Genomic DNA, 55,407 nt, shown 5'->3' on the forward strand with positions numbered 1-55,407 from the left:
GCGGCTTCAGCGAGGCGCTCGGCCGCGAGCTGGAGGGAACTGGCATCCAGGTGCTGCACTTTGCTCCCCGCGCCACCCGAACCCGCCTCAACTCGGAGGCGGCCTACGAGATGAATGCCGAGCTCGGCACCCACACCGACAGCCCGCAGGACGTGGCCGAGGAGGCCGTCATCGCCCTGTGCAACGAAACCCGCCGCAGCTGGCTCGGCTGGCCGGAGAAGCTGTTCGTGCGGCTCAACGGCCTGCTGCCCAGCCTGGTCGACCGGGCGCTGGCCAAACAAAAACCCATCATAGAGCGCTATGCCCGCCACGCGGCGCCCGCTGCCGGCAATGCGGGGCACACCACTTCCGTCATGACAGAGAAGGAACGTTAAGATGAAGCACGCCACTTTCCGCCCCCGTTTCCCCCACGGCGCCCTCCTGCTGCTCATGCTGGGCTCGGGGATGGCCCAGGCCGCCGACGCCCTGCCCGTCATCCAGCAACAGTGGGCCGTCTGTCAGTATCAGCAGACCGGCAAGGCCAAGGAGAACTGCCTCGAACAGCTGAGCAGCCAGGCCGATCAGGCCAGCGCCAAGGAGGCCTTTCGCACCGACCTGCTGATCTGGTCGGCCATCGTCAAGAGCACCTGGGCCGGCGCCAAGGGTGGGCTGGGGGCGCTGGGTCTGGTCAAGGAGGCCAAGGCCAAGCTGGAGATCGCCCTCAAGCAGGACCCCAAGGCACTGGACGGCTCCGCCTACACCAGCCTGGGCTCGCTCTACTATCAGGTGCCGGGCTGGCCGGTGGGTTTTGGCGATGACGAGAAGGCCGAACAGCTGCTCAAGCAGGCGCTGGCCATCAACCCGACCGGCATCGACCCCAACTTCTTCTACGGCGACTTCCTGCTGGATCAGGGTCGCAAGGCCGAGGCCAAGAGCTATCTGGAGAAGGCGCTGAGCGCCCCGCCCCGGCCGGGTCGCGAGCTGGCGGATCAGGGTCGACGCATCGAGATCCGCGATCGCCTCGACAAGCTGTAAACCCAAGTCGGATCAGAGCGCTATTTAAACTCTGCCCACCAGCTTGCATACTGGTGGGCAGCGTCTTTTGAGGGGAATAACAATGCGGATCCTGTTGGTGGAAGATGATGTGATGCTGGGCGACGGCATGGTGGATGCCCTGCGCAGCAGTGGCTACACGGTGGACTGGCTGCAGCAGGGGCTGCCCGCCCTGTCGGTGCTCAAGAGCGAGGAGTTTGCCGCGCTCATTCTGGATCTCAACCTGCCGGACATCGACGGCATCAGCCTGCTGCGCAAACTGCGCCGGGAAGGCCAGACGCTGCCGGTGCTGATCCTCACCGCCCGCGATGCCCTGGACGACCGGGTGCTGGGGCTGGATGCGGGCTCCGACGACTACATGGTCAAGCCGTTCGCCCTGCAGGAGCTCAACGCCCGCCTGCGCGCCCTGGTGCGGCGCAGCAAGGGGCAGGCCCAGGCGGTGCTCGAATACGGCGAGCTGCAACTCTATCCCGAGTCCCAGCAGGTCACCTATCGCGGAGAGCCGGTCAAGCTCACCCCCCACGAATACAAGCTGCTGCAGGAGCTCATCACCCAGAGCGGCCGGGTGCTGAGCAAGGATCAGCTGCAGCAGAGCCTCTACGGCTGGGACGAGGGGGCCGAGAGCAACGCGGTGGAGGTGCACATTCACCACCTGCGCAAGAAGTTCTACAGCGACCTCATCCGCAACATCCGCGGGGTCGGCTACATAGTCCCCCAGCTTGAACAGGCCCAGCGCCGGGACCACCGGGCATGACGCGTCCCCGCTCCATCCGCCGCTTCCTGCTCTCCGGCATCCTGGCGCTGGTCAGCGCCAGCCTGGCCATCAGCGCCCTCATCGGTTATCTGGAGGCCAACCACGAGATGGAGGAGCTGTTCGATGCCCGTCTCGCCCAGTCCTCCCGCATCACCAACCAGCTGCTCAGCCGCTATCTGGAGCAAAATGGCGAACTGCCCGCCAACGGCACCGTCTATCAGGACTGGGAGCAGCACAACCCGGATCAATGGCAGAAGGACACCAGCTTCAACCTGCGGGGAGAAGACAGGGAGCTCACCCCCTTCGGCCACGAATTCGAGCGCAACCTCTACTTCCAGCTGCTGAGCGAGCAGGGCCATATACTGCTGCGCTCCCCCAGCGCCCCGAGCCAGCCCCTCGGCGCCCTGGCCCCCGGCTTCAACAACGTCACCAAGGACAACCACGAGTGGCGCACCTTCACCCTCTACAACCAGGACGAGCACACCTGGCTCATCGTGGCGGAGCGGGATGACGAGCGCAGCGAGCTGGCCAGCAAGATGGCCACCCTGGCCATGCTGCCGCTGCTCATCACCCTGCCCTTCCTGCTCGGCCTGCTGTGGTGGCTCATCTCCCGCGGGCTGGCGCCGCTGCGACAGCTGGCCCAGGCCATCGGTGAGCGCCACCCGGCCAACCTGAGCCCGCTCACCCTGAAGATCCGCGCCCAGGAGCTGACCCCGCTCACCAACGAGATCAACCGATTGATGCACGCGCTGGCCGATACCATAGAGCGGGAGAAGCAGTTCACCAACGAGGCGGCCCACGAGCTGCGTACCCCGCTGGCGGTACTGCGCATCCACAGCGAAAACGCGCTGGCCGCCGAAGATGCCGAGAGCCGTCAGCACTCCCTGCAGAAGATGCTGCTGGCGCTCGATCGCAGCGATCGGCTGCTACGCCAGCTGCTGACCCAGGCCCGCATCGACAACCAGCAGGGGCTGGAGCTGACCGAGCTCAACCTGAACCAGCTGCTGCAGGGCACCCTGGCCACCCTGGCCCCCATCGCCCTGAAAAAGGATCAACAGCTGTCGCTGGAAGGCACCGAGCAGCTGACGGTGATGGGGCAAGCCACCCTGCTAGAGCTGATGTTCAGCAACCTCATCGACAACGCGCTGCGCTACACCCAGGCGCAGGGCGAGATCGCTGTCGAGGCACGCCAGGAGGGGCACAGGGTCAGGGTCGACATTCGCGACAACGGCCCCGGCATCCCCACCGCCGCCCTGTCACGCCTGTGCGAGCGCTTCTTTCGGGTCAATCCCCAGCAAGGGGACGGGGTCGGCCTCGGCATGGCCATCGTCTCGCGCATCGCCCAGCTGCACGGCGCCGATCTCGACATCCACAACCGGCCGGAAGGGGGGCTGGAGGTGAGCGTGCTGCTGCCCTCTCGCAACCCATCCCAGCCATGACCCAGAAACGACAACGCCTCCCATCGGAGGCGTTGTTCACACAGGTTGATTACACAGAAGGAGCCAGGCTGCGGTCGGCAGATCAAGCAAGCAGCTCGTCCAAACCGGCCGTCACGGCCTCCATTCGGTGACCACCGGAATGTTCTATGACATACCGCTTGCCCACCTGAGCAGAGGCATCCAGCCCGAAAATCCCGTGCTCAACCTTCTGGCTCAGCGGATCGCCACTGGTGTTGATATGGGTAACGTTGGCTTGATCAAGCTTGTGGGCGAGCCGATCCCGCAACCCGACATGCAGTCCCATGCTGTTAAAGGCGGTGACCTTCAACCCGTGTTTGATGCCGGCATATTGCGCCAGGCCGCCTCCCAGAGAGTGGCCCAGCACCTCGACCTTGCCCCCATGCTGCTCGGCAAACGCCTTGACCAGACGGTCTGCATCCTGAAACGCACTGTCCTTGATCCCGAGCGCCGCACCGGCATCGCTCTTTAGCGTCCCCGGCCGCTTAGTTGGCTGGGTACCAACAAACGAGAGCACCAGAGTGTCGCCACGCTTGTAGACAGCGACCTTGAGCGCAGACCAGGCATCCCCGGCCAAGATGAAGGGATCGTTCTCACCCTTTTTCGCAACGACATGCAGGGCCAGCGCACTCCCGCTACCACCGGTTCCATCTCCACGCCGTGCCAGAATAGAGGGTGGAATGTCCGCCAGCGTGGCGTGATGGTAGCCAGCCGGCATCTCACGATAACTGCTGGAACAACTGACTCTTGCCAGCTGGGCGGCATCCATGACGGCACGAGCCCCTTCGGCAGTGAGTGGTTCCTGCTCCGCCTTGGCCACGAAGGCAGGCTTGAGCACCTCTTTGGCTGCACTCAGCGCCTGTAGTGACCCTTGCTGCAGTCGCTCCGACATTCCCAGGGGCAGATGGGAGGCTCCTTTCATCACGGCACCTGCCAATCCCAGTGAAGAGGAGGCAACCAGACGGGCGGCCGACTCACCCAGGTTTTTCACCCCGGCAGCGCCAGCGGCCACCGCGCCGCTGGCAACACTGCTGACGCCTCCGGTGATATTGGCCAAGCCCTTGATGAGGGCACCGGTCCAGTAACGCGCCTTGCCTTTGACACTCTGGGCATGGGAGTCATGGCCGCCCTGAATGGCGATGCCAATCTTGCGAGCCGGGGCACTGAGGGTCAGCCATTTGAGCGAGGTATTCAATACCTTGCCAGGCTGTACACGGGAACCCAATCCGAGGCTGGTGTAATGAGATGCCAGATTGTGGTGGACCTTGTTTTGACCAGACGGGCTCTGTACCTCGCCATGAGCATGAGAGGTAACCGCGGTGGCATGCAGTGGCTGGCCAATGCTTTGGATAGACATGTTCTGTTCCTGATTAAAACGAATGGACACCCGTCAACATGGAATGATGACGCCGGACAACGGGGATGGCTGTGAAGGGCTCTTCTGCTGCGCCAGCACACTCTGCAACTGCGCCTGCAACGTAACGCCGAGATCGAGAAACTCGCCCAGGGTCTGCATAAACAGAGTGCTATCGAGCATTTCGACGAGAGAAGAAAAGGTCAGCACCAGGTGGTTGCTGCGGCTGTCCAGACTGATCTGGCTGCCCCCGGTGGCCAGACCGAACATGTTCAGTTCGAGGGCGGAGCGGGTCAGCTGCAACTGGCTGGCAGCATCATCAGGTAGACGCAATAACGGGATATAGAAGTAACATACCTGCAGTTCATCGTTGTCTGGCACTTCGACCAGACACTCGCCATCCTGGCCGAACGGCACACGGCAGTGACCGTCACTTCCCAGGCTCAAGGCAACACCTTGCTGCTCACCTGCGAGCGATAGCCATTCAGATACAGTTTGTTGGTAGGCTTTCACTATGCTCCACTCCATGCTCCATCCCTTGCGGGCGAATGGGCTCGCCCGCATCGAGGGTATGGTGCAAATGCTACCTCTGGCAGAGACAGTGTGATTTAGCTGTGAAACGCCGTTTTTTAGATCCGCGCCGAAATTACACTAACGACAGCTCGGCTGCACCGTGAAGGTGCGACTCGAATCCACTGCTCCGAGATCCGCCAGCAGGCGGCGCCCCAGCAGCACCGGATAGATCATCTTGCTGCGATCGCGCAGGGTGAACCACTCCTCATACACCTTGTCACCCAGGCAGATGGACATGGTGACCGTGGGACGCTGCTCCATGCCGCCGGCGCCACGCACCGTCACCATGTGCTCCACCGGTCGCTCCAGGGTCTGGCTCACCTGCCGGTCGGTGTTGGCATCGGTCACCTGCAGGGTAAAGCGCACCCAGGACTTGCCGTCACGCTTGAAGTGACGCAGATCCCGCGCATCGAGCGAGGAGGTGAGCGCCCCGGTATCCAGCTTCATCTTCACTGCCACCCCGCTCGGCATGATGAGTCCCTTTTCAATCCAGCCATAAACGGCGGGATCGGAGGCAGCCCGAGCCGCTCCCGGCAGGACGAGACCGACCAGCAACAGCAGCGGCATCATTCGCAATCCGAACATCTTCACTCCTTGTCAGGGCAGGGCCGACGCTGGCCCGAGCAGCCCAGAGTGGGGATGGAAAAGGCGGCTGTCAACTGGTGAACGTGGCCGCCTCGCCGCCACCAGCGCGGCCATGGCGCGTAACGTCAGGATCACGCAGCAGCTTGCCAAACAGGATTCAATCAGGATCTTTCAAGTAGACGGACGAGACGAGATAAACGGGGCTGGATGAAACCCAAGGCTGCGCTCAGGTTGTGACGCCAAAGGCTACCACAAGGCTTCGTGAATTATCAGTCTTGTTCCGACGGGATTTTTGCCTAGACTGTTGTAAACCGGAGGCCTTGAAAACCTGCGGTTTTTTTGTGCCTGCCGAAAGTTGCCACTGCAAAGTGCCGTATCACTCGAGGCTCAAAAAGGAATATTCAATGCGTATCGAAGAAGACTTGAAGCTCGGTTTCAAGGATGTCCTGTTCCGCCCCAAGCGCTCTACTCTCAAGAGCCGTTCCCAAGTCAGCCTGACCCGTCAGTTCACCTTCAAGCACACCCAGACCCAATGGCAGGGCGTCCCCGTCATCGCCGCCAACATGGACACGGTCGGCAGCTTCGCCATGGCCCGCACCCTGGCCGGCTTCGAGATGATGACGGCGGTGCACAAGCACTACAGCCTCCCCCAGTGGCAAACCTTCGTGAACGAGACAGATCCGGCCCTGCTCGGCCACGTGATGGTATCGACCGGCACCTCAGAGGAGGACTTCACCAAGACCCGCCAGATCCTGGCGATGTCAGAGGCTCTGCGCTTCATCTGCGTGGACGTGGCGAACGGCTACTCCCAGCACTTCGTCGAGTTCCTGCGCAAGATCCGCGAGGCCTGCCCGAACCACGTCATCCTGGCGGGCAACGTGGTCACCGGCGAGATGGTTGAAGAGCTGATCCTCTCCGGCGCCGACATCGTCAAGGTGGGCATAGGCCCGGGCTCGGTCTGCACCACCCGGGTCAAGACCGGCGTCGGCTATCCGCAGCTCTCCGCCATCATCGAGTGTGCGGATGCGGCCCATGGTCTGGGCGGTCAGATCGTCGGCGACGGCGGCTGCACCTGCCCGGGGGATGTGGCCAAGGCGTTTGGCGGCGGCGCCGACTTCGTGATGCTGGGCGGCATGCTGGCGGCCCACGAGGAGTGCGGCGGCGAAATCGTCGACGTGGATGGCGAACCTTTCATGAAGTTCTATGGCATGAGCTCCTCAAGTGCCATGGACAAGCACGCCGGCGGCGTCGCCGAATACCGCGCCTCCGAGGGCAAAACCGTGCTGCTGCCCTATCGCGGCCCGGTCGAAAACACGGTGCGCGACATTCTGGGCGGGGTGCGCTCCACCTGCACCTACGTCGGTGCCAGCCAGCTGAAAGAACTCACCAAGCGCACCACCTTTATCCGGGTACGCGAACAAGAGAACAACGTCTACGGCAAGGAGTAACCTGCCGCAGCCACCGTCACGCGTTGACGGTTAGAAGCCAGCCAACCGGTGTGCTACCCTGCGCACCGGTTTTTTTGTATCTGGATGCCCTGAGATGACCAGCCCCCTCCCCCAATTTGACTGGGATATCTTCTGCTGCGTAGTGGACAACTTCGGCGACATCGGCGTTACCTGGCGGCTGGCCCGCCAGCTGAAACAGGAAGGCGCGCTCCCGCCCCACGGCAACGAGGTCCAGGTGCGGCTCTGGGTGGACGATCTGGCCAGCTTCGCCCGCATCTGCCCGGGGCTCGACCCCGCGCAGGATAGCCAGTGGGTCGATGGCATCCATATCCAGCACTGGCACGACACTCTGCCGCCCGACACCCTCCCGGCCAGGGTGGTGATCGAGGCCTTTGCCTGCCAGCTGCCCGCCCCCTTCATTGAACGAATGGCCGAGCAGATGGCGAGTCAGCCCAAGCCCCCCTGCTGGATCAACCTCGAATACCTCTCGGCCGAAAGCTGGGTCGAGGATTGCCACGCCCTCGCCTCGCCCCAGCGGGTCGGCAACCAGAGCCTCAACAAATACTTCTTCTTCCCGGGCTTCACGGCCAGAACCGGCGGCCTCTTGTGCGAGCGCGACCTCATCGCCGAGCGTGAGCGCTGGCAACAGGATGAAGCTGGGCTTGCCGCCTACTGGGCCAGCCTCGGCCTGCCACCCAAACAAGAGCACGAGTTGCGGGTCAGCCTCTTTACCTACGAGAGCCCTGCCCTGACCAGCCTGGTCGAGAGCTGGTGCCAGAGCGCCACGCCCGTCACCCTGCTGCTGCCGCTCGGGCGATCCCTCAATGACGTGCTCACCGGCGCCGGGCTGGCAGCGGCCATTCCGACGGCCAAGGCAGGGGCGCTGCTGCAGGCGGGCAACCTCACCATCAAGCTGCTGCCGATGACCGATCAAGCCGGTTACGATCGGCTGCTGTGGAGCTGCGATCTCAATCTGGTGCGCGGGGAGGACTCCTTCGTGCGGGCCCAGTGGGCAGCCCGCCCCTTCCTGTGGCACATCTATCCGCAGGAAGAGCAGGCCCACATGGTCAAGCTGGACGGCTTTCTCGACCACTATCTGGCAGAGCTGCCCACCGCCACCGGCCAGTGGCTGCGCGGTTTCAGCCACGCCCTCAATCAGGGGGAAAACTGTCGCGATTGGTGGGCGCAATGGCCGGAACACGCCGCGATATGGCTGCAACATGGGCGACCTTGGTCACAGAAGCAGCTCAGGGATGGGGATCTCGTCACTCGGCTGGTGAAATTTTTAGAAAGCCGTATATAATCTGGCAGTTTTTATCTGCCCGTATACGAACAGGAATTTTTACATGAAAACCGCACAGGAAATCCGCGCTGGTAACGTCGTCATGATCGGTACCGAGCCGATGGTGGTCCAGAAAGCCGAATTCAACAAATCCGGCCGTAACTCCGCCGTGGTCAAGATGAAGCTGAAAGGCCTGCTGAACGGCAGCGCCACCGAGACCGTCTTCAAGGCCGACGACAAGCTGGAAGTTGTTCAGCTGGAACGTAAAGAGTGCACCTACTCCTACTTCTCCGACCCCCTGTATGTCTTCATGGACACCGAGTACAACCAGTACGACGTCGAGAAAGACAACCTGGGTGACGCCCTGAACTACATGGTTGACGGCATGGAAGACATCTGCGAAGTGACTTTCTACAACGAGAAAGCCATCTCCGTAGAACTGCCGACCACCATCGTTCGCGAAGTCGAGTACACCGAGCCGGCCGCCCGTGGCGACACCTCCGGTAAAGTGACCAAGCCGGCCCGTCTGAAGGGCACTACCTACGAGCTGGCCGTTGCCGCCTTCGTAGAGATCGGCGACAAGATCGAAATCGATACCCGCACCGGTGAGTTCAAGCGTCGCGTCAACTAAGTTGACCCCTTGAATCCATGGTGAAAAAGCGAGCCTTCGGCTCGCTTTTTTTATGGGTGCACGACGCCACCCGGCTGTATTCAAAGCGCAAACATGGCTAAATGGGCAAGCTGGTTTGTGCCATCCTCCGGAGCGCCCCATGACATCTCTGCATAAAGGTCTGTTGCTGCTGTTGACCCTGGTACTGCTGATCCTCTCCGGCTGGCAACCCTATGACCGGGCGACCTGGCTGATGGAGGTCGCCCCCGTGCTCATCGCCATGCCGCTGCTTGCCCTGACGCACCGCCATTTTCCGCTCACCAGCCTGCTCTATCTGTGCATCGCCCTGCACGCCATGGTGCTGATGCTGGGCGGCGCCTATACCTATGCCCGCGTCCCGCTGGGATTCGAGCTGCAGCAGTGGCTCGAGCTCGGCCGCAACCCCTATGACAAGATTGGCCACTTCTTTCAGGGCTTCGTGCCTGCCCTGGTGTGCCGGGAGATCCTGCTGCGCGGAGGCTATGTACAGGGTCGGCGCATGCTGGCGTTTCTGGTGGTCTGCGTGGTGCTCGCCATCAGCGCCACCTACGAGTTCATCGAGTGGGGGGCTGCCCTCGCGCTCGGCCAGGGAGCGGATGAGTTTCTCGGTACCCAGGGCGACCCCTGGGATACCCAGTCCGACATGTTCTTCGCCCTGATTGGCGCCGTCACTGCCCTGCTGCTGCTCTCCCCCTTGCACGACCGCCAGCTGGCCGGGCTCGCCAGCACCGAGCGGCCGTCACCCTAGCGCTGCCACTTCCCCCTTCAGAAAACCGGCCAGGTGCCGCTAACCCGAGTAACCGGGGGAGCGCACTATGGCCAGATTGTTCTTATCACTGCTGTTACTGACTCTGCTGGCAAGCAACCCCTTGCAGGCCAGCGAGGGCACACCGCTGACGCCGCTCGACTACTGGCAGAACAACGACTGGCAGGGGCTGCCCAACAGCACCCAGATCGACAAGCAGACAGTGCTGTTCGCCAAACACGACAGCGACAGCTATGTGGGGCTGGCCATCCTCTTGCCCGACTGGCAGCGCAGCGGCCAGCTGTGGCAGCTGACCCGGGCCCTCGGCCGGCTCGGCTTCGATACTCTGCTGCTGCTCCCCTCGCCCCAACAGACCGAACTGGACCCCGCCGCCGAGAAAAAGCAGCAGGCCATCGACGACTTTCGCAAGCAGTTCGCCACCCGCATCAGCAAGCTGGGGGATGCCAAGCTGCAGGAGGGGGGCTTCAAGCTGATACTGGCGCAAGGCACCGGCGCCGCCTGGGCCACCAACCTCATCGCCAGCGAACAGCTGCCCGCCCCCGATGCGCTGGTGCTGCTGGACGGCTTCTTCCCCGACCAGCAGAGCAACCAGATCTTCGCCAAGGAGATCGCCCAGGCCACCATGCCGACCCTCGACCTCTATCAGGAGGATGGCGGACGCTGGCCGCTGCTGGCCGCCGAGGCGCGCAGAAGCGAGAGCCGTCGCAGCCACAAGCTCAACTACCGCCCCTACGCCCTGCTGGAGCTGGATGAAACGCCGACCCGGATCCAGGGCTGGCTCACCCACCTCGGCTGGCTCTGACCCGAAAAATGCCGCCTGCCTCACATCCGGCGCGATTGCCAAGCCGTTGAGGCGCAGCAAACTGGCCCTCGGTCGCCGATGTTTGGCATCATGAACGCCTCAACGGCAGGAGGCTCCATGCAGCAAATTGTGTTTCTCGACAGCGATACCCTGGATACCGGCATCACCCTGCGCCACCCCGACTTTCCCCATCACTGGCAGAGCTACCCGAGCACGGCCCCCGAGCAGGTGGTGGAACGGCTCAAAGACGCCAGCATCGCCATCATCAACATGGTGCGCATCGGCGCCGCCGAGCTGGCCCGGCTGTCGGACCTGAAGCTCATCGCGCTGGCCGCCACCGGCAGCGACAACGTGGATCTGGAGGCGTGCCGCGCCGCCAACGTCGGTGTCTGCAATATCCGCAACTACTCGGGCCCCTCGGTGCCGGAACACGCCATGGCGCTGATGCTGGCCCTGGCGCGCAACCTCTTCTGCTGGCGCCAGTCGCTGCTGGAGGGGCGCTGGCAGCAGAGCGGCCAGTTCTGCTTCTTCGATCACCACATCACGGATCTGCACGGCAAACGGCTCGGCATCATCGGCAAGGGGACGCTCGGTCAGGCCCTCGGCGAGCGGGCCAGGGGGATCGGCATGGAGGTGCGCTACGCCCAGAGCCAGGTCGGCGCCAGCCACGACGAGGATCGGCTGCCGCTGGACGAACTGCTGCAAAGCGCCGATGTCATCAGCCTGCACTGCCCGCTCACCCCCTACACCCGCAACCTGATTGGCGAGCGGGAGCTCGAGCTGATGAAGCCGGGCGCCCTGCTGATCAACGTCGGCCGCGGCGGTCTGGTGGACGAGGAAGCCCTGCTGCGGGCACTAGCCAACGGCCGCCTCGGCGGCGCCGGTTTCGACGTGGCGAGCGTCGAGCCGCCGCCTCCCGACCATCCGCTGATGCAGGCGCTGCAGTACCCCCACTTCATCCTCACCCCCCACGTGGCCTGGGCCAGCGAGGAGTCGATGCAGCGCCTCGCCGATCAGCTGATCGACAACATCAACGCCTTCGCCGAGGGGCGCCGCCAACACCGGCTGGTGTGAGCGGCCAGCCAAGCCAAACAAAAGAGAGGGGCCTGTCGGCCCCTCTCTCATTGCTGGCAGCGATCAATCATCGTCGTGCCATCTGTGTTTCTTGTGCTTCTTGTGTTTCTTGTGGTGCCTGTGCTCATCGTCGTAGTAACGATCGTTGTTGCTCTTGTGGCCATCGCCAGTCTTGGCGCCGATGGCGGAGCCGCTGGCCCCGCCGACGCCGGCCCCGATCAGCTGACCCGTGCTGCCACCCACGCTCTTGCCGATGGCCGCGCCACCGAGGGCCCCGACCGCGCCACCAAGGGCCGCTTCATTCTTGTTGCCCTTGTTGGCCGTGGCGGCGCCACCAGCCGCACCGCCCAGCGCCGCCCCCACCAGGGCGCCGGTATCACCGCCCAGCTCCTTGCCGATCATGGTGCCGGCCACGCCACCCGCACCGCCACCGAGGATGGTATTGAGTGTCTCCGAGGCCTGCGCTACGCCGCTGACCAGCAGCAGTGAGCCCAGCAGGGCCAGGGCGCTCATGCCACGCTTGTTCATCTCCATGGGGTACTCCTGTCAAACCTGATTAATTTCCCCGAACTATACGATTCCCGCCAAAGGGCGCCACTGTCGCAGGAGAGCGACACCGCCTCCCGCACCGCCTTCGATGTCGGTCAATTAGCTCATAAGATGTTGAATCTAAATACGTAAATGACATCGTATGGAAATTGGGCAGTGAACGGTGCCGGGACCCACCGAGCGGCAGGGGTCGCTTAGCCGTTATTCATATGACAGGATCTGTCAGCACCCTGCTCCTGCCGGGTCCGCTCCGTCAAAGACCAGCCATCGCGCCCCAGCCGCTTGCTCCGATAGAGACACTCGTCGGCCCGCTCGAACAGCAGCACACCGTCATCCGGGCTGTGGGCGCCGCCCACGCTCAGGGTCACCGCCTCGCGAAACTCGCGCCACTGCTGATTGCGCACCCGCGCCAGCAGCCGGGTCAACCCGGCCTCCAGCTCGCTGCGCGGCCAGGGCAGCAGGGCGGCGAACTCGTCTCCCCCGATCCGGTAGACGCAGCCACTGCCCAGCTCCGCCACCAGCAGCTCGGCTACCCGGCAGAGCACGCCGTCCCCCACCGTGTGCCCCCAGTTGTCATTGATGCGCTTGAAGTTGTCGACGTCGAACAGCAGCAGCCAATGGGGAGTGGCGCTCTCCTCCAGTTCGCTGCGACGCTGGGTGAAGGCCCGTCGGTTCATGATGCCGGTGAGGGGGTCGTGCAGCAGGGCATCCTGCCCCTGCAGAAAGCTGGCCCGCACCTGATCTATCTCGCTCAGGCTGCTGTGCACGAACCAGGTCTTCAGCTGGCAGGGAGTCTGGGTCGGATCCCGCACTATGCCGGTCAGCGAGCCAGCCACCAGCGCCTGCTCCTGATTGAATACCCGCACCAGAAAGTTGATGCTGCAAAACCAGATGGCAAACAGCGAGAGCAGCGGCAGCACCACCATCAGCAGGGCCTCCTCGAGGCCGTCGTGAAACAGCTCGGGCGGCAGATAGATGTTGAGATCCCAGTCGATCCCCTCCAGCTCCCGGCGCAGATGGCGGCCATGCCAGATCACCTCCAGTCCGCTGCCCACCACGCCCACCGTGGTCACTGGCGGCTGATAGAGCGCCATGTTGCAGCCCACCACCAGCTGATCTCCCCCCCGCGAGCTGATGTAGATGGCCGCCTGGTTGCGACCCATGGCCCGCTGCAGTGCCTGCTGGATGGCGTTGAACGACATGTCGACCATCAGCAGGCCGAGCAGCTGACCATCCAGCCCCTTTACCCGCTTGATCAGGGTCAGGATCTGCTTGTCCGAGCCGTACTCCTGATAGGGACCCAACCAGATGAGCTCATCCCCCGGCATCGACAGCGCCCGATACCAGGGCCGGCTGGCGGCGCGATACTCGGCCGGCTGCTGCCAGGCCGGGTAGCTGCTGATGCGGTCCATCTGCGGGTTGTAGAAGTAGATGTAGTGGCTGTCGCGCTTGATCTGGTGGGCAATGGCCCAGAGCGGGTTGTCGGCCGGCTCGCCGCGGGCGATGGCGGCCTTGTCCAGCGACGCTTCCAGCACCGCCAGCTGACGCTGGTTGGCCAGCACCAGCTCGTGGATCAGGGCCGCATCGAGGGAGGAGAGCATGTGGCCGTAGCCGGCCACCGTCTTGTCGATGCTGCGCAGATAGCTGACCGTCGCCAGGGCCAGGGTCACCACCAGCACCAGGGTGCCCAGCAACAGACTAAATGAGGTCAACAGGTAGTAACGCCGACTAATCAGCCACTGAAACATCAACACCCCGATAGAAATACTGGAATGCGGAGATCTTATGGTTGCCGGCAAAAATTATTCATTGATTAAAATCAGCCCTCATGCCGGCCAATTGATAAAAAACATATAAACGTGATACTGCTCATCCATGCCGTGGATATGCATATCAACAAAAAGTAAAAACAGTGACCACTGTGCGTTGACGGCTAACCAGGAAGGGGGTGTTATAGTCTATAGCTTGAACAATCGGAGCCGGATGGCCTTGCCAAGGACCACCGCAGACGATTCCCTGTCAAACAAAGGAGATGTTATGAGCAGTCCGTTTATCGAACAGATCAAAGTACGTCGTACCATCTATGCCCTGGGTGACCAGGTTTCCCATACGCCGGAGCAGCTGACCACTCTCATCCAGGATGCCATCAAGCACAGCCCCTCCTCGTTCAACTCCCAGAGCTCCCGCGCCGTCATCCTGTTTGGCGCCCAGCACCACAAGCTGTGGGACATCGTCAAAGCCGAGCTGAAGAAGATAGTGCCGCCGGAAGCCTATCCCCAGAGCGAAGCCAAGGTGGACGGCAGCTTCCGCGCAGGTTTCGGCACCGTGCTCTTCTTCGAGGACACCGACGTCATCAAGGATCTGCAGCAAAAATTCGCCCTCTACGCCGACAACTTCCCCATCTGGTCGGAACATGCCACCGGCATCGCCCAGTTCGCGGTCTGGACCACCCTGGCCCAGGAGAAGATCGGCGCCTCCCTGCAGCACTACAACCCGCTCATCGACCAGGCGGTACACAAGGAGTGGAATCTGCCCGCCAGCTGGCTGCTGCGTGCCCAGATGCCCTTTGGCAGCATCAAGCAACCGGCCGGTGACAAGACCTTCATGGACGACGCCGTGCGTTTTCGCGTGTTCAAATAAGCGCGTCGCCCACCACCCAAGCCCCCGCTCGACGGGGGCTTTTTGTTGTCAGGCCAGCAGCGTCAGCTGCAGACCAGCCGCCTCCTCTACCACGCTCACCTGACGCCAGTCCTGGATCAGGGTACTGATGTTCGGATCCAGCCGCTGCCTTCCCCCCACCTGTACCACGCGGCAACCCGCCCGCAGGGCACTGGTGATGCCGGCTGGCGCATCCTCGAACACCAGGCAATCGGCCGCCGCCAGCCCCAGACGCTCGGCCGCCAGCAGGTAGGGCTCGGGATCCGGCTTGCCATGCACCACATCCTCGGCCCCCACCAGCAGGGCGGGCAACGGCAGAGCGGCACTGCGCAGCCGATGACGGGCCACCCGCTGGCTGGCGGAGGTCACCAGCGCCCAGCGCTCGCTCGGCAAACCTGCCAGCAGAGCCCGGGCACCGGCGATGGCCTCCGCCTGGCCGGTATGGTTGATCTCCAGCTCGTCGAGCAGGGCTACCTCCTGCGCCATCTCCAGTTGCGGGGCCAAGGCACGGAGCACCTCTCGCGAGCGCACCCCGTGGCACATGGCCAGCACCGGCTCGGGCGCCAGCTGATGGCGGCGGCACCAGAGCCGCCATACCGTCTCCACTTCACCGGTGGAGTGCACCAGGGTGCCATCCATGTCCAGCAACAGGGCGCTGGCCCGCAGCACAAGCCGGCTCATGCGCCGACCCCTGCCAGGCCGGGTTCGCTCCCCGCCAGAATATCGCCGAAGGCCCGCCGCTGGGCCGCCTGTTCATAGCAGGCCAGCGCCTGTTCGGCATTGCTCGCCCAGACTTGCAAGGGGCCGACCGCAAAGCCCTGCTGCAGCAGACTGGTAAGCAGTTCCCCCGTCTCCGGCGCAGCCAGCGGCTGGGCCAGTACCAGGGTTCCCTTGATCAAAAACAGATAGCGTTCGGCAGGCATGAGATGACTCCTTGTGACGGATCGGATGGGGCCAATGGGGCCCGCTACCAGACCATTAGAACAAGGCAATTAGATAATTTATAATCACAAAATGGCCACTTTAGATAACCATATGGAATGAAATTCGATCTGAAGCAACTGCAGGCATTCGTCACCCTGGCCGACACAGCCAACTACCGGGAGGCCGCCAACCGGCTGTTCATCACCCAGCCGGCGCTCACCAAGCAGATCCAGGGGCTGGAGCAGACCCTCGGCAGTACCCTGTTCAACCGGGGTCGCCACGGCGCCGAGCTGACCGCCATCGGCGCCCAGCTGCTCACCCAGGCGAGCGCCCTGGTCAAGCACGGCAAGGGCTTTGAACGCCACGCCATGGCGTTGGCCAGCGGCATCGCCGGGCGCCTCAAGATTGGTTTCGGTCTATCGAGCTTCGCGCTGGCACCGGCACTGGTGGCCAGCTTCAAGCAGCAGGTGCCCGAGGTGATGGTACATCTACAGGACATGACCTCCGCCATCCAGCAGGAACGGCTGCTCTCGGGCCAGCTGCAGCTCGGCTTCATGCGCAGGCCCCAGGCGCCGCAGTTGCAGGAGCACAGACTGCTGACCGATCGGCTGGTGCTGGCGGTGCCAACCCTGATGACCCGGCCGGATCCGGCCGCCTTCGATGTGGAGCAGGCGCTGGCCAGCCAGCCCTTGCTGCAGATGGTTGGCCACCGCTGCCCCGGCCTTAGTCAGCAGATCGCCGGCTTCCTCGGCGCCAACCGGCTGACCGGCATGACCCAGGAGGCGGAGGATATCCAGACCCTGGTGGCGCTGGTGGCCGCCGGCATCGGCAACGCCATCCTGCCGCGCAGCGTCAGCTTCATCGCCGGCCCGGACGTCACCCTCTACCCCTTGTCCGGCCCCTGCTCCGAGTGGGAGATAAGCCTGGTGTGGAACCCGGAATTTGCCGATCCCATCCGCGATCGCTTCGTGCAGCTGGTCATCGATGCCCACCCGGCGCCGCAGCCAGCCCTGCCGGGTCGCTGATGCGATAGGTTCAGGGAGCCGATATCAGGGGACAGGCGAGGTATCGCCACGGGGGGTGTGGCAATCGAGTATCAGGCGGCCGGCAGCGCGCTGCAGCTGACGCAGTGGCAGCGATTCTTGCCCCCCTGCTTGGCCAGATAGAGCGCCATGTCGGCGGCGGTCAGCAGCTCCTCTTCCGAGACGCGGGCCTGCTGCGGCAACAGGGTGGCAATGCCGACGCTGGCGCTGAGTCTAAGCCCATCCGCCCCCGGGATCAGCAGCTCGCCGATGCCGACGCGAATGGCCTCCCCCATGCGGGAGGCGGCCTCGTCCCCGGTGTTGCCGAGGATCAGGGCAAATTCGTCGCCGCCGAAGCGGCACGGCAGATCGGTGGCCCGCTGGCAGAAGGTGCTCAGCAGCTGACCCACCTGCTGCAAGAAACCGTCCCCGACCTGATGGCCGAAGTGGTCGTTGCACAGCTTGAAGTTGTCCAGATCCAGCATGATGAAGGAGATGGGGGTCTGTTCGCGCATGCTGCGCCGCCACTCGTTGTGCAGAAAGCTGTTGAACAGCCGCCGGTTCGCCAGCCCGGTCAGCGGGTCGTGCAGGGAGAGGTAGGCCATGTCCAGCTCCTGCAGCTTGCGTTCGGTAACGTTGATGTGGCTGATGGTGTAGAACTCGACCTCGATACCGGGGATGGCAGAGACCCGCATCATGAACCAGCGCTGGGTATCCGGGCTGTGACAGGGGTACTCCAGATGAAAGTGCTGCTGCTCGTGGCGCAGTACCCGCCGGATCCCCTCGGCCGCCATCTGGGCCAGCGGCTCCACCGAGTTGTCGCACACCCTCAGATAGTTGACGCCCAGCCAGTCGTACCCCTCCGGCATGCCGTTCTGTTCGGCGAAGCTATTCCAGGCGAGATTGGTGTAGTGGATGACGCCATCCCGATCGATCACCGAGATCTGCTCCTCCAGCGAATTGAGCAATGCAGACAGGTATTGCGCCCGATCGGAGAAGTGAAACAGTGATCCCTGAAAATAGTCCGCCATGACCCTGCTCCTCACCCAACAACGACGTACCGCACCTGCCGCAACCACCAGCCTAATGCCGGTGTTCCCTCCATGACGAAGGGGCATCGGCGGCCATGGCCCGCCCCCGGCCTGCAAGATAAAGATAGATGATCAACCACTTGCACCGGCCCCATCCCCGCTAGTGGCCACACCACTGGCTTTCACAAGGAATCCCGTTCCCTCGTCCTCTGCCGTCCATCTTGGTATTGGGGCAGTTTTGCAAAAACCAGGTCGCCTCCTCGCAGGAGGTCATCTGGGAGCAGTACTGCCGACCGTCGCACTGACGGACGAAGGTGGGCGCCGCCTGCGGGCTGTCTGTGCTGTCCGCCGCCTGCTGACTGAAAGAAGAGCTTGGCGAAGGCGAGACCGACTCGGCCGAGAAGCGGGAGTAAATGGAGAAGATCCCGGCCAGCACCAGCAGCGGGATCAGCTTGCCGCGCCAATTGCTGCGGCGCCGATAGACGGGGCGCGGGCGTGCCCTGGCTGGCGTCGGCCGCTCCCCGGCCACAGCCTGTCTGCCCACAGAAGGCGCTGGTTGGGCGCCTGCCAGCGACAGCGGTCGATCCACAAAGAACACCTGCTCGGCCCTGAGTTTGCCATCCTGGCCGCTGCCAAGCTGATAGGAGACCCGCTCGCCAATCTTGGGCAGCGAGCCATCTGACTGCAGCGCCGAGATGTGCACGAACAGCTCGGCTCCTTTTGGCTCGCCATCCCCCTGCTCGGGGGCGATAAAACCAAAGCCGCGCGCCTCGTTCCAGCGCACGATCCGTCCCTGATAACGCATGCCCTCATCCTTGTGGCCATCGATGCTCGCTTCATGTTGCCCAAAATGGCTGCGACCCGACAGGGGGCCGCAGACAATATGAATGTCAAAACAGTGAGCAAGCTCCGCTTGCCGCCGGGATCAGGCCAGCTGGGCCACCTTGCAGACCTCGGCGATACGGCCGAGCATCCGCAGCGAGGCATGGTGCTCATTGGCATCCGCCGCCGCGCAGGCATCCTCCAGGATGGTGATGGCGTAGTCCCGATCATGCCCCTCCCGCGCCGCCGCCTGAATGGCCCAACTGGTACTCACCCCGCACAGATAGAGGTGGTCGATGTGATTGGCCCGCAGCGCCGGCTCCAGCGCGGTGCCGTAGAAGGGGCTGACCCTGGGCTTGGTCAGCACCAGATCGCCGGGCTGCACGTCGAGGTCGGCGTGAAAGTCGGTGCCGCCATCACCAAGCGACAGCGCCCCGAACTGGTGAGCCCGACCAAACATGGGTGAGCCCTTGGGCTGCAGCAGATAGTGCGGGTCAAAACCCACCTTGATCAGCACCACCAGCCAGCCGTGGGCGCGGGCATGGGCCAGCGCCTGATTGGCGTGCACGATGGCGTCCTGTTCCAGCACATGGGCCGCCGAGGCGGCGATGCGCCCGTCCGGGTGGGCGATGTCGTTGATGAAATCGATCACCAGCAATGCCTTGTTCATGCTGCCTGCTCCCTCATGATGGCGCCGCGCGCCTTAAACCAGCCCCAGCGCATAGCGTAGCGCCATCTCCTTGAGCGGGCCTGCCTTGTCCGCCAGATTGAGGGCCAGGTTGCGCGCCAGCTTGAGCGGGCCTATCTCGTTGCTGAACACCCCGTAGAAGAGATCCATCCCCGACTGCATCAACAGGTTGTCGGGGCGGCGACGCCGCTCATAGCGCCCGGCCAGCGCCAGCTGATGCCAGTCGGCCCCGGCCCCTTGCAGCAGATCGCGCCAGCAGGCCACGTCCTTGAAGCCGAGGTTGACCCCCTGCCCCGCCAGCGGATTGATGGTGTGGGCGGCATCGCCCAGCAGCACCACCCGGCCGGCGTGGTAGTCGTTGGCGTGGCGGCGCACCAGCGGGAAGCTCCCCTTGGCCGTCACGGCAAACCCGCCGAGCCGGCTCGGGAAGTGGCGGCACACCTCGGCGGCCAGCCCCTCGTTGCTCATGGCAGCCAGCGCCCGGATGCGGGCCGGACTGTCATACCACACCAGGGAGCCGTGTCGGCCCGGCAGCGGCAGGAAGGCGCGCGGGCCGCTCGGGGTAAACTGCTGCCAGGTGATGTCTTCCTGCGCGAAGTCGGTGTCGATGTTGATCAGCATGCAGTGCTGGCGGTACTCAAAGCGCGACACCCCGATGCCGGCCAGCTTGCGAGTGTGGGATTCAGCGCCATCGCAGGCCAGCACCCAGCGGGCGGCCAGCTCGCTGCCATCATCCAGGGTCAGCACCGCCTCGTCCGCGCTCTGGCGCAGGCTCTTGACCGCCGCCGGGGTATGGGTCTGGATGTTGGGAAAATCCTCCATCCGCTTGAGCAGGGCGAGCTGCACCAGCCGGTTCTCGATGATGTAGCCGAGCTGCGGCAGACCGAGGTCGGCGGCGTTGAAGCGGGTGGCGAAGCCGTCCAGCTCCCAGGTTTCCAGCCGGCGATAGGGGCACAGCCGCATCTGTTGCAGGTGCTGCCAGGCGCCGGCCTGCTCCAGCAGCGCCACCGACGCCTGGCTGATGGCGGAGACCCGCAGATCCAGCGGCTGCTCGGGGGCGTATTGCTCCGGCAGCCGGGTCTCGATGACCCGCACCGACAGACCCTGCGCCGCCAGCAGACAGGCGGTGGCGGCGCCGACCATGCCGGCCCCGACGATGGCGATATCACACTGTTCCATAACTTGATTCCTGCAAGGGGTGGGTCCGGGCAAGGGGAAAAACACAGCCGGACCGAATGGTCACATGATACCGCAAGGGGCGCCGAGAAACAGTGAAGGCAGTGGAGAATTAGTGCGCCAAATCAAGGAGAAAGCCGATGCCTCTCGGGGCGGCTACGGCTGCGTTCCGGCCATGGCGGGCTGGATATTTGCTAGGCAGTCTCCGGATTGCGGAGTAAAATGCCCGGTCCTTTGACCATGCCGCATTCAAAACAAGTCAAGAGAAGCAATGAGCAAGAAACTTCACATTAAAACCTGGGGCTGCCAGATGAACGAGTACGACTCGTCCAAGATGGCCGACCTGTTGGATGCCAGCAATGGCTACACGCTGACCGAAGAGCCCGAAGAGGCAGACGTCTTGCTGCTCAACACCTGCTCCATCCGCGAAAAGGCGCAGGAGAAGGTGTTCCACCAGCTGGGACGCTGGAAAAAACTGAAAGCGAACAAGCCCGGTCTGGTGATCGGCGTGGGCGGCTGCGTCGCCTCCCAGGAGGGGGACAACATTCGCACCCGCGCCCCCTATGTGGACATAGTGTTCGGTCCGCAGACCCTGCATCGCCTGCCCACCATGATCAAGCAGGTCCAGGAGGGACGTGGCGCCCAGGTGGACGTCGCCTTCCCCGAAATCGAGAAGTTCGACAGCCTGCCCGAGCCGCGCGCCGAAGGGGCGACCGCCTTCGTCTCCATCATGGAAGGCTGCTCCAAATACTGCTCCTTCTGCGTGGTGCCCTACACCCGCGGCGAGGAGGTGAGCCGACCGCTGGACGACGTGCTCTATGAAATTGCCCAGCTCGCCCAGCAGGGCGTGCGCGAAGTGAATCTGCTCGGCCAGAACGTCAACGCCTACCGGGGCCCGACCTTCGACGGCGGCATCTGCACCTTCGCCGAGCTGCTGCGACTGGTGGCCGCCATCGACGGCATCGATCGCATTCGCTACACCACCAGCCACCCCATCGAGTTCACCGACGACATCATCGAGGTCTACAAGGACACCCCGGAAGTGGTCAGCTTCCTGCACCTGCCGGTGCAGAGTGGCTCCGACCGCATCCTGACCATGATGAAGCGCCCGCACACCGTGCTGGAGTACAAGTCCAAGATCCGCCGCCTGCGTGCCGCCCGTCCCGACATTACCATCAGTTCCGACTTCATCGTCGGCTTCCCGAACGAGACGGACGAGGATTTCGAGGCCACCATGAAACTCATCGAGGATATCAACTTCGACATGAGCTTCAGCTTCATCTACAGCCCGCGCCCCGGTACCCCGGCCGCCGACCTGCCCGATGACGTCGACATGGAGGTGAAGAAAGCCCGCCTGAGCCGCCTGCAGCACGTCATCAACAACCAGGCGATGCAGATTGGCCGCGCCATGCTGGGCTCCACCCAGCGCATCCTGGTGGAAGGCCCCTCCAAGCTCGACCCCATGCAGCTGTGCGGCCGCACCGAGAACAACCGGGTGGTCAACTTCGAAGGCCCGCATACCCTGATCGGCGGCTTTGCCGACGTGGAGATCACCGAGGTGCGTCCCAACTCCCTGCGCGGCAAATTCCTGCGCGGCGAGAACGAGATGAACCTGCGCATCGCCACCGCCCCGAGCGAGATCCTCGCCCGCCGCCCGGACAACGTACCGGACCAGCTGGGCGTGGCCGCCTTCACTCCCCACTAATCTGTTCACCCCATCCGGCCCCGGCCGGATGGGATCGCGTCAAGACGAGGACACTTTGAGCCGACACCTCTCGACCCTGAATTTGCATCTGGAACCCGCCGACAACCAGCGTCTCGCCAGTCTGTGCGGTCCGTTCGATGACAACGTCAAACAGCTGGAGCGCCGCCTCGGCGTCGAGATCAGCTACCGCGACAACCACTTCCAGCTGCTGGGCAAGCAAGCCCAGGTGGACGCGGCCGCCGTCATCATCAAGCACCTCTATGTGGAAACCCAGCCGCTCAAGGGCGGCAAGGTGACCGACATCACCCCCGACATGGTCCATCTGGCCATTCAGGAGTCGCGGGTGCTGGAGCAGGATGACGAGCCGGCGCCGAGCATCCCCTATGGCAAGGAGGTGACGGTCAAGACCAAGCGTGGCCTCATCAAACCGCGTAGCCCCAACCAGGCCCAGTACATCGCCAATATCGTGCGCCACGACATCTGCTTCGGCATAGGCCCTGCAGGAACAGGCAAGACCTATCTGGCGGTAGCGGCGGCGGTGGATGCGCTGGAGCGCCAGGAGATCCGCCGCATTCTGCTGACCCGGCCGGCGGTGGAAGCAGGCGAGAAGCTCGGCTTCCTGCCAGGCGATCTCTCCCAGAAGGTGGACCCCTACCTGCGCCCGCTCTACGACGCCCTGTTCGAGATGCTGGGCTTTGAGCGGGTGGAGAAGCTGATGGAGCGCAACATCATCGAGGTGGCGCCGCTCGCCTACATGCGTGGTCGAACCCTCAATGACGCCTTCATCATCCTGGACGAGGCCCAGAACACCACCACCGAGCAGATGAAGATGTTCCTGACCCGCATCGGCTTCAACTCCAAGGCGGTGGTGACCGGTGACATCACCCAGATAGACCTGCCCCGCAACCAGAAATCGGGCCTGCGCCACGCGCTGGAAGTGCTGCAGAATGTCGACGGCCTGTCATTCAACTTCTTCCAGTCCGCCGACGTGGTCCGCCACCCTGTGGTGGCCCGCATCGTGCAGGCCTACGAGGCGTTCGATGCCAAACAGGCGGCCGACAAAGTCGCCACCCACACCAGCAAAGAGAGTGCCCAATGAGCGTGACCCTGGATCTGCAACTGGCCAGTGCCAGCACCGACGGCCTGCCGAGCGAGGCCCAGCTGCAGGGCTGGCTCGACGGCACCATTCTCGGCTTCCAGCAGGAGGCCGAAGTGACGGTGCGCATCGTCGACGAGGCGGAGAGCAACGAGCTCAACCTCACCTATCGCGGCAAGGACAAGCCCACCAACGTGCTCTCTTTCCCGTTCGAGGCACCGCCCGGTCTGGAGCTGCCGCTGCTCGGCGATCTGGTGATCTGCCGCCAGGTGGTGGAGCGCGAAGCCATTGAGCAGGGCAAGCCGCTGATGGCCCACTGGGCCCACATGGTTGTGCACGGCAGTCTCCATCTGCTAGGTTATGACCATATCGAGGATGACGAGGCCGAAGAGATGGAAGCGCTCGAGCGCGACATCATGCAGGAGCTCGGTTTCGCCGATCCTTATCTGAACGACGAAGAGTAAACCGCGGGATGGTCATCGCCTTGAAACAGCCGATGGTCATCCTCATATAGCCACAACGATTTCAAGTGTGTTCATACGAGTAACCAAGAGAGAAAATGACCGACGATCACCCTAGTACCGGCTCGCCGAAGAAAACCTGGCTCGACAAACTCAGCCAACTCTTCCAGGGCGAGCCAAAAGACCGCAACGATTTGGTGGAAGTGATAGCCGACGCCGAAGAGCGCGATCTCATCGATCAGGACACCAAGGACATGATCGAGGGGGTGCTCGAAATTGCCGAGCTGCGCGTGCGCGACATCATGATCCCCCGCTCCCAGATGGTGACCATCGAGAAATCCCAGCCGGTGGACGAGATCCTGCCGGTGATCATCGAGTCGGGCCACTCCCGCTTTCCGGTGATCAACGAGGACAAGGATCACGTGGAGGGCATCTTGCTCGCCAAGGATCTGCTGCCGTTCGGGTTTGGCGGCCACCATGCCAGCGAGCCGCTGCAACTGGAGAATATCCTGCGCCCCACGGTGATCGTGCCCGAGAGCAAACGGGTCGACCGGCTGCTCAAGGAGTTTCGCGAAGAGCGTTACCACATGGCCATCGTGGTGGACGAGTTCGGCGGCGTCTCCGGTCTGGTGACCATCGAGGACATCCTCGAGCTCATCGTCGGCGAGATCGACGACGAATTCGACGACATCGAGGATGAGCCGGACGAGATCCGCCGCATCAGCAAGCGGGTGTTCGCCGTCAGCGCCCTCACCGAGATCGAAGATTTCAACGACTTCTTCGGCACCCAGTTCAGCGATGAAGAGGTGGATACGGTGGGCGGTCTGGTGATGCACGCCTTCAGCCACCTGCCCAAGAAGGGCGAGGAGATCGAGCTGGAAGGCTACCTGTTCAAGGTGATGCACGCCGACAAGCGCCGCCTACAACAGCTGCAGGTGAAGATCCCCGACAACCATGTCGCGGCCCAGTCCGAGGCCCAATAAGCCTTGCTCCGTGCCAACAGCGCCCCGCCCGTCGGGGCGCTGTTCGTTTGGCCGCACGCCCCTGCTTTCTACCGTTCAAAGAGCCCGTCATCTCCCTTTTATCCCCTCGCTCCGGGCCGTCGGCCGGGAGGCTCGCCGTTGACCGCCTTTACGGGTTAAGATACCGGCCACTCAACCCATTGCAGTTCAATCCGAGCCTTATCGCCCGTGAAATTACAGCCCGTGAAATCAAAACTCCTGACCAGCCTGTTTGCCATGGCCTCTGGCGCCATCGCCGTGCTCGCCTTCTCGCCCTTCAACTACTGGCCGCTGGTGATCCCCTCCCTGCTCGGTCTCTACGCCCTGCTGGACAAGGCCAACCCCAAGCAGGCGGCCTGGCGCGGCTTTGGCTACGCCATGGGGCTGTTTTTGCCGGGGCTGTGGTGGATCCACGTCAGCATGACCATGTTCGGCGGCATTCCGCTGCCGGTGGCCTTTGTGCTGCTGACCGGGCTGTCGGCCTATCTGGCGCTCTACCCGACCCTGGCCTGCTGGGCCTTCGCCCGCTTCTTCAGCGGTCGCCACTGGAGCCGCTGGCTGCTCGCCTTCCCGGCGCTCTGGCTGATGGCCGACTGGCTGCGCGGCTGGGTGATGACCGGCTTTCCCTGGCTCTGGTTCGGCTACAGCCAGATTGACGGGCCGCTCAAGGGCTTTGCTCCCATCCTCGGCGTGCAGGGCATCACTCTGGCGCTGCTGTTGACCGCCTCCGCTCTCTGGCTGCTGTGGCAGAGCCGCAAGCCGGCCTGGCTGCTGGTGCCGGTGGCCCTGGTGGGGACCGCCCAGGGGCTGATGCAGCTGAACTGGGTGACCCGCGGTGAACCGGTCAAGGTGGCGCTGGTACAGGGCAACATCGAACAGTCCCTCAAGTGGGATCCGGAGGCGCTGGTGCCGACCGTGCGCAAGTATCAGGATCTCAGCCGTGAGAACCAGGACGCCGACATCATCGTCTGGCCGGAATCGGCCATTCCGGCCATCGAGAAGGAGATGGGCAACTATCTGGAGAGCCTGGACAAGGCGATGAAGGTGAACGATACCGGCCTGCTGGCGGGGATCATCCACTACGATCTCGAGCAGCAGCGCTTCTTCAATACCGTGCTCGGCATGGGGGTGCAGGATGCGGAAGGCAAGGAGTCCTACTACTACCAGCACAAGAACCGTTACTACAAATACCACCTGCTGCCCATCGGCGAGTTCGTGCCCCTTGAAGATCTGCTGCGTCCCATCGCGCCCTTCTTCAACCTGCCCATGTCCTCCTTCAGCCGCGGTGACGAGGTGCAGCCGAACCTGATCGCCAAGGGGCTCAAGTTTGCCGCCGCCATCTGCTACGAGATCATCTTCCCGGACGAGGTGCGCCGCAACGTGCAGCCGGATACCGACTTCCTGCTGACCGTCTCCAACGACGCCTGGTTCGGCACCAGCATCGGTCCCTGGCAGCACATGGAGATCGCCCGCATGCGTGCCCTCGAGCTGGCCCGCCCGCTGCTGCGCGACACCAACACCGGCATCACCATCGTCACCGAGACTGACGGCAGCATCATCGCCCAGATCCCGCAGTTCGAGGCCGGCGTGCTGCGCACCGAGGTGCGTCCCGCCCACGGCGAGACCCCCTACCTGCGCTTTGGCAGCTGGCCCATGTATGGCATCGCCGCCCTGCTGCTGGCGCTGGGACTGGGGCTGCGCCCCCGCGCCCACCCCTGGGCGCGCAAGGGCTGACCCGGTCGTACAACCCGATAAATAAGAGAGGCGCCCTTAGGCGCCTCTTTTTATGGCTTGGCTTATGGCTTGGTACTGCCTGACTGCTTAGGGAGAGAGTGGCTCACGGTGATACTCATCGGCCCCGCACTCGGGACAGGTGCCGAGCTGTTCGGGGTGCAGCACGGTATGGCGCCACTCGCAGTGATCGCACACCAATACTCCGAGCCCCACCCAGTCGCCAGCCCGGTAGACGCCCTTGTGCTCCAGCTCGTCCGCCAGCTCCTGCCACTCCACCTGGGTGCGGTCGGTCACGTCCGCCAGCCAGGACCAGGCGGTGTCTTTGAGCGCCAGCATGAAGGCGGACTCCTCCACCTGCTCATCCTTGCGCCCCTCGTCATAGTTGCCCAGATCCCGCTTCACATACTCGGCGATCAGCGCCAGCTCGTCCTGGGTCAGATCCCCGGCCGCCTCCAGATAGGCCTGCACCTTGGCGATCATCCGGTTGAGGCGCTCCCCCTGGAACTGTTCTGTCTCTTGCCACTGCTTTTGCAGCTCGGCAATGAAGGCTTCGTACCCTTTTTGACGTTTGTCCATGGCCGTTACTCCTCTACTGAACCCTGATCAGGCCCGGCTTAAGGCCCGAGGGACGCTGGCGGTTGTTGCCGCCGCAGGATATGGGTATTCTATTGCGATTTCCCAGCTGATTTATCTATCCATTTCACAGATCCGGATGTCACCAATGCAAGAGCAATACGTTCCCCAATCCATAGAACCAGCAGTGCAAAAGCACTGGGATGCCAAGAAAACCTTCAAGGCGGTGGAGAAAGTAGACAAGGAAAAGTTCTACTGCCTCTCCATGTTCCCCTATCCGTCTGGTCGTCTACACATGGGGCACGTTCGCAACTACACCATAGGTGATGTGATCTCCCGTTATCAACGCCTCAATGGCAAGAACGTGCTGCAACCCATCGGTTGGGACGCCTTCGGCCTGCCGGCGGAAAACGCCGCCATCAAGAACAACACGGCACCGGCGCCCTGGACCTACGAAAACATCGAATACATGAAGAACCAGCTGAAGATGCTGGGTCTGGGTTATGACTGGGATCGCGAGCTGGCCACCTGCAAGCCGGACTACTACCGCTGGGAACAGTGGTTCTTCACCAAGCTTTACGAGAAGGGTCTGGTCTACAAGAAGACCTCTTCCGTCAACTGGTGCCCGAACGACATGACCGTACTGGCCAACGAGCAGGTTGTCGACAACTGCTGCTGGCGCTGTGACACCCCGGTGGAGCAGAAAGAGATCCCCCAGTGGTTCATCAAGATCACCGACTACGCCGAAGAGCTGCTGAACGATATCGACAATCTGGAAGGCTGGCCTGAGATGGTCAAGACCATGCAGCGCAACTGGATTGGCCGCTCCGAAGGGGTCAACATCAGCTTCGCCATCGAGGGTCAGGCTGAGCATCTGGAGGTCTACACCACCCGTCCGGACACCTTCATGGGCGTGACCTATGTCGGTATCGCCGCCGGCCACCCGCTGGCGCTGCAGGCAGCCGAGAGTAACCCCGAGCTCGCCGCCTTTATCGAAGAGTGCAAGAACACCAAGGTGGCCGAAGCCGAGCTCGCCACCATGGAGAAGAAGGGCATGGCCACCGGCCTCTACGCCATTCACCCGCTGGATGGCCGCAAGGTGCCGGTCTGGGTCGCCAACTTCGTGCTGATGAACTACGGCACCGGCGCCGTGATGGCGGTACCGGGCCACGACCTGCGCGACCATGAGTTCGCCACCAAGTACGGTCTCGAGATCAAGCCGGTCATCAAGCCGGTCGATGGCGAGCTGCCGAACGTGATCGACGCCGCCTACACCGACAAGGGCGTGCTGTTCAACTCAGGCGAGTTCGACGGTCTCGACTTCCAGGGCGCTTTCGATGCCATCGCCAACAAGCTGGAAGCCCTGGGCCACGGCAAGCGCACCGTCAACTACCGTCTGCGCGACTGGGGTGTCTCCCGTCAGCGCTACTGGGGCGCCCCCATCCCCATGCTGACCCTGGCTGACGGCACAGTGGTGCCGACCCCGGAAGATCAGCTGCCGGTGCTGCTGCCGGAAGACGTGGTGATGGATGGCATCCAGAGCCCGATCAAGGCCGACGCCGAGTGGGCCAAGACCACCTACAACGGCCAGGAAGCGTTCCGCGAGACCGATACCTTTGACACCTTCATGGAGTCCTCTTGGTACTACGCGCGCTACTGCTCCCCGGACTACGACAAGGGCATGCTGGACCCGGCTGCTGCCAACCACTGGCTGCCGGTGGATCAGTACATCGGCGGCATCGAGCACGCCTGTATGCACCTGCTCTACGCCCGCTTCTTCCACAAGCTGCTGCGTGATGCAGGCCTGGTCAACAGCGACGAGCCGTTCAAGCGCCTGCTCTGCCAGGGCATGGTGCTGGCCGACGCCTTCTACTACAAGGACGAGAAGGGCGGCAACGTCTGGGTCAGTCCGACCGACGTCAAGGTGGAGCGTGACGAGAAGGGTCGCATCACCAAGGCCGTCGACAATGAAGGCCGTGAAGTGATCCACTCCGGCATGACCAAGATGTCCAAGTCCAAAAACAACGGCATCGACCCGCAGCTGATGGTGGAGCGTTACGGCGCCGATACCGTGCGTCTGTTCATGATGTTCGCCTCGCCGGCCGAGATGACCCTGGAGTGGTCCGACTCCGGCGTCGAGGGTGCCCAGCGCTTCCTGCGCCGTCTGTGGCGCATCACCTTCGAGCACGTCAGTGCCGGCATAGCTCCCGCACTGAATGTGGCGGCACTCAGCGGCGACCAGAAGGCCGTGCGCCGCGAGCTGCACAAGACCATCGCCAAGGTGAGCGACGACGTGGGTCGCCGTCAGACCTTCAACACCGCCATCGCCGCCATCATGGAGCTGATGAACAACCTGGCCAAGCTGGGCAGTGACGAGCAGGATCGCGCCCTGATGCAGGAAGCGCTGGAAGCGGTCGTGGTCATGCTCTACCCCATCACCCCGCACATCGGCTTCGAGCTGTGGAAGATGCTGGGCAAGGGTGACGACGTGGATCACGCCACCTGGCCGGTGGCCGACGAAGCGGCCATGGTCGAGACCGAGAAGCTGGTGGTGGTGCAGATCAACGGCAAGATGCGCGGCAAGCTGACCGTACCGGCCGAGATCAGCCAGGCCGACGTCGAGAAGCTGGCCATGGCCGATGCCTCGGTCCAGAAGTTCACCGACGGCCTGACCGTGCGCAAGGTGATCTACGTGCCGGGCAAACTGCTCAACATCGTGGCCAACTGATGCCATACCGCCTTGCCATGCAGACTGACCGTCTGGTTGCCAGGCGGTAACAGCAAACGGATGATAACGGCGGGCCCTGCGCCCGCCGCTCTTCACTTCATGCAAAGAGGATTTTCTATGGGCACCACCCTCACTCGCTGGCTGACCATACTGCTGACCGGTCTGCTGCTGCAGGCCTGCGGTTTTCAGATGCGCGGCACCGCCATCCCGCCCGAGTTGATGACCATGAAGGTGGTCGGTGACAACAAGAGCGATTTCTATCGGCTGGTCACCACCCGCCTCAAGGCGGCCGGCGTGCAGCTCGCCGACAAGGAGGGCATCCCGGTGCTGACCCTGTCCGGCGTCGGCAGCACCAGCCAGGTCGCCTCCGTCGACTCCATCGGCCAGGCCCGTGAATACGTGCTGGGCTACAACACCCAGTTCACCGTCTCCATGCCGGGCAAACCGACCCAGGTCTTCCCCATCGCCTTCAACCGCAGTTTCCTGAACAAGCCGGACGCGGCGCTCGCCTCCTCCCGCGAGCAGGAGCAGCTTGGCAAGGAGATGCAGGAGCAGGCCGCCAACCTGGTGATCCGCCAGCTTAGCCAGGTCAAGTTCTGATGCACGTATCTTGATGAGAATGTGTTGATGAGAGTCTATCCCGAGCAGTTTGCGGATCACCTCAAAGCAGGGCTCAAGCCCTGCTATCTCATTGTTGGGGACGATCCCCTGTTCAAGAATGAGCAAGCCATCGACCGTGCATCCTTCCCCCTCAACCAGGCCAGGCTCTGATGCGGATTTACCCTGAACAACTCGCGGACCATCTCAAGGCAGGGCTCAAGCCCTGCTATCTCATTTTTGGAGACGAGCCCCTGCTCAAGCTGGAAGCCATCGATGCCGTGCGCCAGGTGGCGCGCAAACAGGGCTTCGATGAGCGCCACAGCTTCGTGGTGGAACAGGGACTGGACTGGAATCAGGTCTACGATGCCTGCCAGGCCATGAGCCTGTTCTCGGCCCGCCAGATCATCGAACTGGAGCTGCCAGCCAAGGTCGACAAGGAGTTGGCCGCCCGCATCAGCGAGATCGGCAAACAACTGCACCCCGACCTGCTGCTGGTGCTGAGCGGTAATCGCCTCAACCAGACCCAGATGAAGGCAGCCTGGTTCGACAAGCTGAGCCAGAGCGGTACCTATGTGCCGGTCAACCACCCCGAGCCCCGCTTCTTTCCGCGCTGGATGAGCGCCCGCTTCCAGCGCTTCGGGCTGAAGGCGCTGCCGGATGCGGTCAACTTCATGTGCCACTCCTACGAGGGCAACCTGCTGGCCGCCAGCCAGGAGATAGAGAAGCTGACCCTGCTCTCGCCGCCCCAGCCCATCAGCGTCGCCTATCTGCAGGAGACCATCATCCGCCACGCCCACTTCACCCCGTTCCAGCTCATCGACACTCTGCTGGAAGGGAAGGTGAATCGGGCCCAGCGCATCCTGCTGGCCCTGCGCGCCGAGGGCACCGAGCCCGGCATGCTGGCCTGGGCCTTGTGCCGCGAGCTGGAGCAGCTCACCGAGCTGGCGCTGGCGGCCAGAGCCGGTCAGCCGCTGGTGGAGCACTTCTCCCGCCTGCGCATCTGGCAGAGCCGCCAGCAACTCATTCAACAGGCGCTGACCCGGCTGCCCTTCGCCAAGCTGCAGCAGTTGTGGCAGCTGATGGCCCGGCTCGACGACGCCCAGCGTCGCTTCGATACCGAGCAGGCTTGGCTGATGCTGCAGACCCTCGCCCTCGGTTTTCGCGATGGTACCCCCTTGCCGCTGGCGGGATCTGACGCATGAGCCAGCCCGTCGACATCCCGGCTGCCACCGGAGGGAGCCCCATGTTGCAGCCGCCCATCGGCATTCTGGGGGGGACGTTCGATCCCATCCACATCGGTCACCTGCGCCCGGCCATCGAGGCCCGCGACGCCCTGGGCCTGGCCGAAGTGCGCCTGCTGCCGAACCATATTCCACCCCACCGGGCCAGCCCCTTCTGCTCGAGCGAGCAGCGCCTGGCCATGGTCGCCCTGGCAGCGGCGGAAAACCCGGGCTTCATGGTGGATGAGCGGGAGCTCAAGCGGGACACCCCCTCCTGGACCATCGACACCCTCATCGAGCTGCGTCATGAACTGCCGGACACCCCGCTCTGCTTTTTGATGGGGATGGACTCCCTGCTCGGCCTGCCGAGCTGGCATCGCTGGCAGGAGCTGCTCGATTACGCCCACCTGGTGGTGAGTACCCGCCCCGGCTGGCAGCCGGACTACCCGGCCGAGGTGGCCGAGCTGCTGGCCCGCCACCAGAGCCGGCAGGTGGCAGATCTGCATCGGCTGCGCCACGGCCGCATCTGGCTGGCGGACAATCTGCCGGTCGAGCTGTCGGCCACCCGCCTGCGGGCGCTGCTGGCAACGGGCGCGGATCCCCGCTATCTGCTGCCGCCGTCGGTGGCGCAATACATCCGCCAGCAGGGACTGTACCGGCCGGCATGAACCCGATCGCGGCCGGCGGTTGTCCGGCACGGATCGCGCACTATAGTGATCAACAGGGGGCGAGTTTGCCAAGCGGGCACGGCCCCTGTTCCACTCCCCTTCACCGCACTGGGAAACGGGAGTGACCATGATATAATCCGCCGCCCTCACGCCGTGAAAGCGCGCCGGAATACAGGAGAGACTCATTGCAAGGTCAAGAATTGCATGCCTTTATCGTCGACAAGATCGATGACATGAAAGGCCGCGACATCATCACCCTCGATGTACGCGGCAAATCCAGCATCACCGACACCATGATCGTCTGTTCCGGCAACTCCAGCCGTCACGTCAGCGCCATCGCCCACCATCTGGCCAGCGAAGCCCGCCATGCCGGACTCGATCTGCTGAGCGTGGAAGGCCAGCTCACCGGCGAATGGGTACTGGTAGATCTGGGGTCGGTGATCGTGCACGTGATGCAGGATGAGCATCGCGACTTCTACCAGCTGGAAAAACTCTGGAGCGGCACCGCTCAAGTGAACGCGCAATAACCGAGTACAAGTGTAATAAACGATGAAGATCCAGTTGATTGCGGTGGGCACCAAGATGCCCGCCTGGGTAGAGCATGGCTTCGAAGAGTATCGTCGTCGTTTCCCCAAAGACATGCCGTTCGAGCTGGTCGAGATCGGCGCCGGCAAACGTGGCAAAAATGCCGACATCCCCCGCATTCTGCAAAAAGAGGGGGAAGCCATGCTGGCGGCGGCCGGTCGTTCGCGTATCGTGACCCTGGATATTCCCGGCAAACCCTGGACCACCGAGCAGCTCGCCGTGCAGCTGGAAGCCTGGAAGCTGGATGGCCGCGACGTAGCCCTGCTGGTGGGCGGCCCTGAAGGACTGTCGCCCGAGTGCAAGGCTGCCGCCGAACAGAGCTGGTCGCTGTCGCCGCTGACCCTGCCCCATCCGCTGGTGCGGGTGCTGGTGGCCGAGAGCCTCTATCGCGCCTGGAGCATCACAACCAATCATCCGTATCACAGAGAGTGAACCATGCGTTATTCCAGCATCACCCTCGCATACCCGAATCACAGAGAGTGAGCCATGCACTATTCCAGCATCACCCTCACATACCCGAATCACAGAGAGTGAATCATGCGTTATTCCAGCATCCCCCTCTCAAACCAGAATCACAGAGCGTGAGCATGCACATCTGCACCCCGTTTCTCACCTGCTCGACAGTCATAAGGTAGCGGCATGCTGAAGAATCGCATCGAGATGCGCGACCACAGCGCCGAGGGTCGCCTCTTCTTCCGACGTACCCTGGTCGCCTACATCGGCATGATAGTGCTGATGCTGGTGTTGCTGGGCAACCTCTATTACCTGCAGGTCGAGTCTTACGACACCTACCAGACCCGCTCCAACGACAACCGCATCCGGGTGGTGCCGGTGGCGCCGCCGCGCGGCCTCATCTATGACGCCAACGGCGTGCTGCTGGCGGAGAACCGCCCGGTCTACAGCCTGGAGATAGTGCCGGAAGAGACCAAGGATCTGGAGAAGACCGCCGACGAGCTGATCGCCCTGCTGAAGCTGCCGGAAGGCACCAAGGAGAAGTTCCTGGCCGAGGTCAAGCGCCAGCGCCGCTTCAAGCCGGTGGCCCTGTTCGAGAAGCTGACTGAGTATCAGGTTGCCCTCTTCTCGGTCAACCAGCACAACTACCCCGGGGTCAGCATCGAGGCCTACCTCAAGCGCTACTATCCGTTCGGTGACACCCTCACCCATGCGCTGGGCTATGTGGCCAAGATCAACACCCGCGACGTGGAGCGCCTCGACAAGGAGGACAAGCTCGCCAACTATGCCGCCACCAAGGACATCGGCAAGCAGGGGGTGGAGAAATACTACGAGGATCAGCTGCACGGCGTGGCGGGCTACCAGGAGGTCGAGGTCAACAACCGCGGCCGGGTGGTGCGTACCCTCAAGTTCCAGCCGCCCGAGCCCGGCAAGGACATCTACCTCAACATCGACATCCGCCTGCAGCTCAAGGCGCAGGAGTTGCTGGCCGGCCGCCGGGGCGCCATCGTGATGATGGATCCCAATACCGGCGCCATTCTGGCCATGGAGTCGAGCCCGAGCTACGATCCCAACCTGTTCGTGACCGGCATCTCCAGCGCCAACTACTCGGCGCTGCTCAACGATCCGGCAAGGCCACTGGTGAACCGCACCACCCAGGGCATCTATGCCCCCGCCTCCACCGTCAAGCCCATGATGGCGGTGATGGGGCTCAACGAGGGGGCCATCACCCCCAACTACCGTTACTTCGGCGGCCCCAGCTTCTCCATCCCCGGTACCACCAAGAAGTTCCGCGACTGGCGCCGCTGGGGTCACGGCTGGCTCGACGTCTACCGCGCCATCGAAGTGTCGGCGGATACCTACTTCTACGATCTCGCCTACCGGGTCGGCATCGACAAGATCAACAGCTACATGACCAAGTTCGGCTTCGGTCAGTACAGCGGCGTCGATCTGTACGAGGAGACCAAGGGGGTGATGCCGTCACGCGACTGGAAGATGGCCCGCTGGCGCCAGCCCTGGTATCAGGGTGACACCATCTCCATCGGCATCGGCCAGGGCTACTGGAGCGCCACCCCGATCCAGCTGGCCAAGGCCATCAGCATCCTGACCCAGAACGGCCACGACGTGACGCCGCACCTGCTCAAGAGCACCGCCTCCATCGATGGCGTGGTCAATGCCCCCATCAACCCGAACATGGCCATCCAGACCAAGAGCGACAGCTACTGGCAGGTGGCCAAGGACGGCATGTGGCGGGTCATCAACGGTCACGAGGGGACGGGTCGGCGCGCCTTCGCGAACACCCCCTACAAGGCGGCAGGCAAGTCCGGTACCGCCCAGGTAGTGGGGCTGAAGGAGAACCAGGTCTACAACGCGGCCACCACCAAGGTGGAGCATCGCGACAACGCCCTGTTCGTCTCGTTCGCCCCGTTCGAAGCACCCAAGGCGGTCGTCGCCCTGGTACTGGAAAACGCCGGTGGCGGCAGCAGCATGGCCGCTCCGGTGGCCCGCCAGATGCTGGACGCCTACCTGCTGCCGCCAGAGCCGCAACTGCCGCCGGCGCCGGCCAAGAAGCCCCAATCTGAAGAGGTCGCTCCTCATGAGTAATTCCGCTCGCCAGCAGAGCATCTGGTACAAGCTGCACATCGACTTGCCGCTGCTGCTCGGCCTGCTGACCCTGATGTCCCTCTCCATGGTGGTGCTCTACTCCGCCTCCGGCCAGGACGTCGACTCCATCGTGCGCCAGCTGGTGCGCGGCGGGCTGGCATTCGCCCTGATGATCGGCATGGCCCAGCTGCCCCCCTCCCTCTATGCCCGCTGGTCGGTGCCGCTGTTCGTGGTGGTGGTGCTGCTGCTGGTCGCGGTGGACGTGTTCGGCCATATCGGCAAGGGGGCCCAGCGCTGGCTGGACCTCGGCTTCATGAAGTTTCAGCCCTCCGAGGTGATGAAGCTCTCCATGCCCATCATGGTGGCCGCCTGGCTCAGCCGTCATTCACTGCCGCCCAAGTTCAGCCACCTGGTGCTGAGTCTCATCATGGTGCTGCTGCCTACCCTGCTGATCGCGGCCCAGCCTGACCTTGGCACCTCCATCCTGGTGGCCGCCTCCGGCTTCTTCGTGATCTTCCTGGCGGGGATCAGCTGGTGGCTGATCGGGCTGGCGGTGCTGCTGATCTGCGCCTTCATGCCGGTGCTCTGGTTCTTCCTGATGCACGACTACCAGCGCCAGCGGGTGCTGATGCTGCTGGACCCGGAGAAGGACCCGCTCGGTCGCGGCTATCACATCATCCAGTCCAAGATAGCGATCGGCTCCGGCGGCGTGTTCGGCAAGGGCTGGCTGCAGGGCACCCAGTCCCAGCTCGAGTTCCTGCCCGAGCGCCACACCGACTTCATCTTCGCGGTATTCAGCGAGGAGTTCGGCCTGGTGGGCGTGGCCCTCCTGCTGGTGATCTACCTCTACATCATCAGCCGCTGCCTGTTCATCTCCATGCAGGCCCAGAACAGCTTCGAGCGCCTGCTGGGCGGTGCCCTGACCCTCACCTTCTTCGTCTACGTGTTCGTCAACATGGGCATGGTAAGCGGCATCCTGCCCGTGGTGGGGGTGCCCCTGCCGTTGGTGAGCTACGGCGGCACCTCCATGGTGACCCTGATGGCCGGCTTCGGCATCCTGATGTCCATCCAGACCCACAGAAGGCTGCTGGCCTGATGCGACTGGCCGGTTTGCTGCTCTCTCTCGTTGCCCTCACAGCAACTGCGGCCGTCGAGCCCCCGGGGCTCGCCCGGCTCGCCGAGCAGCAACAGGTGCCGCTGGCCGAGCTGCAGGCCGCCGCGGCCCAGGCCAGCTTGCGCCAGGAGGTGCTCGACACCATCAGCCGCCCGTGGGAGGCCAAACCCTGGCACCGCTACCGGCCGCTGTTCATCACCCCTGAGCGGATCCGGGATGGTGTCAACTTCTGGCAACGCCACGCCGCCACCCTGGCGCGGGCCGAACAGACCTACCAGGTGCCGGCCTCCCTCATCGTCGCCATCATCGGCATCGAGACCTTCTACGGCCGCCAGATGGGCCGCCATCCGGTGCTCGACAGTCTCTATACCCTGGGCTTCCACTACCCCGAACGGGCAGATTTCTTCGCCAAGGAGTTTGCCCAGCTGGTGCTGCTTGCCCGGGAAGAGAAGTGGCCACTCACCCGCCTGAAGGGCTCCTATGCCGGCGCCATGGGCATGGGCCAGTTCATGCCCTCCAGCTATCGCCACTACGCAGTCGACTTCGACGGCGACGGCAAGCGCGATCTGTTCGCCAATCCGGTGGATGCCATCGGCAGCGTTGCCCACTATTTTGCCGAGCACCAGTGGCGCTGGGGGGAGTCACCGGTCGAACCCGCCTTGATCGGGCTGGCGCCAGTAGGTACCCTGCTGGGGCCTGCCCCCGAGCTGACCCAGACCTGGGCCGAGCTGGCCACCGCAGGCATTGAACTCGCCACCCCGCTGGCACCCGACACGCCGGTGAAACTGCTGGCATTGGAACAGGCCGATGGACCGGAATACTGGGTCGCGCGCCACAATTTTTATGTGATCACCCGCTATAACCGCAGCCCGCTCTATGCGATGGCGGTGCATCAACTCAGTCAAGCAATCCAGGACGCGTATGCATTACAGCCACAAACTTCTCCCGCTCAGCCTGACCTTGTTGCTGGCCGCCTGTAGCAGCCAGCCGGAGCAGCTTCCCCCGCCTCCCGAACCAGTCCAGCCGGAAAAACCCCAGGTCATCGAGATCCCGCAGGCCACCGGCGCCATACCGCGCCCCGAACCCCTGAGCGCCAGCGGCAACCGGGATTACTGGATAGGCAAGCAGAAGAACGAGGTGTGGCGCGACATCAAGCACTACAGCGAAGAGGGCACTGCCAGCTGGCTGGCGCAGGATCTGGACGGCCAGAAGACCGCCAACGGCGACGTGCAGGACAGCAAGCTGTTCAGCGCCGCCCACCGCAACCTGCCGCTGCCAAGCTATGTGCGGGTCACTAACCTGGACAACGGGCTGGAGACCATAGTACGCGTCAACGATCGCGGCCCCTTCGGCAGCGACCGGCTGATCGATCTCTCCCATGCGGCCGCCAAGCAGCTGGAGATGGTGGAAGGAGGCGAGGCACGGGTGCGGGTCGAGCTCATCAACGACACCCCGGACCAGATGGTGATCATGGCCCCCATGAAGCCCATCGAGATGACACCGACCACGCCGGCTACCGCAGCCTCTGCAGCTCAGGATGGCTTCGTCGGCCAGCCCACCGAACTGGCCATGGCCACACCGGCTGCCGCCGAACCGGCCCCCGTCAAGGCTCCGGTCGCCAAACCCGCCAAACCGGCAGTGGCCAAGCCGACCGCGCCCGCCAGCAGCGGCGAGGGCAAGATGATCCAGGTGCTGGCCAGCGGCTCGCAGGCACGGGCCGAGGCGATGGGCAAGGTGATGACCCAGCGCCATGGGGTGCCCTACCAGGTGGCGGCCCACGGCGCCATCTTCCGGGTCCTGCTGGGGCCGGTCCCCGCCGCTCAGCAGACCGCCCTGCTCGAACAGATCCGTCAGGGGGGGCTGGAACAAGCCTTCATCGTCCCCTGATCGCGGAGTGGCTCAGCCAGCATGAACCACCGCCAACCGCCCGCCATCACGTCGTTTCCCGGCGTGATGGCGGCAACGGATGGATAAAAAACCAGGCCAGATGGCACGTCGGGCTTTGACCGACGGTCGCTTCTGGTATAGTGAAGCCCGCATTTTTAACTTGGGTTACCCCAACCAGGCTCCAGGAATTTCAAGATGTCCAAATTTGCCCGTTCAGTTATTCTGGCCTCCCTGATAAGCGCCACCGCTCAGGCCAACACGCCTGTACCGACCCCGAACGCCAACCCCGTGGTCGTTCCCGCCGCGCCGGAGATCTCCGCCAAGGCCCATATTCTGATCGACTACTACTCGGGTCAGGTGCTGGCCGAGCAGAACGCCGAAGAGCGTCTGCCGCCCGCCAGTCTGACCAAGATGATGACCTCCTACATCATCGGCCAGGAGCTGCTGAAGGGGAACATCAAGCGCACCGACATGGTGACCATCAGCCAGAACGCCTGGTCCAAGAACTACTCCGACTCCTCCAAGATGTTCATCGAGGTGGGCAAGCAGGTCTCGGTCGATGACCTCAACAAGGGCATCATCATCCAGTCCGGCAACGACGCCTGCGTCGCCATGGCCGAATTCCTGGCCGGCAGCACCGACTCCTTCGCCAGCCTGATGAACAGCTGGGCCGCCAAGCTCGGCATGAACGACAGCCACTTCATGAACCCGCACGGGCTGGATGCGGAAGGTCACTACAGTACCGCCCACGACATGGCGCGCCTGGGCCAGGCCCTGATCCGCGACCTGCCGGACGAGTACAAGATCTACGCCCAGAAGTCCTTCGTGTTCAACGGCATCACTCAGCACAACCGCAACCGTCTGCTGTGGGATCAATCCCTGCAAGTTGACGGCATCAAGACCGGCCACGTCAGCCAGGTCGGCTACAACCTGGTCTCCTCCGCCACCAACAACGAAGGCATGCGCCTGATCGCCGTGGTGCTGGGCGCCAGCAGCGAAGCCTCCCGCGCCGCCGAGAGCAAGAAATTGCTCACCTACGGTTTCCGTTTCTTCCAGAGCCTGACCCCGTACAAGGCCGGCACCGAGCTGGTGACCCAGAAGATCTGGATGGGCGACAAGTCTGAAGTGAAACTGGGCGTCGACAAGGACGTCTCCGTGCTGGTCACCCGTGGCCAGGGCAACAACCTCAAGGCTGACTTCCAGCTCGAAAGTGAGCTGAAGGCACCGCTGGCCAAGGGCCAACGGGTCGGTACCGTGTTCCTCAAGCAAGGCGACAAGGAGATCAAGCAGGTTCCGCTGGTCGCCCTGGAAGAGGTGCAGGAAGGTGGCCTGATGAGCCGTCTGTGGGATTACCTGGTGATGCTGGTCTCCAGCTGGTTCAAGTAACCTGCGCACAAACCTGACCAAACAGCGGCGCCAACAGGCGCCGCTGCTGTCTTTTGCGGTCGGGCCAGTCAATAACCCTGCAATCTGCAGGTTCCGCCGACTGACGATTTGTGGTAAAAAGCAGCACCTCCATGCCTCGTCTGCCAGACCGGACCTTGATCCCGGCCTGGGCAATGCCCATATACACTTGAGCAGTGCCCGCCACAGACGGGTAGATGGCGGCCCTGATGGGCCATCGGCCACTAGCCACAAGCGATGAAGTCGTCCCGTGACGACACCAAAAGGTGAGTAAATGAATACCAAGTTTGATGAACTGCTGGAGTTCCCCTGCAAGTTCCCGTTCAAGGTGCTCGGCGTTGCCGATCCGGCGCTGCCGGACATGGTGGTGGAAGTGCTGCAGCAGCACGCCCCCGGTACCTACAGCCCGACCGTGCAGCCCAGCTCCAAGGGCAACTACCACTCGGTCCGGGTCACTGTGACCGCCCAGAGCAAGGAACATATCGAAGCCATGTATACCGCACTCGGTAACATAGAGCTGGTTCGCTACGTCCTGTAAGTCGCCTCTCTCGCCCCGCCACCGGGGCGACTGATTATTTGCCAGCCGGCTGTCGTGGCCGCGCTGGCCGACCCAAGCGCCTGTCAGTGAGGAAAGATGTCACTCCAAACCCCCGCCGAATCACCATCGTCAGCCCCCCGGCTGCTGGTCAGACAGCTGGGCCGCCGTCCCTACCAGCCGGTATGGGATGCCATGAAGGCCTTCACCGACAGCCGTACCCCCGACACCCCGGACGAGTTCTGGGTGGTGGAGCACGATCCCGTCTACACCCAGGGTCAGGCCGGCAAGGCCGAACATCTGCTCGCCCCCGGCGACATCCCGGTGGTGCAGAGCGATCGCGGTGGCCAGGTGACCTATCACGGCCCCGGCCAGCTGGTGCTCTACGTGCTGGTGGATGTGCGCCGCAGCAAGTTGACGGTGCGCGAGCTGGTGACCTGCCTCGAGACCGCCATCATCAACACCCTGGCCAAGAGCGGGATTGAGGCTTATGCCAAACCCGACGCCCCCGGCGTCTACGTGAAGAACCAGCTCGGTGCCTCGCTGCAGACAGAAGCCAAACTGGCCTCGCTCGGCCTGCGCATCCGCAAGGGCTGCTCGTTCCACGGCCTGGCCCTCAACGTCAACATGGACATGACCCCCTTCCTGCGCATCAATCCGTGCGGCTATGCGGGCATGGCCATGACCCAGACCAGCGCCCTGGGCGGCCCGCAGAGCGTGGCCGAGGCTCAAGCGATTCTGGTGGCCGAACTGGCCAGCCTGATCGGTTATGAGACAATCACGAATACCGAAGAGGCGGCATGAGCAAGTCCATGCTGCCTGGCCATGAGGGCACTGAGATGACCCTGGTGGCTATCAACCAGACAATAACAAACACCGAGAGTGAATCATGAGCAAACCCGTTCGTATGGAGCCGGGCGTCAAGCTGCGCGATGGCGACAAGATGGCCCTGATCCCGGTGAAATTCATGCCGGATCCCAACGAGGAAGTGCTGCGCAAGCCGGACTGGATGCGGATCAAGCTGCCGCCGTCGAGCCAGAAGATCGAGCACATCAAGAGCACCCTGCGCAAGAACAAGCTGCACTCAGTGTGTGAGGAGGCCTCCTGCCCCAACCTGGCGGAGTGCTTCAACCACGGCACCGCCACCTTCATGATCATGGGTGCCATCTGCACTCGTCGCTGCCCCTTCTGCGACGTGGCCCACGGCCGCCCGCTGGCGCTCGATCCGGACGAGCCGAAGAAGCTGGCGCTGACCATCAAGGAGATGGGGCTGAAATACGTGGTGATCACCTCGGTGGACCGCGACGATCTGCGCGACGGCGGTGCCCAGCACTTCGCCGACTGCATCAAGCAGATCCGCGAGCACAGCCCGCAGACCCGCATCGAGATCCTGACCCCGGACTTCCGCGGCCGGATGGAGCAGGCGCTGGAAGTGTTCCGCGAGACCCCGCCTGACGTGTTCAACCACAACCTGGAAACCGCCCCGCGCATGTACCGGGTCGCCCGTCCGGGTGCCGACTACAAGTGGTCGCTGGAGCTGCTGCGCCGCATCAAGGAGATGCACCCCCATGTGCCGACCAAGTCCGGCGTCATGATGGGTCTGGGCGAAACCAACGAAGAGATCGTGCAGGTACTCAAAGACTTGCGCGAGCACGGCGTCAACATGCTGACCCTGGGCCAGTATCTGCAGCCGAGCCGCCACCACCTGCCGGTGAAGCGCTACGTGCCGCCTGCAGAGTTCGACGAGCTCAAAGACGTGGCCATGGGGCTGGGCTTCTCCCACGCTGCCTGCGGCCCCTTCGTCCGCTCCTCCTACCATGCGGACCTGCAAGCCAAGGGCGAAGAGGTGAAATAACCTCGCTCCCTCTGGTCAAAAAAGAGCGCCCAAGGGCGCTCTTTTTTATGGGCCGGCCGCAGGCGGACGCCGTTCCGCTTGCTGACCACGACCAGCGCCGTTTGCACTCACTTCGCCTCCGGGTTAACGTGAGCCTCCCTTCTCCCCTTGAGTGATCTGCAGGATGCCGACACCGCTTATCCGCTTGCTGCCCATGAGCGAGCAGCACTACCCCGCTTATTGCGCCTGCTTCATCGAGGAGTACGCGCAGGATCTCGCCAGCAACCAGGGCCACGATCTCGCCACCGCCCGCCACAAGGCCGAGGCCTCCCTGCAGCGCTATCTGCCGCAAGGGGTGGCCAGCGCCGGTCACCGCCTGCTCTGCATCCTGCCCACAGAGGAAGCGGTTGTGCCTGCCGAGGAGGAGCCACTGGGTTATCTCTGGCACGCCATCGACAGCGACGGTACCGCCACCTTTATCTATGACTTCTATGTCGCACCGGCCCACCGCAGCCGGGGGATCGGCAAGGCCGCCATGGCGCTGCTGGAAGCCGAGCTCAGGAGCCTCGGCATCCGCCAGATCACCCTGCGGGTCGCCCACGACAACCCGCGCGCCCTGGCGCTTTACCAGGAGGCGGGCTTCGCCATCACCGGCTACAACATGGCCAAACGGCTGGGTTGAAAGCCCTATACTGCCCTTGTACTACCCGGACAGGGGCGTGCCACCACCCGGCTGGCGCTGATATGATGAGGCCGCCCGGTCTGCGTCACTGCGCACGCCCTTTTGTTCCCTGTCGCCCCCTTTCAGGATCCTGCTTATGTCACACACCCGCGTCTTCATCGTGCACGGCTATACCGCCTCCCCCCACTCCCACTGGTTCCCCTGGCTCAAGGCGCAGCTCGAAGCCCGCGATATCCGGGTCGAGGTGCTGGCCATGCCTGATCCCCACCATCCGCAACCCGCCGCCTGGGACGCTGCCATGGACAGCCTGGTGCGGGATCACGATGAACGGACCTTTCTGCTGGGCCACAGCCTCGGCTGCATCACCATCTTGCGCCAGCTGAGCCGCCTGCCTGCCTCCCGCCGGGTGGGCGGGATCCTGCTGGTGTCCGGCTTCGATCAGCCGCTGCACACCCTGCCTGAGCTGGATCCCTTCATGACCCAGGGTTACGAGCCGGCCCACATCATGGCGCTGGCGCACCGACGGGTCGTGGTCGCCTCCCGCGACGATGCCATCGTGCCCTATCGCTACTGCCAGCATCTGAGCGAACAGCTGGCCGCCCCGCTCTACAGCCTGGAGCATGGCGGTCACTTCCTCGACCGGGACGGTTTTCTGGAGCTGCCACTGGTACACGACCGCCTGCTGGGGATGATCGAGGACCAATAGATGGCAAAACGGCCACTTGCGTGGCCGTTGTAACACCCATTCGGCTAGAGCGAGATGCCGGAAAAAGACATGAAGCCGAGCGACATCAGCCCGGCCACGATAAAGGTGATGCCGATACCGCGCAGCCCCTCTGGCACATCCGAATACTTCATCTTCTGGCGCAGGCCGGCGATGGCGACGATGGCCAGCAGCCAGCCCAGCCCTGAGCCCGCCCCGTACACCACGGATTCGATGAAGTCGTAATCCCGCTGGGCCATGAACATCACCCCGCCGAAGATGGCGCAATGCACCGTCAGCAGCGGAAGATAGATGCCGAGCGCGTGATAGAGCGCCGGAAAGTGCTTGTCGAGCACCATCTCCATCACCTGCACCAGCGCCGCCAGTACCCCGATATAGACGATGAAATCGAGAAAGCTCAGATCAAACTCGCCGAGGAAGGTACTCTCGGGACGCAGGATATGGCGGTAGATCAGGTTGTTGAGGGGGATGGCGATCACCATGACCACCAGCACCGTCATGCCAAGGCCAAAGGCGGTATTGATGTTCTTGGAAACGGCCAGGAAGGTGCACATGCCAAGGAAGAAGGCCAGCGCCAGGTTTTCGACAAAGATCGAGTGAATAAAGAGGTTTACATAATAATCCATCGGGTCGGCTCACAAGGTGTACGGGGCGGGAGCCGCCTTCGCACTCGCCGGTGGGCAGGCACGAAGACGGTGCAAGGAGGGCACCGGACCGCACGGGCATGCCTTCGCGGCTGACATCAATCAGCGAGGGAGCAAGCCTTGGGCGGACGGGCGCTCAGCAAGCAGCCGGACGCGAGTCGCTGTGGCAGAAACGAAATTGCAGGTGATGGCAGCTCAACTGCCACCGGTGCAGATAACCGAAGTAGTCGCTCAGTTGCCTGAGGTAGATGAGGGGCAGGAAGAACAGCAGGCCGCAGAGCAGGCCGAGGATATCGTGCTGGAACCAGGCCAGCAGCACCTGATAGAGCTCGGCTTGAGCGGCCCCTTCCAGCCGTCGACCCTGCTCGAAGCTGAGCCGCCACTGGCAGCCCGGCGGCAGGCTGACGCTGTTGACCAGCCCGGGATCGGCCGGCTCATGCAACTGCATCGAGGCGCCCTGGCCAACCGCAGCCTGACGTACGGCGGCACCGACCTCTGCCGCGGCGAAGGCGGCAAGCCACAGAAGGCAGGCGATGGCGAGGGCCATCGGCCAGGTCGAGCGTCGGCCAGCGGGTGACAAGCGGGGAGTCCCTTCTTTAAAAGAGGATTCAGCGAGGCCGAATATATCACAATTCATCTTTTTATTGAATTTGAAACCCTGCAAACGCTCACGAATCGATACTAAAAACCCTCGTTATCAATAAAGCCGGCAATTAAAAACCACAATGAGCGCAAGGAGCACCCTCTTTGCCCTCACGGTGACCCTCACGCCTGCACAAAGGCTGGGTGGTAGCACACTTCGCCACGGGGCATGGCGGCGCCGAACGAGCGGGCCATGAAGTACTCCGCCGGCACGCCGGACAGTGTCAGCCCCGGCTCGGACACGAAGCCGAAACGGCCGTAGAAGCCGGGATCCCCCAGCACCACGCAGCCGGCCGCTCCAATCCCCTTGAGCTCGGCCAGACCCGCGTCCATCAGCCGTGAACCCAGCCCCTTGCCGTGCAGAGCAGGAGAGACCGAAATGGGGCCAAGACCATACCAGTGCGGGCTGCCATCACTGATGGTCACCGGCGAGAAGCAGAGGTGGCCTACCACACGCCCCTCCTGCTCCGCCACCAGCGACAGGCTGAGCGCCCCGGCTTGGCGCAAGGCACGCACGATCCGCTGTTCGTTGTGATCGGTATGGGGCGCATTGAGGAACGCGACTATGGTCAGCGCCTCAATGGCGTCGTGATCGGCGCCCGTTTCGGGCCGAATGATGATGTTCATAGGTTTTCTCCGTTTGTTCTCTTGCAATGGATGGCCTGATCAGGCGGCCTGCAGGCAGCAGATCACATAGCCGTAGCTACCCAGGTATTGGCGGTGAATGGCCACTTCCCGGCTCAAATCCTGCCAGGCGGGGCTATCCCCCAGCGCGGCACTGTGGTGCGCCAGATTGCGCTCGATGGGGTCCAGATAGTTGTGCCAGGCCCTTTGCGGCAACGGGGTGTGCGACAGACAGCGATAACCCGCCTCTTGCACCGTTTTGAGCAGGCCCGCCAGCGTCTGCATGGCGGGATAATCCCGCTGCCAGAACGCCAGCGCCTCCTCTGGCGGCGTGTCCGTCAGCCACACCAGGTCGCTCAGCACCAGGCAGGCATTAGGATCGGCAAGGTACGGCCGCCATGCCTGCAAGGCATTGGCCACCCCGATGGTGTAGGCGCTCCCCTCGGCCCAGATGAGGTCGGCGGGGGCAAGTTCCATGGGCAAGTCCGCCATATTGGCGCACAGGGTAGTGACCTGACCCAGCCCAGCCGCACTGGCGCTGCGGGCCACGGCGGCCAGCGCCTCCTCGTCCAGATCGATGGCCACTATGGTGGCGTCCGTCACCTGTGCCAGCGCCATTGTGGCGGCGCCGCGCCCGCAACCCATGTCGAAGATCCTGCGAGGCTGGCTGGGCAACGCGGCAAACTGCTGCTGGGTGAAGAGGCTATCCCCCGGCCCCCAATTGCTCATGCCGTCCAGCAGCAGCTTGAAATCCCGGATGTAGCGCTCATGTTCGTTCATGTCTTTGCTCAGCCATTGCAGGTGGTAACGCTCTTTTTCACTGAATCCCTGCTTCATCACCCAGGCAAAGTAGGCCTGCGGGGCTTGATGCTGCAGTTGCCGCTGCCAGGCCTTGAACTCGTCGCCGGAGTGCGCACGCAAACCGGCGAGATCCGCCAGCAGATCCCGGGCGCGCTGCATCTGTGCCAGCTCTTCATCCAGCTCCCTGACCCGGGCCTGCAGCGTTGCCTGCTCCAGCTCACCCGCCAGACAGGCGAGACACTGCTTGAGGCTGAGCCCGCCGGCCTGCAGGGCCTGTACCATCAGCAGCCGCTGCAGATCTTCATCGTCGTAGTGGCGATAGCCGTTGGTGGCCCTCGTTCCCGCAATCACCCCCAGCTTTTCGTAATAGAGCAGGGTGGAGCGGGCCAGGCCACAGCGCCGGGCCAGTTCGGATATTTTCATGACAACCACTCGCTGAGGGGTCTGTGACCCGATGAAGGGAAGCTTAAACTGTGAAGCAATAGACGGGTCAACGGCAAAATCCGGGTTCACACCATAAAAAACGGCCACCCTGAGGTGGCCGTCATCGGCAGCAAGAGAGACTCGCGGGATCAGAGGCCGGCGGCCTCCAGATGCTCCACCAGCAGCTGCACGCTGCGGTTGCCGCGCCACTCGTTGACGTCGAGCCGGTAGACCAGCCGCACCCGCTTCACCGAGGCATCGGGCCAGCGCTGCAAGTCGACGCCAAAGGCGATGGCATCCACCGCGTGGCCGGAATCCGTGGTCAGCATCATCTTGAGGTGCTTCTCCCCCACCAGTCGCTGCTGCACCAGCACGAATTCGCCGTCAAACAGCGGCTCGGGGAAGGCCTGACCCCAGGGGCCGGAGGCGCGGATGAGCTCCGCCAGCTCCAGACTCAGTTCATCGGGCAGCAGCTCGCCATCGGTGAGCAGTACCCCGGTCAAGAGCTCAGGGGTCACCAGCTCGCCGATGATCGCCTCAAAAGCCCGCCCGAAGGCCTCGATATTGGCCTTGAGCAGGGTCAGCCCGGCCGCCATGGCGTGGCCGCCAAACTTGCCCATCAGCCCCGGGTGGCGGGTATCGAGCAGTTCCAGCGCATCGCGCAGGTGCACCCCCGGGATGGAGCGCCCGGAGCCCTTGAGTTCGGTCTCGCTGCTCTCGGCAAACGCGATGACCGGGCGGTAGTACTTCTCCTTCACCTTGGAGGCCACCAGCCCCACCACCCCCTGATGCCACTCGTCCCGGTGCAGCACTATACCCGACGGCACCTCGCCATCACGAAAACGGATCTGTTCCAGGGTGGCGAGCGCCTCCTGCTGCATCCCCTGCTCTATCTCCTTGCGCTCCTGGTTGAGGCTGTCCATTTCGGAAGCGAGCTGGCGCGCCAGGTTGATGTCCTCGCTCAGCAGGCAGGCGACCCCGAGCGACATGTCGTCGAGCCGGCCCACCGCGTTGAGGCGCGGCCCCAGCGCAAAGCCGAGATCGGCGGCGCACAGGCGACGACCGTCGCGACCCGACACGTCCACCAGCGCCTGGATGCCGGGGCGACAACGGCCGGCCCGGATCCGCTGCAAGCCCTGATGGACCAGGATGCGGTTGTTGCCATCCAGCGCCACCACGTCAGCGACGGTGCCGAGCGCCACCAGATCGAGGTAATCCGCCACGTTGGGGGCGCGCAGCCCCTGGCGCTCATACCAGCCGCTCTGGCGCAGATGGGTGTTGAGGGCCGCCATCAGATAGAAGGCAACCCCGACCCCGGCCAGCGACTTGGAGGGGAAGTCGCAGCCATGCTGGTTGGGGTTCACTATGGCATCGGCGTCAGGCAGCGCCTGGCCTGGCAAATGGTGATCGGTAACCAGTACCTGCATGCCGGCCGCCTTGGCCGCCGCCACCCCGGCGATGCTGGAGATGCCGTTGTCCACCGTGATCAGGAACTCGGCGCCGCGGGCCACCGCCAGCTCGACGATCTCGGGGGTGAGGCCATAACCGAACTCGAAGCGGTTGGGCACCAGAAAATCGATGTGGCGGCCGCCCATGGCGCGCAGGGCCAGCACGCACAGCGCCGAGCTGGTGGCGCCGTCGCAGTCAAAGTCACCGACGATGAGAATGCGTTTTTGCGCCGTCAGCGCCTCGGCCAGCAGCGGCACCGCCTGCGCCATGCCGAACAGACGCTGGGGCGGCAGCAGCTGGCTGGCGCTGCGCTCCAGCAGAGCGGGATCTTCGACCCCGCGGCTGGCGAAGATTTGACGAAGCAGCGGGTGCAGGGTGGCGGGCAGATGGGAATCATCAACTCGCGGACGACGACGGATTTGCAGGGGCATTGATGTGATCCAGTATCTTGAGCAGTTGTTCAGGACTCTGATAACCGCGCACCAGGTCGCCATTTGGCAGGACCCAGCTCGGCAGCGCCTTGATCCCGAGCCACTGGCTCAGGCCGATATGATGGGCAAGGATCTCATTACAGCCGGTCTCAGGCAAACGATCACTGAGATCCAGAGCATCGAACTGCCGGGGATCGCACCAGCGTGCCTGCGCCTCGGCCAGATCGGCAAAGGTGCCGAGCACCGGCAGCAGCTGCACGCTGACCCCTCTCGCCTGCAGGACCGGCAGCTCTGCCAGGGTGGTGCGACAGCTGCTGCAGGCGAGATCGGTAAACAGGGTGACGCGATGGCGCTCCTGCTCGGCCGTGAGCTGCATCCGCCGCTCGCCGATCTGCGCCAGGGCCAGTTGCCGCTGCTGACGCAGCCCCAGCATGGTGAGGTTTTTCATGTCGTGGGCCAGATCCAGCATGGTGCCCTGCAGCACATAGTCGCCCCTGGCATCGGTATAGAGCAGCCCCTGGGCGGTGCCCAGCATATAGAGACCGGGCATGGGGGTCTCGTCCACCAGATAGACCTGAACCCCGAGCCGTTGCTCTATGGTCTGCTTCAACAGTTGGGGATCCATCCCCGCGCTGGCGGCAAAAGAGCCCAGCAGCATCATTCCCAGCAGTAAATACTTCACTCTTTTACTCACTTGGCATGAACGAATGGACTCACAAGGTAACTCAGTGAATATTCTCTCCTCAACCGCTTAATTACCGATTGATTAATAGCGAAGGCCGCAAAAAAATCCCGATCTGACAGGTTGCCAATCGGGCAAAGGCCCAGCAAGCTAACCGGGACGACAGGAAACACGACGGTCATCCTCTGTTTTCCTGCAGCTTTAATTATTCAAATACCGGTGCGGCGCTGGCCGTACCCTGCCCATTTTTGGAGGGGAAAATGAGTCTGATTCAAGAGTTCAAGGCCTTTGCGTCCAGAGGCAACGTGATCGACATGGCGGTCGGTATCATCATTGGTGCCGCCTTCGGCAAGATAGTCTCTTCCTTCGTCGGGGACGTGATCATGCCGCCCATCGGCCTGATCCTGGGGGGCGTGGACTTCAGCGACCTCGCCGTGACCCTGAAGGCCGCCGAGGGGAGCACCCCGGCCGTGGTCATCTCCTACGGCAAGTTCATCCAGACCATCATCGACTTCCTGATCATCTCCTTCGCCATCTTCATGGGGCTGAAGGCCATCAACACCCTCAAGCGCAAGCAGGAAGAGGCAGCGGCCCCGGCCGGCCCGACCAAGGATCAGGAGCTGCTGACCGAGATCCGCGATCTGCTCAAATCCCAGCAGGGAAAATAAGCGCCAGCTCCTGTCGTGTATTCTAAAAAAACCGCCTTCTGGCGGTTTTTTGTTGTCGGTCAGGCGCGCGGATGGTGCTGGCCGTGCAGCGCCTTGAGCCGCTCGTTGGCCACGTGGGTGTAGATCTGGGTGGTGGAGAGATCCGCATGGCCCAGCAGCATCTGCACTACTCGCAGATCGGCGCCGTGGTTGAGCAGATGGGTGGCGAAGGCGTGGCGCAGGGTGTGGGGGGAGAGCTCGCCCTGGATGCCGGCGCGCTGGGCATAGAGCTTGATGCGGTGCCAGAAGGTCTGACGGGTCATCATGCGCGCCTGCTTGGAGGGGAACACCACGTCCGAGCTGGTGCCACCGAGCAGCAGAGTACGTGCCTCCCGGTAGTAGCGCTCCAGCCAGTGCACCGCCTCCTCCCCCATGGGCACCAGCCGTTCCTTGTTGCCCTTGCCGACCACCCGCACCAGCCCCTGGCGCAGGCTGACATGCTCGGCGGTCAGCCCCACCAGCTCGGAGACTCGCAGCCCGGTGGCGTAGAGCAGCTCGAGCATCGCCTTGTCCCGCAGCTCCAGCGGCTCGTCCACCAGCGGCGCTTGCAGCAGCGCCTCCACCTCGGCTTCGCTGAGATCCGATGGCAACTTCTTGGGCAGTTTGGGCCCCTCCAGCAGCACTGTGGGGTCGTCGCTGCGCAGCTTCTCCCGGTTGAGGTACTGATAGAAACGGCGCAGGGCCGACAAAAAGCGGGCCGTGCTGCTGGCCGCAAACTGCTGGTCCACCCGCCAGGCGAGATAGTGCTGGATGTCGTCCAGCCCCGCCAGCAGCAGGGAGCCGCCCTGCTCGTCGAGCCAGAGGGCAAATTTTTCCAGATCGGTGCGATAGGAGCTGACCGTGTTGTCGGAGAGGCCCCGCTCCAGCCAGAGGGCGTCCAGAAACGGCTCGATCAGGGGATGGGATTCAGACTTGCTCATGGTGCGCCACGCTCAGGGGAAACATGGCCCATTGTAACGTGCCGACCCACCGCCGCCGCAAGTTGCCGTTGTCCATCGCCCGCCAGGCGGTGAAGCGCGCCGGCCAATCTGCTAGACTGACGCCCTCCCCCGGGCGCCACCCTGCGGTTGCCCGCTCCCATTGCCGACTGCGATCAAGAGAAGAGCGATGAAGATAGGTTTGTTTTACGGCTCTACCACCTGCTACACCGAGATGGCCGCCGAGAAGATCCGCGCCCTCATTGGCCCCGAGCTGGTCGATCTCCACAACATCAAGGATGTGCCCCTCACCCTCATGCAGGAGTACGACATCCTGATCCTGGGCATCTCCACCTGGGACTTTGGCGAGCTGCAGGAAGACTGGGAATCCCGCTGGGAAGACATTCAGGATGTCGAGCTGGAAGGCCGCATCATCGCCCTGTTCGGCATGGGCGATCAGCTGGGTTACGGCGAATGGTATCAGGATGCCCTCGGCCTGCTGCACGATCAGCTGGTCCCCAAGGGCGTCAAGCTGGTGGGCTACTGGCCCAACGAGGGGTACGAGTTCGATGCCTCCAAGGCGCTGATCGACGATGGCCGTCACTTCGTCGGGCTGGCGCTCGACGACGCCAACCAGTACGACCAGACCGAATCGCGCATCGAGCAGTGGGTCGACCAGATCCTGGGGGAAATTCACGAGCTGCTCTGACGCAGGGTTGCCTGACACCAGTGGCGATGGCCCCTGGCCCCCGGCCCCCGGCCATCGCCCTCTCCCCACACGGCATGACGACGAAGGCCTGGCGAAAGGCCTCCTTGAACAAACGTCAGCTGCGACGCTTCACTGACAGCCGGCCCAGGTTTCGGGCCGCCGGGCGCATAAATCGCACCGATTTTCTCAATCGGTATCATCGCATGACGCTATAGCGACTTTTTTGTGCTGGTCTGCAACAATGGAAACGGTACCCCATAACAATCACAGCCGGGTATCGGAAGCAAACGGACAGACCAGAATAAGGAAATTCTATGACCCCATTCTCCCTGTTGGCCCCTGCCATCGCCCGCGACGTGCTCGATCACGCGCTGGCGCTGGGTGCCGACTTCGCCGAGCTGTTTGTGGAGCGCAAGCGCCGCAGCCAGCTCAGCCTGCTCTCCAGCCAGATAGAAAACATCAGCGGCGGCCTCGATTTCGGCATCGGCGTACGCCTGTGTTACGGCCACAAGGTGCTCTACGGCTACACCAACCTGGCCAGCCGCGATGAGCTCTTGCGCATCGTCAGCCTGCTGGCGGCCAAGGACCGGCGTGACCCCGTGGTGACCGCCACCGCCTTCGATTTCAGTCGCCTGAGCGATCGCAATCCGGTGGCCTTGCCGCTGTCGGCCGACAAGCTGCTGGAACAGAAGATCGCCTACCTGCACGCCATGGATGCCGCGGCCCGCGCCGAGAGCACCAAGGTGAGCCAGTTTGCCGGCAACGTGCTGGGCTGGGAGCAGGAGGTGGAGATCTTCAACAGCGAAGGGGTGCAGGTGAGCGATCGCCGTCACTACAACCGCATCATGGCCCAGACCATCGCCGCCCTTGGCAGCGAACAGAGCGTGGGCTATGAAGCCCCCGGCGCCATGATGGGCTGGGAACACGCGGCCCTCATAGACCCGCTCGAGCTGGCCCTCACCGCCACCCGTCAGGCGCTGGTGAAGCTGGGCGCAGCCCCCTGCCCGAGCGGCAAGTTGCCGGTCATCATGGAGAGCGGCTTTGGCGGCGTCATCTTCCACGAGGCGTGCGGCCACCTGCTGGAGACCACCTCGGTGGCCAAGAAGGCCTCGGTGTTCCACGACAAGATGGGCCAGCTCATCGCCAATCCGGCGGTCAGCGCGGTAGACGAGGGGCTGCAGGGAAACGCTTGGGGCTCCATCAACGTCGATGACGAGGGAATGGCGACCCAGCACACCCAGCTCATCAAGGATGGCGTGCTGACCGGCTTCCTGGTGGACCGGATGGGGGCGCTGCGCACCGGCTACGCCCGTACCGGTTCCGGGCGGCGTGAATCCTACAAGTTCGCGCCGGCCTCGCGCATGCGCAACACCTACATAGAGCCGGGCCATCACAGCCTGGACGAGATGCTGGCGACCGTGGAGCACGGCATCTATGCCAAGCGGATGGGGGGCGGCTCGGTGCAGCCCGGCACCGGCGAGTTCAACTTCAACGTGCAGGAGGCCTACCTCATCGAGGGGGGCAAGATCACCCGGCCGCTCAAGTCGGCCACCCTGATCGGCACCGGCCCACAGGTATTAAAGGAGATCTCCATGGTGGGGCGCGATCTGGCCCTCTCCGCCGGCATGTGCGGCTCGGTCTCCGGATCCATACCAGCCTCGGTCGGCCAACCGCCGCTCAAGGTTGACAGCATTCTGGTCGGAGGGAACGCCTGATGAGCCAGCTCGACATGAACCAACTGCTTGCCCGCCTGCTGGACCAGGTCGCCAATCTTGGGGCCGAGGCGGACATCATCGCCAACCAGGACAAGGCCTTCTCCCTCAAGGCCGACAAGGGCGAACTCAGCGAATACAAGGTCACCAGCAGCCAGCAGATCGGCATTCGGCTGATAAAAGAGGGCCGGGTCGGCATCGCCTATTCGGAGTCCCTCGACGAGTCGGCGCTGGCCGCCATGCTGCAGGATGCGCTGGATGCCAGCCGCTTCGCCAAGGTGGACCCGGATCAGACCATCGCCGTGCAGCAGAGCCGGCTCACCACCGACTGTACCGAGATCAATCAGCCCGATACCTCCCCCGTGGAGGAGAAGATTGCCCTGGCCCTGCGCCTCGAGTCGGACATGCTGGCGCTGCCGGACGTGACCGGCGCCCCCTACAACAGCTTCTTCGAGGGAGAGGGCCGGCTGTGGCTCGCCAACAGCCAGGGCAGCCTCTGCCAGCATCAGGCGTTCAGCGTCGGCTGCTACAGCTCCGCCCTCATCGAGCGCGACGGCCGTCAGTCCATGTTCTCCCAGGGGCAGTATGAGCGCCGCTTCGATGCGCTGGACAGCCAGACCCTCATCCGCCAGATCCACGCCGTGGCCGATGGCCTGCTGGCGGGAGAAGCGGTGCCGAGCGGCCACTACAGCGCCATCTTCGACACCAATGCCCTGGCCAGCCTGTTCGGCTGCTTCCAGGCCGCACTGTCGGGCAAGTGGGCCCAGCAGGGGATCAACCCCTGGCGCGACAAGCTGGGCCAGTCGGTGGCCTCCCGCTGGCTCACCCTGGAGAGCCGGGCCTATATGCCGGGCGGCATGCACATCAAGGCCTTCGATGGCGAGGGTGCCCCCACCCGGGATCTGCTGTTGATCGGCGAAGGGGAGCTCAAAACCCTGCTGCACAACAGCGCCACCGCCCACCACTTCGGCCTGGCCAGCAACGGCTCGGCGGCGCGCAGCGCCCGCAGTGCGCTGGATGTCAGCCCGCGCCACCTGGTGTTCGGGCTCGGCCCTCACAGCGAGGCCGAGGCGCAAGGCGGCGAGTACCTGGAGCTGGTCAAGCTGGACGGCCTGCACTCCGGCGCCGATGCGGTGAGCGGTGACTTCTCGTTCGGCGCCTCCGGCTTCCTGTGTCGGGACGGCGTGCGGGTGGCGCCGGTGCGCGGCATCACGGTGGCGGGCAACTTCTATCGCCTGCTGGGTGAGCTGGAAGCGGTCGCCAACGTGCTGCACCACGACGACGGCAAGAGCTTCTATGCCCCGCTCATCCGTTTCGGCGGGCTGAGCATTGCAGGCAAGTAGCCATCTATGGATGACCATGAGCATCATGCTTCTCCATTCGTCCGCTTCGGCGGGCTGAGCATCGCTGGCAAATAACTGTATATCGAGGGAAAAAACCTCCAGCACCCCACCAGAAAGCGGCGCCATCAGGCGCCGTTTTTTTAGCTCTGGCGCCCCTCATGGGCCGCTCCTAACCTCTAGGAAGCTGCCTGCGAGCTGCCGCGAGAGGCCGTCAGCAAGGAACAGCGCCGCCGGTCGCATCGGCCGGAACATGCTGGAGATCACCAAGATGGACAATACCCTGGTCTGGGCCGACATTCCGACACGGGATCTGGATCGCGCCATGGCCTTCTACTCGGCCCTGCTCGACGTGCCGGTCACGCCGATACAGGAGGAGATCCGCTTCGCCATGCTGCGCCACGATGGCAACAACGCAGCGGCCTGTCTCGGCCCCATGGACAAGTACCACCAACCGGGGCACACGGGCCCCCTCATCTACCTCGCCCTTGGCAAGCGCCTGCAGGAGGCTGAACAGCTGGTGCCCAAGATCGGCGGACGGGTGCTCGAGCCCCTGCACAGCATCGGCAGCGG

General features: G+C 63.5%; 58 protein-coding genes (2 of these 58 only partly in view). 39 read left to right on the forward strand and 19 right to left on the reverse strand.

Annotated features, from left to right (window positions below; translation table 11 throughout):
- From R2E40_RS16975 to R2E40_RS16990, 4 genes are all read left to right on the forward strand, one after another.
- Positions 1 to 374, forward strand: the 3' portion of a protein-coding gene (locus tag R2E40_RS16975; RefSeq protein WP_318163963.1) for an SDR family oxidoreductase. It extends 472 nt beyond the left edge of the window; only the last 374 of its 846 coding nucleotides appear in the window; the start codon falls outside the window, past its left edge; its stop codon occupies positions 372 to 374.
- 1 nt (position 375) lies between these two features.
- Complete coding sequence (locus tag R2E40_RS16980) at positions 376 to 1,014, forward strand: tetratricopeptide repeat protein (RefSeq protein ID WP_318163964.1); 639 nt, start codon at positions 376 to 378, stop codon at positions 1,012 to 1,014.
- An 82-nt stretch (positions 1,015 to 1,096) separates the two neighbouring features.
- Complete coding sequence (locus tag R2E40_RS16985; protein ID WP_011706997.1) at positions 1,097 to 1,786, forward strand: response regulator; 690 nt, start codon at positions 1,097 to 1,099, stop codon at positions 1,784 to 1,786.
- A complete protein-coding gene (locus tag R2E40_RS16990; protein ID WP_043121128.1) occupies positions 1,783 to 3,225 on the forward strand; it encodes an ATP-binding protein in 1,443 nt (480 codons plus the stop codon). The genes R2E40_RS16985 and R2E40_RS16990 overlap by 4 nt, the downstream gene beginning before the upstream one ends.
- Before the next feature lie 82 nt (positions 3,226 to 3,307).
- Here R2E40_RS16990 and R2E40_RS16995 read toward each other — a convergent pair whose 3' ends face one another.
- The 3 genes from R2E40_RS16995 to R2E40_RS17005 all read right to left on the reverse strand — a co-directional run bounded on the left by R2E40_RS16995 (position 3,308) and on the right by R2E40_RS17005 (position 5,755).
- On the reverse strand, positions 3,308 to 4,600 hold the full coding sequence (locus R2E40_RS16995; protein WP_318163965.1) for a phospholipase: 1,293 nt from the start codon (positions 4,598 to 4,600) through the stop codon (positions 3,308 to 3,310).
- 33 nt (positions 4,601 to 4,633) lie between these two features.
- Positions 4,634 to 5,161, reverse strand: a complete 528-nt coding sequence (locus R2E40_RS17000) for a CesT family type III secretion system chaperone (protein ID WP_318163966.1) — start codon at positions 5,159 to 5,161, stop codon at positions 4,634 to 4,636.
- An 87-nt stretch (positions 5,162 to 5,248) separates the two neighbouring features.
- Positions 5,249 to 5,755: an ATP-dependent zinc protease gene (locus R2E40_RS17005; protein ID WP_318163967.1), complete on the reverse strand. Its 507-nt coding sequence runs from the start codon at positions 5,753 to 5,755 to the stop codon at positions 5,249 to 5,251.
- Positions 5,756 to 6,159: 404 nt separating this feature from the next.
- On the opposite strand from R2E40_RS17005, the gene R2E40_RS17010 reads away from it, so the two are divergent.
- From R2E40_RS17010 to R2E40_RS17035, 6 genes are all read left to right on the forward strand, one after another.
- Positions 6,160 to 7,203 (forward strand): GMP reductase, encoded by a 1,044-nt coding sequence (locus tag R2E40_RS17010; RefSeq protein ID WP_318163968.1) that lies wholly within the window; start codon positions 6,160 to 6,162, stop codon positions 7,201 to 7,203.
- Positions 7,204 to 7,297: 94 nt separating this feature from the next.
- A complete protein-coding gene (gene earP, locus R2E40_RS17015; protein ID WP_318163969.1) occupies positions 7,298 to 8,506 on the forward strand; it encodes an elongation factor P maturation arginine rhamnosyltransferase EarP in 1,209 nt (402 codons plus the stop codon).
- Between the two features lie 43 nt (positions 8,507 to 8,549).
- Positions 8,550 to 9,116: an elongation factor P gene (gene efp / locus R2E40_RS17020; protein WP_011707002.1), complete on the forward strand. Its 567-nt coding sequence runs from the start codon at positions 8,550 to 8,552 to the stop codon at positions 9,114 to 9,116.
- A 139-nt stretch (positions 9,117 to 9,255) separates the two neighbouring features.
- Entirely contained in the window at positions 9,256 to 9,882 is a 627-nt protein-coding gene (locus R2E40_RS17025; RefSeq protein ID WP_318163970.1) for a DUF2238 domain-containing protein, read from the forward strand.
- A 67-nt stretch (positions 9,883 to 9,949) separates the two neighbouring features.
- The gene (locus R2E40_RS17030) at positions 9,950 to 10,702 is read left to right on the forward strand and encodes a DUF3530 family protein (RefSeq protein WP_011707004.1); all 753 of its coding nucleotides are present in this window, start codon (positions 9,950 to 9,952) and stop codon (positions 10,700 to 10,702) included.
- A gap of 117 nt (positions 10,703 to 10,819) precedes the next feature.
- Positions 10,820 to 11,776: a D-2-hydroxyacid dehydrogenase gene (locus tag R2E40_RS17035; RefSeq protein WP_318163971.1), complete on the forward strand. Its 957-nt coding sequence runs from the start codon at positions 10,820 to 10,822 to the stop codon at positions 11,774 to 11,776.
- Between the two features lie 63 nt (positions 11,777 to 11,839).
- Here R2E40_RS17035 and R2E40_RS17040 read toward each other — a convergent pair whose 3' ends face one another.
- Both R2E40_RS17040 and R2E40_RS17045 read right to left on the reverse strand, forming a co-directional pair.
- Positions 11,840 to 12,310: a YMGG-like glycine zipper-containing protein gene (locus tag R2E40_RS17040; RefSeq protein ID WP_017409236.1), complete on the reverse strand. Its 471-nt coding sequence runs from the start codon at positions 12,308 to 12,310 to the stop codon at positions 11,840 to 11,842.
- A gap of 209 nt (positions 12,311 to 12,519) precedes the next feature.
- Positions 12,520 to 14,073: a diguanylate cyclase domain-containing protein gene (locus tag R2E40_RS17045; protein ID WP_318163972.1), complete on the reverse strand. Its 1,554-nt coding sequence runs from the start codon at positions 14,071 to 14,073 to the stop codon at positions 12,520 to 12,522.
- A 289-nt stretch (positions 14,074 to 14,362) separates the two neighbouring features.
- Here R2E40_RS17045 and R2E40_RS17050 point away from each other — a divergent pair, with 289 nt between their 5' ends.
- Positions 14,363 to 14,965 carry a nitroreductase family protein gene (locus R2E40_RS17050; protein WP_270827278.1) on the forward strand — a complete coding sequence of 201 codons (603 nt, stop codon included), beginning with the start codon at positions 14,363 to 14,365 and terminating at the stop codon, positions 14,963 to 14,965.
- 48 nt (positions 14,966 to 15,013) lie between these two features.
- Here the strand turns inward: R2E40_RS17050 and R2E40_RS17055 are convergent, their stop codons facing one another.
- Both R2E40_RS17055 and R2E40_RS17060 read right to left on the reverse strand, forming a co-directional pair.
- Positions 15,014 to 15,664: an HAD-IA family hydrolase gene (locus R2E40_RS17055; RefSeq protein ID WP_318163973.1), complete on the reverse strand. Its 651-nt coding sequence runs from the start codon at positions 15,662 to 15,664 to the stop codon at positions 15,014 to 15,016.
- Complete coding sequence (locus R2E40_RS17060) at positions 15,661 to 15,906, reverse strand: hypothetical protein (protein WP_011707010.1); 246 nt, start codon at positions 15,904 to 15,906, stop codon at positions 15,661 to 15,663. Before R2E40_RS17060 ends, R2E40_RS17055 begins: the two co-directional genes overlap by 4 nt.
- Positions 15,907 to 16,023: 117 nt before the next feature.
- Here R2E40_RS17060 and R2E40_RS17065 point away from each other — a divergent pair, with 117 nt between their 5' ends.
- Positions 16,024 to 16,932: a LysR family transcriptional regulator gene (locus R2E40_RS17065; protein ID WP_318163974.1), complete on the forward strand. Its 909-nt coding sequence runs from the start codon at positions 16,024 to 16,026 to the stop codon at positions 16,930 to 16,932.
- A gap of 71 nt (positions 16,933 to 17,003) precedes the next feature.
- Here the strand turns inward: R2E40_RS17065 and R2E40_RS17070 are convergent, their stop codons facing one another.
- From R2E40_RS17070 to R2E40_RS17085, 4 genes are all read right to left on the reverse strand, one after another.
- Entirely contained in the window at positions 17,004 to 17,960 is a 957-nt protein-coding gene (locus R2E40_RS17070) for a diguanylate cyclase domain-containing protein (RefSeq protein ID WP_011707012.1), read from the reverse strand.
- Between the two features lie 160 nt (positions 17,961 to 18,120).
- Positions 18,121 to 18,765, reverse strand: a complete 645-nt coding sequence (locus tag R2E40_RS17075) for a cold-shock protein (RefSeq protein WP_318163975.1) — start codon at positions 18,763 to 18,765, stop codon at positions 18,121 to 18,123.
- A 120-nt stretch (positions 18,766 to 18,885) separates the two neighbouring features.
- A complete protein-coding gene (locus R2E40_RS17080; protein WP_318163976.1) occupies positions 18,886 to 19,452 on the reverse strand; it encodes an isochorismatase family cysteine hydrolase in 567 nt (188 codons plus the stop codon).
- A gap of 33 nt (positions 19,453 to 19,485) precedes the next feature.
- Entirely contained in the window at positions 19,486 to 20,649 is a 1,164-nt protein-coding gene (locus R2E40_RS17085) for an FAD-dependent oxidoreductase (protein WP_318163977.1), read from the reverse strand.
- Positions 20,650 to 20,917: 268 nt separating this feature from the next.
- On the opposite strand from R2E40_RS17085, the gene miaB reads away from it, so the two are divergent.
- The 5 genes from miaB (at position 20,918) to lnt (ending at position 26,643) form a co-directional block, all read left to right on the forward strand.
- Positions 20,918 to 22,351: a tRNA (N6-isopentenyl adenosine(37)-C2)-methylthiotransferase MiaB gene (gene miaB, locus R2E40_RS17090; RefSeq protein WP_005298264.1), complete on the forward strand. Its 1,434-nt coding sequence runs from the start codon at positions 20,918 to 20,920 to the stop codon at positions 22,349 to 22,351.
- A 55-nt stretch (positions 22,352 to 22,406) separates the two neighbouring features.
- Positions 22,407 to 23,450: a PhoH family protein gene (locus R2E40_RS17095; RefSeq protein WP_318163978.1), complete on the forward strand. Its 1,044-nt coding sequence runs from the start codon at positions 22,407 to 22,409 to the stop codon at positions 23,448 to 23,450.
- Entirely contained in the window at positions 23,447 to 23,911 is a 465-nt protein-coding gene (gene ybeY, locus R2E40_RS17100) for an rRNA maturation RNase YbeY (RefSeq protein WP_017764960.1), read from the forward strand. The genes R2E40_RS17095 and ybeY overlap by 4 nt, the downstream gene beginning before the upstream one ends.
- Positions 23,912 to 24,006: 95 nt before the next feature.
- A complete protein-coding gene (gene corC, locus R2E40_RS17105; RefSeq protein WP_207136681.1) occupies positions 24,007 to 24,891 on the forward strand; it encodes a CNNM family magnesium/cobalt transport protein CorC in 885 nt (294 codons plus the stop codon).
- A 207-nt stretch (positions 24,892 to 25,098) separates the two neighbouring features.
- On the forward strand, positions 25,099 to 26,643 hold the full coding sequence (gene lnt, locus R2E40_RS17110) for an apolipoprotein N-acyltransferase (RefSeq protein WP_318163979.1): 1,545 nt from the start codon (positions 25,099 to 25,101) through the stop codon (positions 26,641 to 26,643).
- Positions 26,644 to 26,730: 87 nt separating this feature from the next.
- On the opposite strand, the gene R2E40_RS17115 is transcribed toward lnt, so the two are convergent.
- Positions 26,731 to 27,219, reverse strand: a complete 489-nt coding sequence (locus R2E40_RS17115) for a zinc ribbon-containing protein (RefSeq protein ID WP_005298255.1) — start codon at positions 27,217 to 27,219, stop codon at positions 26,731 to 26,733.
- 145 nt (positions 27,220 to 27,364) lie between these two features.
- Between R2E40_RS17115 and leuS the strand changes: the two genes are divergently transcribed.
- From leuS to R2E40_RS17200, 17 genes are all read left to right on the forward strand, one after another.
- Positions 27,365 to 29,944 carry a leucine--tRNA ligase gene (leuS, locus tag R2E40_RS17120; protein ID WP_318163980.1) on the forward strand — a complete coding sequence of 860 codons (2,580 nt, stop codon included), beginning with the start codon at positions 27,365 to 27,367 and terminating at the stop codon, positions 29,942 to 29,944.
- Between the two features lie 117 nt (positions 29,945 to 30,061).
- A complete protein-coding gene (gene lptE / locus R2E40_RS17125) occupies positions 30,062 to 30,544 on the forward strand; it encodes an LPS assembly lipoprotein LptE (protein ID WP_016351676.1) in 483 nt (160 codons plus the stop codon).
- Between the two features lie 27 nt (positions 30,545 to 30,571).
- The gene (locus R2E40_RS17130; RefSeq protein ID WP_412055132.1) at positions 30,572 to 30,715 is read left to right on the forward strand and encodes a DNA polymerase III subunit delta; all 144 of its coding nucleotides are present in this window, start codon (positions 30,572 to 30,574) and stop codon (positions 30,713 to 30,715) included.
- Positions 30,715 to 31,746, forward strand: coding sequence for a DNA polymerase III subunit delta (gene holA / locus R2E40_RS17135; protein WP_011707024.1), 1,032 nt, complete (start codon positions 30,715 to 30,717; stop codon positions 31,744 to 31,746). Before R2E40_RS17130 ends, holA begins: the two co-directional genes overlap by 1 nt.
- Positions 31,747 to 31,787: 41 nt before the next feature.
- The gene (nadD, locus tag R2E40_RS17140) at positions 31,788 to 32,432 is read left to right on the forward strand and encodes a nicotinate-nucleotide adenylyltransferase (protein WP_318165571.1); all 645 of its coding nucleotides are present in this window, start codon (positions 31,788 to 31,790) and stop codon (positions 32,430 to 32,432) included.
- A 185-nt stretch (positions 32,433 to 32,617) separates the two neighbouring features.
- Complete coding sequence (rsfS, locus tag R2E40_RS17145) at positions 32,618 to 32,959, forward strand: ribosome silencing factor (RefSeq protein ID WP_011707026.1); 342 nt, start codon at positions 32,618 to 32,620, stop codon at positions 32,957 to 32,959.
- 22 nt (positions 32,960 to 32,981) lie between these two features.
- On the forward strand, positions 32,982 to 33,449 hold the full coding sequence (rlmH, locus tag R2E40_RS17150) for a 23S rRNA (pseudouridine(1915)-N(3))-methyltransferase RlmH (RefSeq protein ID WP_005298242.1): 468 nt from the start codon (positions 32,982 to 32,984) through the stop codon (positions 33,447 to 33,449).
- Between the two features lie 207 nt (positions 33,450 to 33,656).
- Positions 33,657 to 35,573, forward strand: coding sequence for a penicillin-binding protein 2 (gene mrdA, locus R2E40_RS17155; RefSeq protein ID WP_016351679.1), 1,917 nt, complete (start codon positions 33,657 to 33,659; stop codon positions 35,571 to 35,573).
- Positions 35,566 to 36,669, forward strand: a complete 1,104-nt coding sequence (rodA, locus tag R2E40_RS17160; protein ID WP_016351680.1) for a rod shape-determining protein RodA — start codon at positions 35,566 to 35,568, stop codon at positions 36,667 to 36,669. Before mrdA ends, rodA begins: the two co-directional genes overlap by 8 nt.
- The gene (mltB, locus tag R2E40_RS17165; protein ID WP_318163981.1) at positions 36,669 to 37,667 is read left to right on the forward strand and encodes a lytic murein transglycosylase B; all 999 of its coding nucleotides are present in this window, start codon (positions 36,669 to 36,671) and stop codon (positions 37,665 to 37,667) included. Before rodA ends, mltB begins: the two co-directional genes overlap by 1 nt.
- Positions 37,609 to 38,574: a septal ring lytic transglycosylase RlpA family protein gene (locus R2E40_RS17170; protein WP_318163982.1), complete on the forward strand. Its 966-nt coding sequence runs from the start codon at positions 37,609 to 37,611 to the stop codon at positions 38,572 to 38,574. Before mltB ends, R2E40_RS17170 begins: the two co-directional genes overlap by 59 nt.
- A gap of 195 nt (positions 38,575 to 38,769) precedes the next feature.
- Entirely contained in the window at positions 38,770 to 39,960 is a 1,191-nt protein-coding gene (locus R2E40_RS17175; RefSeq protein ID WP_011707032.1) for a D-alanyl-D-alanine carboxypeptidase family protein, read from the forward strand.
- Positions 39,961 to 40,252: 292 nt separating this feature from the next.
- The gene (gene ybeD / locus R2E40_RS17180) at positions 40,253 to 40,516 is read left to right on the forward strand and encodes a DUF493 family protein YbeD (RefSeq protein WP_005298227.1); all 264 of its coding nucleotides are present in this window, start codon (positions 40,253 to 40,255) and stop codon (positions 40,514 to 40,516) included.
- 96 nt (positions 40,517 to 40,612) lie between these two features.
- Positions 40,613 to 41,317: a lipoyl(octanoyl) transferase LipB gene (gene lipB, locus R2E40_RS17185; protein WP_276846481.1), complete on the forward strand. Its 705-nt coding sequence runs from the start codon at positions 40,613 to 40,615 to the stop codon at positions 41,315 to 41,317.
- Positions 41,318 to 41,402: 85 nt separating this feature from the next.
- Positions 41,403 to 42,368 (forward strand): lipoyl synthase, encoded by a 966-nt coding sequence (lipA, locus tag R2E40_RS17190; RefSeq protein ID WP_011707035.1) that lies wholly within the window; start codon positions 41,403 to 41,405, stop codon positions 42,366 to 42,368.
- Between the two features lie 163 nt (positions 42,369 to 42,531).
- Entirely contained in the window at positions 42,532 to 43,029 is a 498-nt protein-coding gene (locus tag R2E40_RS17195; RefSeq protein WP_318163983.1) for a GNAT family N-acetyltransferase, read from the forward strand.
- Between the two features lie 136 nt (positions 43,030 to 43,165).
- Positions 43,166 to 43,735, forward strand: a complete 570-nt coding sequence (locus R2E40_RS17200) for an RBBP9/YdeN family alpha/beta hydrolase (RefSeq protein ID WP_318163984.1) — start codon at positions 43,166 to 43,168, stop codon at positions 43,733 to 43,735.
- Between the two features lie 44 nt (positions 43,736 to 43,779).
- On the opposite strand, the gene nqrE is transcribed toward R2E40_RS17200, so the two are convergent.
- From nqrE to R2E40_RS17230, 6 genes are all read right to left on the reverse strand, one after another.
- On the reverse strand, positions 43,780 to 44,379 hold the full coding sequence (nqrE, locus tag R2E40_RS17205; protein WP_011707038.1) for an NADH:ubiquinone reductase (Na(+)-transporting) subunit E: 600 nt from the start codon (positions 44,377 to 44,379) through the stop codon (positions 43,780 to 43,782).
- A 154-nt stretch (positions 44,380 to 44,533) separates the two neighbouring features.
- Positions 44,534 to 44,944 carry a hypothetical protein gene (locus R2E40_RS17210; RefSeq protein WP_318163985.1) on the reverse strand — a complete coding sequence of 137 codons (411 nt, stop codon included), beginning with the start codon at positions 44,942 to 44,944 and terminating at the stop codon, positions 44,534 to 44,536.
- A gap of 218 nt (positions 44,945 to 45,162) precedes the next feature.
- Positions 45,163 to 45,666, reverse strand: coding sequence for an N-acetyltransferase (locus R2E40_RS17215; protein WP_318163986.1), 504 nt, complete (start codon positions 45,664 to 45,666; stop codon positions 45,163 to 45,165).
- 39 nt (positions 45,667 to 45,705) lie between these two features.
- Positions 45,706 to 46,887 (reverse strand): MerR family transcriptional regulator, encoded by a 1,182-nt coding sequence (locus R2E40_RS17220; protein ID WP_318163987.1) that lies wholly within the window; start codon positions 46,885 to 46,887, stop codon positions 45,706 to 45,708.
- A 149-nt stretch (positions 46,888 to 47,036) separates the two neighbouring features.
- Positions 47,037 to 48,767 (reverse strand): single-stranded-DNA-specific exonuclease RecJ, encoded by a 1,731-nt coding sequence (gene recJ, locus R2E40_RS17225; protein ID WP_318163988.1) that lies wholly within the window; start codon positions 48,765 to 48,767, stop codon positions 47,037 to 47,039.
- Positions 48,733 to 49,449 (reverse strand): disulfide isomerase DsbC N-terminal domain-containing protein, encoded by a 717-nt coding sequence (locus tag R2E40_RS17230; RefSeq protein WP_318163989.1) that lies wholly within the window; start codon positions 49,447 to 49,449, stop codon positions 48,733 to 48,735. The genes recJ and R2E40_RS17230 overlap by 35 nt, the downstream gene beginning before the upstream one ends.
- Before the next feature lie 260 nt (positions 49,450 to 49,709).
- Between R2E40_RS17230 and mscL the strand changes: the two genes are divergently transcribed.
- Positions 49,710 to 50,117 carry a large-conductance mechanosensitive channel protein MscL gene (gene mscL / locus R2E40_RS17235; RefSeq protein ID WP_318163990.1) on the forward strand — a complete coding sequence of 136 codons (408 nt, stop codon included), beginning with the start codon at positions 49,710 to 49,712 and terminating at the stop codon, positions 50,115 to 50,117.
- A 59-nt stretch (positions 50,118 to 50,176) separates the two neighbouring features.
- Here mscL and xerD read toward each other — a convergent pair whose 3' ends face one another.
- Complete coding sequence (gene xerD / locus R2E40_RS17240) at positions 50,177 to 51,076, reverse strand: site-specific tyrosine recombinase XerD (RefSeq protein ID WP_011707046.1); 900 nt, start codon at positions 51,074 to 51,076, stop codon at positions 50,177 to 50,179.
- Positions 51,077 to 51,263: 187 nt separating this feature from the next.
- On the opposite strand from xerD, the gene fldB reads away from it, so the two are divergent.
- From fldB to R2E40_RS17260, 4 genes are all read left to right on the forward strand, one after another.
- A complete protein-coding gene (gene fldB, locus R2E40_RS17245; protein ID WP_016351694.1) occupies positions 51,264 to 51,782 on the forward strand; it encodes a flavodoxin FldB in 519 nt (172 codons plus the stop codon).
- A 314-nt stretch (positions 51,783 to 52,096) separates the two neighbouring features.
- A complete protein-coding gene (locus R2E40_RS17250; RefSeq protein WP_318163991.1) occupies positions 52,097 to 53,497 on the forward strand; it encodes a TldD/PmbA family protein in 1,401 nt (466 codons plus the stop codon).
- Positions 53,497 to 54,837: a TldD/PmbA family protein gene (locus R2E40_RS17255; protein WP_318163992.1), complete on the forward strand. Its 1,341-nt coding sequence runs from the start codon at positions 53,497 to 53,499 to the stop codon at positions 54,835 to 54,837. The genes R2E40_RS17250 and R2E40_RS17255 overlap by 1 nt, the downstream gene beginning before the upstream one ends.
- A gap of 250 nt (positions 54,838 to 55,087) precedes the next feature.
- Positions 55,088 to 55,407: the 5' portion of a VOC family protein gene (locus tag R2E40_RS17260; RefSeq protein ID WP_029304263.1), read on the forward strand. The gene runs 73 nt beyond the window's last position; only the first 320 of its 393 coding nucleotides appear in the window; it begins with the start codon at positions 55,088 to 55,090; the stop codon falls past the right edge of the window.

The sequence above is a fragment of the Aeromonas sp. CD genome (genome assembly GCF_033349375.1).
In the GTDB taxonomy this organism is placed as follows: Bacteria; Pseudomonadota; Gammaproteobacteria; order Enterobacterales; family Aeromonadaceae; genus Aeromonas; species Aeromonas hydrophila.

Excerpts from the sequence above, each read along its gene's own strand:
- R2E40_RS16980 (WP_318163964.1), top strand. The coding sequence starts at position 376 with ATGAAGCACGCCACTTTCCGCCCCCGTTTCCCCCACGGCGCCCTCCTG.
- R2E40_RS16985 (WP_011706997.1), top strand. The coding sequence starts at position 1,097 with ATGCGGATCCTGTTGGTGGAAGATGATGTGATGCTGGGCGACGGCATG.
- R2E40_RS16990 (WP_043121128.1), top strand. The coding sequence starts at position 1,783 with ATGACGCGTCCCCGCTCCATCCGCCGCTTCCTGCTCTCCGGCATCCTG.
- R2E40_RS16995 (WP_318163965.1), bottom strand. The coding sequence starts at position 4,600 with ATGTCTATCCAAAGCATTGGCCAGCCACTGCATGCCACCGCGGTTACC.
- R2E40_RS17000 (WP_318163966.1), bottom strand. The coding sequence starts at position 5,161 with ATGCGGGCGAGCCCATTCGCCCGCAAGGGATGGAGCATGGAGTGGAGC.
- R2E40_RS17005 (WP_318163967.1), bottom strand. The coding sequence starts at position 5,755 with ATGTTCGGATTGCGAATGATGCCGCTGCTGTTGCTGGTCGGTCTCGTC.
- R2E40_RS17010 (WP_318163968.1), top strand. The coding sequence starts at position 6,160 with ATGCGTATCGAAGAAGACTTGAAGCTCGGTTTCAAGGATGTCCTGTTC.
- earP (WP_318163969.1), top strand. The coding sequence starts at position 7,298 with ATGACCAGCCCCCTCCCCCAATTTGACTGGGATATCTTCTGCTGCGTA.
- efp (WP_011707002.1), top strand. The coding sequence starts at position 8,550 with ATGAAAACCGCACAGGAAATCCGCGCTGGTAACGTCGTCATGATCGGT.
- R2E40_RS17025 (WP_318163970.1), top strand. The coding sequence starts at position 9,256 with ATGACATCTCTGCATAAAGGTCTGTTGCTGCTGTTGACCCTGGTACTG.
- R2E40_RS17030 (WP_011707004.1), top strand. The coding sequence starts at position 9,950 with ATGGCCAGATTGTTCTTATCACTGCTGTTACTGACTCTGCTGGCAAGC.
- R2E40_RS17035 (WP_318163971.1), top strand. The coding sequence starts at position 10,820 with ATGCAGCAAATTGTGTTTCTCGACAGCGATACCCTGGATACCGGCATC.
- R2E40_RS17040 (WP_017409236.1), bottom strand. The coding sequence starts at position 12,310 with ATGGAGATGAACAAGCGTGGCATGAGCGCCCTGGCCCTGCTGGGCTCA.
- R2E40_RS17045 (WP_318163972.1), bottom strand. The coding sequence starts at position 14,073 with ATGTTTCAGTGGCTGATTAGTCGGCGTTACTACCTGTTGACCTCATTT.
- R2E40_RS17050 (WP_270827278.1), top strand. The coding sequence starts at position 14,363 with ATGAGCAGTCCGTTTATCGAACAGATCAAAGTACGTCGTACCATCTAT.
- R2E40_RS17055 (WP_318163973.1), bottom strand. The coding sequence starts at position 15,664 with ATGAGCCGGCTTGTGCTGCGGGCCAGCGCCCTGTTGCTGGACATGGAT.
- R2E40_RS17060 (WP_011707010.1), bottom strand. The coding sequence starts at position 15,906 with ATGCCTGCCGAACGCTATCTGTTTTTGATCAAGGGAACCCTGGTACTG.
- R2E40_RS17065 (WP_318163974.1), top strand. The coding sequence starts at position 16,024 with ATGAAATTCGATCTGAAGCAACTGCAGGCATTCGTCACCCTGGCCGAC.
- R2E40_RS17070 (WP_011707012.1), bottom strand. The coding sequence starts at position 17,960 with ATGGCGGACTATTTTCAGGGATCACTGTTTCACTTCTCCGATCGGGCG.
- R2E40_RS17075 (WP_318163975.1), bottom strand. The coding sequence starts at position 18,765 with ATGCGTTATCAGGGACGGATCGTGCGCTGGAACGAGGCGCGCGGCTTT.
- R2E40_RS17080 (WP_318163976.1), bottom strand. The coding sequence starts at position 19,452 with ATGAACAAGGCATTGCTGGTGATCGATTTCATCAACGACATCGCCCAC.
- R2E40_RS17085 (WP_318163977.1), bottom strand. The coding sequence starts at position 20,649 with ATGGAACAGTGTGATATCGCCATCGTCGGGGCCGGCATGGTCGGCGCC.
- miaB (WP_005298264.1), top strand. The coding sequence starts at position 20,918 with ATGAGCAAGAAACTTCACATTAAAACCTGGGGCTGCCAGATGAACGAG.
- ybeY (WP_017764960.1), top strand. The coding sequence starts at position 23,447 with ATGAGCGTGACCCTGGATCTGCAACTGGCCAGTGCCAGCACCGACGGC.
- corC (WP_207136681.1), top strand. The coding sequence starts at position 24,007 with ATGACCGACGATCACCCTAGTACCGGCTCGCCGAAGAAAACCTGGCTC.
- R2E40_RS17115 (WP_005298255.1), bottom strand. The coding sequence starts at position 27,219 with ATGGACAAACGTCAAAAAGGGTACGAAGCCTTCATTGCCGAGCTGCAA.
- leuS (WP_318163980.1), top strand. The coding sequence starts at position 27,365 with ATGCAAGAGCAATACGTTCCCCAATCCATAGAACCAGCAGTGCAAAAG.
- lptE (WP_016351676.1), top strand. The coding sequence starts at position 30,062 with ATGGGCACCACCCTCACTCGCTGGCTGACCATACTGCTGACCGGTCTG.
- R2E40_RS17130 (WP_412055132.1), top strand. The coding sequence starts at position 30,572 with ATGAGAGTCTATCCCGAGCAGTTTGCGGATCACCTCAAAGCAGGGCTC.
- holA (WP_011707024.1), top strand. The coding sequence starts at position 30,715 with ATGCGGATTTACCCTGAACAACTCGCGGACCATCTCAAGGCAGGGCTC.
- nadD (WP_318165571.1), top strand. The coding sequence starts at position 31,788 with ATGTTGCAGCCGCCCATCGGCATTCTGGGGGGGACGTTCGATCCCATC.
- rlmH (WP_005298242.1), top strand. The coding sequence starts at position 32,982 with ATGAAGATCCAGTTGATTGCGGTGGGCACCAAGATGCCCGCCTGGGTA.
- mrdA (WP_016351679.1), top strand. The coding sequence starts at position 33,657 with ATGCTGAAGAATCGCATCGAGATGCGCGACCACAGCGCCGAGGGTCGC.
- rodA (WP_016351680.1), top strand. The coding sequence starts at position 35,566 with ATGAGTAATTCCGCTCGCCAGCAGAGCATCTGGTACAAGCTGCACATC.
- mltB (WP_318163981.1), top strand. The coding sequence starts at position 36,669 with ATGCGACTGGCCGGTTTGCTGCTCTCTCTCGTTGCCCTCACAGCAACT.
- R2E40_RS17170 (WP_318163982.1), top strand. The coding sequence starts at position 37,609 with ATGCATTACAGCCACAAACTTCTCCCGCTCAGCCTGACCTTGTTGCTG.
- R2E40_RS17175 (WP_011707032.1), top strand. The coding sequence starts at position 38,770 with ATGTCCAAATTTGCCCGTTCAGTTATTCTGGCCTCCCTGATAAGCGCC.
- ybeD (WP_005298227.1), top strand. The coding sequence starts at position 40,253 with ATGAATACCAAGTTTGATGAACTGCTGGAGTTCCCCTGCAAGTTCCCG.
- lipB (WP_276846481.1), top strand. The coding sequence starts at position 40,613 with ATGTCACTCCAAACCCCCGCCGAATCACCATCGTCAGCCCCCCGGCTG.
- lipA (WP_011707035.1), top strand. The coding sequence starts at position 41,403 with ATGAGCAAACCCGTTCGTATGGAGCCGGGCGTCAAGCTGCGCGATGGC.
- R2E40_RS17195 (WP_318163983.1), top strand. The coding sequence starts at position 42,532 with ATGCCGACACCGCTTATCCGCTTGCTGCCCATGAGCGAGCAGCACTAC.
- R2E40_RS17200 (WP_318163984.1), top strand. The coding sequence starts at position 43,166 with ATGTCACACACCCGCGTCTTCATCGTGCACGGCTATACCGCCTCCCCC.
- nqrE (WP_011707038.1), bottom strand. The coding sequence starts at position 44,379 with ATGGATTATTATGTAAACCTCTTTATTCACTCGATCTTTGTCGAAAAC.
- R2E40_RS17210 (WP_318163985.1), bottom strand. The coding sequence starts at position 44,944 with ATGGCCCTCGCCATCGCCTGCCTTCTGTGGCTTGCCGCCTTCGCCGCG.
- R2E40_RS17215 (WP_318163986.1), bottom strand. The coding sequence starts at position 45,666 with ATGAACATCATCATTCGGCCCGAAACGGGCGCCGATCACGACGCCATT.
- R2E40_RS17220 (WP_318163987.1), bottom strand. The coding sequence starts at position 46,887 with ATGAAAATATCCGAACTGGCCCGGCGCTGTGGCCTGGCCCGCTCCACC.
- recJ (WP_318163988.1), bottom strand. The coding sequence starts at position 48,767 with ATGCCCCTGCAAATCCGTCGTCGTCCGCGAGTTGATGATTCCCATCTG.
- mscL (WP_318163990.1), top strand. The coding sequence starts at position 49,710 with ATGAGTCTGATTCAAGAGTTCAAGGCCTTTGCGTCCAGAGGCAACGTG.
- xerD (WP_011707046.1), bottom strand. The coding sequence starts at position 51,076 with ATGAGCAAGTCTGAATCCCATCCCCTGATCGAGCCGTTTCTGGACGCC.
- fldB (WP_016351694.1), top strand. The coding sequence starts at position 51,264 with ATGAAGATAGGTTTGTTTTACGGCTCTACCACCTGCTACACCGAGATG.
- R2E40_RS17250 (WP_318163991.1), top strand. The coding sequence starts at position 52,097 with ATGACCCCATTCTCCCTGTTGGCCCCTGCCATCGCCCGCGACGTGCTC.
- R2E40_RS17255 (WP_318163992.1), top strand. The coding sequence starts at position 53,497 with ATGAGCCAGCTCGACATGAACCAACTGCTTGCCCGCCTGCTGGACCAG.